The sequence below is a fragment of the Flavobacterium sp. HBTb2-11-1 genome (assembly GCF_009826975.1).
In the GTDB taxonomy this organism is placed as follows: Bacteria; Bacteroidota; Bacteroidia; order Flavobacteriales; family Flavobacteriaceae; genus Flavobacterium.
The window spans coordinates 1,095,758-1,143,181 of the sequence record NZ_WUMO01000001.1 but is presented as its reverse complement, the minus strand read 5'-3'; the positions used below and the strand labels follow the sequence as shown (position 1 = coordinate 1,143,181).

At 34.1% G+C, this 47,424-nt stretch carries 37 protein-coding genes (1 of these 37 running past the window's edge); 28 read left to right on the top strand and 9 right to left on the bottom strand.

Translation table 11 applies throughout. The annotated features are described in order from the left end of the window. Positions 1–435 precede the first annotated feature (435 nt). A complete protein-coding gene (locus GR162_RS05055) occupies positions 436–1,440 on the bottom strand; it encodes an LLM class flavin-dependent oxidoreductase (RefSeq protein ID WP_160781212.1) in 1,005 nt (334 codons plus the stop codon). 174 nt (positions 1,441–1,614) lie between these two features. Between GR162_RS05055 and GR162_RS05050 the strand changes: the two genes are divergently transcribed. From GR162_RS05050 to kdpA, 8 genes are all read left to right on the top strand, one after another. Continuing rightward, complete coding sequence (locus GR162_RS05050; RefSeq protein ID WP_160781211.1) at positions 1,615–2,130, top strand: DUF2975 domain-containing protein; 516 nt, start codon at positions 1,615–1,617, stop codon at positions 2,128–2,130. 2 nt (positions 2,131–2,132) lie between these two features. Continuing rightward, positions 2,133–2,339: a helix-turn-helix transcriptional regulator gene (locus GR162_RS05045; protein ID WP_144215125.1), complete on the top strand. Its 207-nt coding sequence runs from the start codon at positions 2,133–2,135 to the stop codon at positions 2,337–2,339. 177 nt (positions 2,340–2,516) lie between these two features. Continuing rightward, complete coding sequence (locus GR162_RS05040; protein ID WP_160781210.1) at positions 2,517–3,401, top strand: ABC transporter ATP-binding protein; 885 nt, start codon at positions 2,517–2,519, stop codon at positions 3,399–3,401. A 4-nt stretch (positions 3,402–3,405) separates the two neighbouring features. Next, the gene (locus tag GR162_RS05035) at positions 3,406–6,942 is read left to right on the top strand and encodes a M1 family aminopeptidase (RefSeq protein WP_160781209.1); all 3,537 of its coding nucleotides are present in this window, start codon (positions 3,406–3,408) and stop codon (positions 6,940–6,942) included. Positions 6,943–7,269: 327 nt separating this feature from the next. After that, positions 7,270–8,613: a sigma-54 dependent transcriptional regulator gene (locus GR162_RS05030; RefSeq protein WP_160781208.1), complete on the top strand. Its 1,344-nt coding sequence runs from the start codon at positions 7,270–7,272 to the stop codon at positions 8,611–8,613. A gap of 259 nt (positions 8,614–8,872) precedes the next feature. Beyond that, positions 8,873–9,154 carry a hypothetical protein gene (locus GR162_RS05025; protein WP_008466868.1) on the top strand — a complete coding sequence of 94 codons (282 nt, stop codon included), beginning with the start codon at positions 8,873–8,875 and terminating at the stop codon, positions 9,152–9,154. 155 nt (positions 9,155–9,309) lie between these two features. After that, positions 9,310–9,387 carry a K(+)-transporting ATPase subunit F gene (kdpF, locus tag GR162_RS05020; protein ID WP_081909388.1) on the top strand — a complete coding sequence of 26 codons (78 nt, stop codon included), beginning with the start codon at positions 9,310–9,312 and terminating at the stop codon, positions 9,385–9,387. Positions 9,388–9,521: 134 nt separating this feature from the next. After that, complete coding sequence (gene kdpA / locus GR162_RS05015) at positions 9,522–11,240, top strand: potassium-transporting ATPase subunit KdpA (RefSeq protein ID WP_160781207.1); 1,719 nt, start codon at positions 9,522–9,524, stop codon at positions 11,238–11,240. A gap of 85 nt (positions 11,241–11,325) precedes the next feature. Here the strand turns inward: kdpA and GR162_RS05010 are convergent, their stop codons facing one another. Beyond that, positions 11,326–11,685 (bottom strand): four helix bundle protein, encoded by a 360-nt coding sequence (locus GR162_RS05010; protein WP_160781206.1) that lies wholly within the window; start codon positions 11,683–11,685, stop codon positions 11,326–11,328. A 70-nt stretch (positions 11,686–11,755) separates the two neighbouring features. Here GR162_RS05010 and kdpB point away from each other — a divergent pair, with 70 nt between their 5' ends. The 6 genes from kdpB to GR162_RS04980 all read left to right on the top strand — a co-directional run bounded on the left by kdpB (position 11,756) and on the right by GR162_RS04980 (position 20,092). After that, entirely contained in the window at positions 11,756–13,813 is a 2,058-nt protein-coding gene (gene kdpB, locus GR162_RS05005; RefSeq protein WP_160781205.1) for a potassium-transporting ATPase subunit KdpB, read from the top strand. Positions 13,814–13,949: 136 nt separating this feature from the next. Next, the gene (locus tag GR162_RS05000) at positions 13,950–14,501 is read left to right on the top strand and encodes a K(+)-transporting ATPase subunit C (RefSeq protein ID WP_160781204.1); all 552 of its coding nucleotides are present in this window, start codon (positions 13,950–13,952) and stop codon (positions 14,499–14,501) included. 340 nt (positions 14,502–14,841) lie between these two features. Beyond that, on the top strand, positions 14,842–15,918 hold the full coding sequence (locus GR162_RS04995; protein WP_160781203.1) for a porin: 1,077 nt from the start codon (positions 14,842–14,844) through the stop codon (positions 15,916–15,918). Positions 15,919–16,077: 159 nt separating this feature from the next. Then, positions 16,078–17,199, top strand: a complete 1,122-nt coding sequence (locus tag GR162_RS04990) for a sensor protein KdpD (protein ID WP_160781202.1) — start codon at positions 16,078–16,080, stop codon at positions 17,197–17,199. A gap of 80 nt (positions 17,200–17,279) precedes the next feature. Next, the gene (locus GR162_RS04985) at positions 17,280–18,995 is read left to right on the top strand and encodes an ATP-binding protein (RefSeq protein WP_160781201.1); all 1,716 of its coding nucleotides are present in this window, start codon (positions 17,280–17,282) and stop codon (positions 18,993–18,995) included. Positions 18,996–19,333: 338 nt separating this feature from the next. Continuing rightward, positions 19,334–20,092, top strand: a complete 759-nt coding sequence (locus tag GR162_RS04980; RefSeq protein ID WP_160781200.1) for a phosphatase PAP2 family protein — start codon at positions 19,334–19,336, stop codon at positions 20,090–20,092. Positions 20,093–20,307: 215 nt separating this feature from the next. Here GR162_RS04980 and GR162_RS04975 read toward each other — a convergent pair whose 3' ends face one another. Beyond that, positions 20,308–21,081, bottom strand: coding sequence for a LexA family transcriptional regulator (locus tag GR162_RS04975; protein WP_160781199.1), 774 nt, complete (start codon positions 21,079–21,081; stop codon positions 20,308–20,310). 89 nt (positions 21,082–21,170) lie between these two features. Here GR162_RS04975 and dinB point away from each other — a divergent pair, with 89 nt between their 5' ends. The 7 genes from dinB (at position 21,171) to GR162_RS04940 (ending at position 29,574) form a co-directional block, all read left to right on the top strand. After that, positions 21,171–22,352 carry a DNA polymerase IV gene (dinB, locus tag GR162_RS04970; RefSeq protein WP_160781198.1) on the top strand — a complete coding sequence of 394 codons (1,182 nt, stop codon included), beginning with the start codon at positions 21,171–21,173 and terminating at the stop codon, positions 22,350–22,352. 2 nt (positions 22,353–22,354) lie between these two features. After that, on the top strand, positions 22,355–25,414 hold the full coding sequence (locus GR162_RS04965; RefSeq protein ID WP_160781197.1) for a DNA polymerase III subunit alpha: 3,060 nt from the start codon (positions 22,355–22,357) through the stop codon (positions 25,412–25,414). Between the two features lie 140 nt (positions 25,415–25,554). After that, positions 25,555–26,934, top strand: a complete 1,380-nt coding sequence (locus tag GR162_RS04960; RefSeq protein ID WP_160781196.1) for an exonuclease domain-containing protein — start codon at positions 25,555–25,557, stop codon at positions 26,932–26,934. Positions 26,935–26,983: 49 nt separating this feature from the next. After that, a complete protein-coding gene (gene xth, locus GR162_RS04955) occupies positions 26,984–27,757 on the top strand; it encodes an exodeoxyribonuclease III (protein WP_160781195.1) in 774 nt (257 codons plus the stop codon). Positions 27,758–27,764: 7 nt separating this feature from the next. Then, positions 27,765–28,391, top strand: a complete 627-nt coding sequence (locus GR162_RS04950) for an alpha-ketoglutarate-dependent dioxygenase AlkB (RefSeq protein WP_160781194.1) — start codon at positions 27,765–27,767, stop codon at positions 28,389–28,391. Between the two features lie 161 nt (positions 28,392–28,552). Continuing rightward, positions 28,553–29,014: a DUF1810 domain-containing protein gene (locus GR162_RS04945; protein WP_160781193.1), complete on the top strand. Its 462-nt coding sequence runs from the start codon at positions 28,553–28,555 to the stop codon at positions 29,012–29,014. Positions 29,015–29,172: 158 nt separating this feature from the next. Beyond that, entirely contained in the window at positions 29,173–29,574 is a 402-nt protein-coding gene (locus tag GR162_RS04940) for an MFS transporter (RefSeq protein WP_160781192.1), read from the top strand. Positions 29,575–29,644: 70 nt separating this feature from the next. On the opposite strand, the gene GR162_RS04935 is transcribed toward GR162_RS04940, so the two are convergent. After that, positions 29,645–31,054: an APC family permease gene (locus GR162_RS04935; protein ID WP_160781191.1), complete on the bottom strand. Its 1,410-nt coding sequence runs from the start codon at positions 31,052–31,054 to the stop codon at positions 29,645–29,647. Between the two features lie 229 nt (positions 31,055–31,283). Here GR162_RS04935 and GR162_RS04930 point away from each other — a divergent pair, with 229 nt between their 5' ends. From GR162_RS04930 to GR162_RS04920, 3 genes are all read left to right on the top strand, one after another. Further along, on the top strand, positions 31,284–32,042 hold the full coding sequence (locus GR162_RS04930) for a methyltransferase domain-containing protein (RefSeq protein ID WP_160781190.1): 759 nt from the start codon (positions 31,284–31,286) through the stop codon (positions 32,040–32,042). 402 nt (positions 32,043–32,444) lie between these two features. After that, entirely contained in the window at positions 32,445–33,869 is a 1,425-nt protein-coding gene (locus tag GR162_RS04925; protein ID WP_160781189.1) for a HAMP domain-containing sensor histidine kinase, read from the top strand. Beyond that, positions 33,859–34,248 carry a response regulator gene (locus GR162_RS04920; protein ID WP_160781188.1) on the top strand — a complete coding sequence of 130 codons (390 nt, stop codon included), beginning with the start codon at positions 33,859–33,861 and terminating at the stop codon, positions 34,246–34,248. The genes GR162_RS04925 and GR162_RS04920 overlap by 11 nt, the downstream gene beginning before the upstream one ends. On the opposite strand, the gene GR162_RS04915 is transcribed toward GR162_RS04920, so the two are convergent. Continuing rightward, the gene (locus GR162_RS04915; RefSeq protein ID WP_160781187.1) at positions 34,245–35,408 is read right to left on the bottom strand and encodes a peptidoglycan endopeptidase; all 1,164 of its coding nucleotides are present in this window, start codon (positions 35,406–35,408) and stop codon (positions 34,245–34,247) included. The genes GR162_RS04920 and GR162_RS04915 overlap by 4 nt on opposite strands. 238 nt (positions 35,409–35,646) lie before the next feature. Here GR162_RS04915 and GR162_RS04910 point away from each other — a divergent pair, with 238 nt between their 5' ends. Next, on the top strand, positions 35,647–37,023 hold the full coding sequence (locus GR162_RS04910; protein ID WP_237421285.1) for a carboxypeptidase-like regulatory domain-containing protein: 1,377 nt from the start codon (positions 35,647–35,649) through the stop codon (positions 37,021–37,023). 62 nt (positions 37,024–37,085) lie between these two features. Here the strand turns inward: GR162_RS04910 and GR162_RS04905 are convergent, their stop codons facing one another. The 3 genes from GR162_RS04905 to GR162_RS04895 all read right to left on the bottom strand — a co-directional run bounded on the left by GR162_RS04905 (position 37,086) and on the right by GR162_RS04895 (position 42,841). After that, positions 37,086–39,350: an aconitate hydratase gene (locus GR162_RS04905; protein ID WP_119789465.1), complete on the bottom strand. Its 2,265-nt coding sequence runs from the start codon at positions 39,348–39,350 to the stop codon at positions 37,086–37,088. Between the two features lie 124 nt (positions 39,351–39,474). Further along, complete coding sequence (locus GR162_RS04900; RefSeq protein WP_160781185.1) at positions 39,475–42,246, bottom strand: bifunctional aconitate hydratase 2/2-methylisocitrate dehydratase; 2,772 nt, start codon at positions 42,244–42,246, stop codon at positions 39,475–39,477. A 367-nt stretch (positions 42,247–42,613) separates the two neighbouring features. Continuing rightward, the gene (locus GR162_RS04895) at positions 42,614–42,841 is read right to left on the bottom strand and encodes a hypothetical protein (RefSeq protein WP_160781184.1); all 228 of its coding nucleotides are present in this window, start codon (positions 42,839–42,841) and stop codon (positions 42,614–42,616) included. Positions 42,842–43,007: 166 nt separating this feature from the next. Between GR162_RS04895 and GR162_RS04890 the strand changes: the two genes are divergently transcribed. From GR162_RS04890 to GR162_RS04880, 3 genes are read left to right on the top strand one after another with little or no spacing between them, the layout of a single operon-like run. Continuing rightward, a complete protein-coding gene (locus GR162_RS04890; protein WP_160781183.1) occupies positions 43,008–44,243 on the top strand; it encodes a lanthionine synthetase C family protein in 1,236 nt (411 codons plus the stop codon). Positions 44,244–44,250: 7 nt separating this feature from the next. Beyond that, on the top strand, positions 44,251–46,497 hold the full coding sequence (locus GR162_RS04885; RefSeq protein WP_160781182.1) for a lantibiotic dehydratase family protein: 2,247 nt from the start codon (positions 44,251–44,253) through the stop codon (positions 46,495–46,497). Then, the gene (locus GR162_RS04880; protein WP_160781181.1) at positions 46,494–47,384 is read left to right on the top strand and encodes a thiopeptide-type bacteriocin biosynthesis protein; all 891 of its coding nucleotides are present in this window, start codon (positions 46,494–46,496) and stop codon (positions 47,382–47,384) included. Before GR162_RS04885 ends, GR162_RS04880 begins: the two co-directional genes overlap by 4 nt. On the opposite strand, the gene GR162_RS04875 is transcribed toward GR162_RS04880, so the two are convergent. Next, a protein-coding gene (locus tag GR162_RS04875; protein ID WP_160781180.1) for a MoxR family ATPase crosses the window boundary here: on the bottom strand, positions 47,371–47,424 show its final stretch. Its footprint extends 900 nt past the window's final position; the window shows 54 of its 954 coding nt (coding positions 901–954); the start codon falls outside the window, past its right edge — the gene reads right to left on this strand; it ends in the stop codon at positions 47,371–47,373. The two genes, GR162_RS04880 and GR162_RS04875, sit on opposite strands and share 14 nt — an antisense overlap.

Sequence of the window (47,424 nt, the reverse complement as noted above, 5' to 3'; positions counted from 1 at the left end):
AATCTTTTTTCGATCTTTTTCCTAACTCGCTGGCAACAGCATATTTACAGATCAAATATTTTTCATCTCCTGTGCGGTTTTTCTTCCTTTGGCGCGTTTTTTATTATTTTGCCCATGGTTTAGATGGTCGTTTCTGCGGATTTTTCAATCTTTAGAGCCGATCTTCTCTCTTTTATTCTGGTTTTGGAACAATATTTATCTGAAAAGCTTCTTCCGAAAACTGGATTTCTAGCCCCGATAGCAGCGGAAGCTCCTAATTATTGTCAAAATATAATTTTAGAATTCCAAAAGGCTTTCCGCTCAACCTGGGCAAACCCTACTTATATATACATAACAAAACAAAACCCGTCAGGTTTTAGAAACCTGACGGGTTAAAAATAAAAATACTCTTATATATAATAGAGTAGAAAGCTATATTATATAATATAATATGTATTATTGATTTAAATCGTCTATTACTTCCTTAGTGATTTCGATACTTTTTAGTTTTGCTTTATGATCAAAGATTGGACTTGTTACCATTAGCTCGTCGATTCGGGCATAGTCGATAAACTTTCTCAAATCGGTTACTAGCTGTTCTTTGTTTCCTGTGAAGGTTCCCGCTGTCATTTGATTTACATGGAAACGTTCTGCTTCGTTCATTATATCGTCTAAGGACTGAACTGGCGGCTGTAACCCTTTGCGGTCGTTTCTAATTAAGTTCAGGAACATTTGATACAAACTTGTTGAAAGCAATTCTGCTTCTTCATTTGTATCAGCAGCAATGATATTTACACACGCCATTGTTTTTGGTTTATCTAGATACTCTGATGGCTGGAAATTTTCTCTATAAAACTCAAATGCTTGAATCATCAACTTTGGCGCAAAGTGTCCAGCGAAAGCATAAGGCAATCCATAAGCAGCCGCCAGAGCCGCACTATCCATGCTTGATCCTAAAATCCAGATTGGGACATTTAGCCCTTCGGCTGGGAATGCACGAACTTTTCCTGTTGCATTTTCGGATGAAAAATATTCTTGGAGTTTGCTTACATTCTGTGGAAATCGCTGTGCTTGCTCAAAAAAGTCTTTTCGAATCGCTTCTGCAGTTGGCTGATCTGTTCCTGGCGCTCTTCCTAAACCTAAATCGATTCGGTTAGGATAAAGCGTTTCTAAAGTTCCAAATTGTTCTGCCACTACTAAAGGAGAATGATTCGGAAGCATGATTCCGCCAGAGCCTACACGGATATTTTCGGTTTGACTTGCCACATAACCAATCAAAACTACCGTTGCTGTACTGGCAACGTGTGCCATATTATGGTGTTCTGCCAGCCAGATTCTCTTGTATCCGAGTTTATCTGCTAATTGGGCTATATCTTTTGTTTTTTGAAATGTTTCTCTTGCATTACTATCTTGGGTGATAATCGCAAGCTCTAATATTGAGACTGAAATTGGGTTTTTCATATAAATTAAGGCTAAAATGCAAAATTAAGCCATTTATACGAATGCCTTTTGTTTTCTAATGTTAATAGAATTATAATATTCTCCAATAGTTCAAAATGTCTAATTTTTAATAATTAATTATTGTTTTACAATAATTAATTATACATTTGCAATATCAAATTTAATTTTATGTGTATGAAAACCACTCACATTGTTTCGAGAATATTATTTTATTTCACCCGAATTTTATCAGCTATCTACTTTTTTCTGGCTGCTTATTCGGTTTTTGCATTAACAACGGGTCTGTTTTTGACTTTTAAAGATAATGGCAAATATTTTCAGGTTTGTTATCCTTTTACCTCGCATCCTGTCATGCTTGGAGATTATAATCTGCCGTATATTCTTTTTGACTTTCTGGCTCCGTTGAGTCTTTATGGACTTTTCTTTTTATTGAGCAGTAATGTTTTTAAAGTTTTCTTTCAGCCAAAATTATTTACTCAAAATGGAGTTTTGCACTTAAAACGCTTTTATTTATCCAATTTATTCATTCCCAGTATTGTTATATTTTTTGCTTTCTTCTTTGTTCCTTTAGATAATGAAGTGGCACTTTTTATCATATTGCACGGAATGCTTGGCGCTTTTGCTTATTTTTTAGCTGCCATTTTTAAACAAGGTTTAAACCTTCAAAACGAACAAGACTTATTTATATAGCTATGCCAATAATTGTAAATATTGATGTAATGCTTGCCAAACGCAAGATGCAGAGTAAAGAATTGGCAGAGAAATTAGATATAACACCTGCTAATTTATCTATTCTAAAAACTGGAAAAGCAAAAGGTATTCGATTTGATACTCTCGAAGCTATTTGCAAAATCCTAGACTGCCAGCCTGGTGATATTTTAGAATATGTAAGCGAGTAGTTTTCTTTTAAATCAAATTTTCTGAACCTAAAAATCGGCTTTTTGAGGCCGACAGGACTCTTATTGCCTAAAAATTTCAAATCATCATTTATATCATCATTTATATCATCATTTATATCATCATTTATATCATCATTTATATCATCATTTATATCATCATCAAAAATCAATCAAAAAATGAACAGTTTATCAATCAAAAATCTCAGCAAAACGTATGAGAACGGCACGCAGGCGATCGACCATTTATCGCTTGACATTACAAACGGAATGTTTGGTTTATTAGGTCCGAACGGCGCTGGAAAATCGACTTTAATGCGAACCATTGCTGCTTTGCAAGAACCAACTTCGGGAATTATCGAATTTAACGGAATCAACATTCTCGAAAATCCGATGTTTATAAGGGAGAATCTGGGATATCTTCCACAGGAATTTGGCGTTTATCCAAAGATTTCCGCTTATCGTTTATTAGATCATTTGGCAATTTTGAAGGGAATTTTCAATACAAAAGAACGACATGAACAGATATTGTATTTACTGCAGCAAACCAATTTACTACAGCACAAAGACAAAGCGGTTCATTCTTTTTCTGGCGGCATGCGCCAGCGTTTTGGAATTGCTCAGGCATTGTTAGGAAATCCAAAAATTATTATTGTCGATGAACCGACTGCGGGACTTGATCCTGAGGAAAGAAATCGTTTCAATAATCTTTTAAGCGAAATTGGCGAAAGCATTATTGTGGTTTTGTCTACACATATTGTAGAAGATGTTCGCGACTTGTGCACCAAAATGGCGATTATTGCTAACGGAAAATTGCTTTTGGAAGGAAATCCAAACGAAGAGGTTGATTCTTTGAAAGGCAAAATCTGGGCGAAAGCCATTCATAAAAATGAACTGAAAGAGCATCAGGAACATTTTAATATTATTTCTTCGCACTTGAATTCAGGAAAAATCAACATTCATGTTTTCTCTGATCAACAGCCCGATTCTGGTTTTGAATTGACTTCTCCCGATTTGAGCGACGTTTACTTTAATATATTATCTCAAAATCAACTTAAAAAATAACGTTATGCTTTCGAAATTAATTCAATTTGAATGGCATAACAATACCAGAAACTGGACTTTTTATGCTACCTATATCATATATCTTATTCTTGGCTTCCTTGTGAGTGCTTTTGCAAACTTTTCTTTTTCGGGCGCTTATAAAAATAGTCCATTTACCTTGACTTATGCGATTGGTTTGCTATCGCTGATGACAATTTTTTCGATCACACTTCAAGTCGCACAGCAATTTTTAAAAGAATACGAAACCAAATTTGATGCAATCCTCTTCTCTACTCCTATTTCCAAATTTCATTTTTTAGGAAGCAAATTTATTACGACTTTCATAATTGCGATTTCTTCTTTTGGAATGTTTATTATCGGGATGATTATCGGACATCAAATGTCATGGATTCCGAAAAGCGCAATTGGTCCTTTTGAAATTCTAAATTACTTCTGGCCTTATTTCGTAATCGTTATACCTAATATTTTATTATGCCTTTCGATTCTTGCAACGCTGGCTTGGCTTACGCGAAGCAAGCTTTTTATTTATGTTGGCGGCTTATCCATCTACCTATTATATATAGCGGGTTCAATTTTTTCCAATTCGCCTTTATTTGCAAATGCTTCTCCGTCTTCCGCGAAAGCAATGTCTTTGGCTGCAAAAATAGATCCGTTTGGCTTGGCTGCATTTTTGGAACAAACCAGATATTGGACAGCAATTGAAAAAAATACGCAATTGATTTCGCTTTCAGGCAACTTTTTATTCAATCGTATAGTCTGGATTTGCATTTCTTTTCTTCTGATTTTTGTTTCCTATAAATTGTTTTCATTTCGAAAAACAAAAACTAAAAGGGTAAAATCGATTAAAATCAATACAAAAGAGGCAAAAGTATTTTCTGCTTTAATTCCAAAACAGCAATTTAAAACCTCAAAACATAATTGGGCTGTTTTTAAAAGCAATTTGAAAATGGATATTTATTTGGTTTTAAAAGGGATTCCTTTTTTTCTAATTGCGATTTTATTTTCGGGAATATTAATGGTCGAGATTGCAGATGAAATTGATGGTGGAATCAGATTAGCAGAAAATATTACCAATACGGCTTTGATGATTTCTACCATTATGGATCGTCTTCCTTTTATTTTAATTCTAGTTCTTCTTTTTTACAGCAGCGAACTATTGAATCGAAGCGAAAATTCAAGATTTGAAATGCTGGAAAATACAGCGCCATATTCTCAATTTATAGTTTTGATTTCAAAATTGACAGCGCTTTTTATGATTCCGCTTATCTTAATTGGTATTAGCATTTTGATTGGAATTGGTTTTCAAATCACAAAAGCAAATGCACCGATTGAAGTTGGACTTTACTTTTCGCTATTTTATTATATTGGATTTCCATTGTTTTTGATTTCAATTTTAATAATTGCCATTCAGACTTTCATTAAAAACAAATATTTAGGATTGGCAATTTCCTTTTTTGTTGTGCTTTTGTTTTGTACCGGAATTGGAGAACAATTGGGAATTTCGCATCCGTTATTGCGACTTGGAGATTCTTTTAAAAGAGAATATTTTGATTTGAATGGTTTTGGAAGTTATACTTTTCCGTTTCATGTTTTGATGTTGTACAATTTTGGTCTGGCTTTGATGCTGCTGACTTTGACTGGAATTTTGTGGAAACCCAATGCTTCGATTATAAAAACCATTCGCAGAAATTCATTCAATACTATTCAAAAAACAACTTTTGTTCTTGGGAGCATTCTTTTCATTGGTTTTGGAGATTTTCTTTTTTATAAAACGAATATTGAATATCCATATTTGACTAAAGAAGATCAGAATAATTGGAGCGAACAATACGAAAAGCAGTTTAAAAAATACACAAATCTTGCTCAGCCTACGATTATTGCGGTAAAAAGTAAAGTAGATTTGTTTCCCGAAGAAAATCGTTATGAAGTAAAAGGCACTTATGAATTAGTCAATAATGCTGAAAAACCAATTGATAGTTTACTCCTATATATAGATCGAAATTCAAAACTGATTTCTGTTGCAATTGAAAATGCTAAAAATCTGGACGATGTTTCTCGATTTCAACATTATTGGTACCGATTGGAAAAGCCTTTGTTACCTCAACAAAAAATGAAAGTGAGTTTTGCTTTTACCTCAGCTTGGTCACCATTTAAAGGGCATACTGCTTTTAATTCGATTATTGAAAATGGTTCGTTTATGCGAATAAGCCGTTATTTTCCAACTTTTGGTTATCAGGATTCTAATGAAATCAGCAGTGAAAAAGAACGTACGAAACGACATTTAAAACCGCAGACACCACTTAAAAAGCTTGAAGAGAAATCAAAAACTGTAAATGATTTTATTGATTTTGATGTTGTAGTTTCGACTTCAAAAAATCAAACGGCAATTGGAATTGGAGATTTAATTGGAAATTGGAAAAAAGACAATCGCAATTATTTTCATTATAAATCTAATGGAAAGATTCCGTTTCGATTTGCTTTTTCTTCTGCTGAATATCAAATTCAAAAAACAAATTATAAAGGCATTTCAATTGAAGTTTATTTTGATAAAAGACATTCTCGAAATGTTACAAAACTGATTCAAGATCTAAAAAACACTTTAGATTACTGCCAAAACAACTTTGGGAAATATCCGTACAAAACCATTCGATATGCCGAAGTTTCTGCTTTCGCGGATGGATTTGCCGCAACTTCATATCCGTCGACGGTTTTTATGAAAGAGAATTTCGGGTTTTACAGCAACTTGAATAATCGTGATAAAGAAGATGTCATCAATCAGTTGACGGCTCACGAACTGTCGCATGAATGGTGGGGAAATTCACAAATCAGTCCCGAACAAAAAGAAGGGAGCTGGATTTTGACCGAAACTCTTGCTCAATACACTGAGCTAATGTTATATGAAAAAGAACATGGTTTGGAAAAAGCTTTGGAAACACTAAAAATTCATCTCGATTTGTATTTGAGCAGCCGAAGTTACGAACCCGAAACTCCTTTATATAAAACAAATTACGAAACGCCACATTTACCTTACGACAAAGGAATGCTCATTATGCATCAGCTAAGAATTTTAATTGGTGAAGAAAAAGTAAATCTGGCTTTGCATAATTTCCTGAGTCATTATAAATATCCAAATCCAATTCCTGATTCTGAAGATTTATTGAAAGAGATTTATTTGGTTACAGATTCTAAACTTCAACCTAAATTGGATGAAATGTTTAAAAAAATTATTACCTATTCTTCTAAAATTTCTGAAGTTGAAAGTGTGAAAAAGAATGGTTTTTATGAAGTTTCTTTTAAAGCAGATTCTAAAAAATATCTCGAAAATGCAACAGGAGTTCGCAAACAAATTGTCAACGATTCAACAGTTGTCATTGGAATTTATGATGAAAACGGAAAGCTATCTTGCTATACTTTTCCAATTAAAAACAATACAATTGAAGGCGAAATAAAAATCAAAACCAAACCTCAACGAATTGTAATTGATCCTTATTTAATGAATATTGACACTTTTATAAAGGACAACGAGAAAGAGATTGATTAAAGATTTCTCGTTACACCTAATTTTTTAAACACATAGAAACATAGATTTTACTTTACCTCGAAGAAACCAAAAGAAACTCATTTCTAACACATAGATTGCTATGTGTATTAATGCAAGTGAAACGCCTTTTGAAAATAGAAAAATCTTTGTTTCTATGTGTTTATTTTTTCCCGCCACAGATTAAAAGGATTAAAAAGGATTTTTCTTTTGAAATGAATTCTTGAAATTATATGTTATATAAATAATTTTTCCTCAATCAAAAAAGCAAACCGATTTTAAACCTAAATTTGTAAATCAAATACCAATTCGGTTTAGCTTATCTGCAAAATGACACACAAAATTTTAATTATAGACGACGAAGAAAAACTAAGAAGTCTGCTCGCGCGAATTATAAAATCGGAAGGGTTTGAAGTTTTTGAAGCCAAAGATTTAAAATCGGGTTTTAAAAAACTGGAACAAACCGAAATTGATGTCGTTTTGTGCGATGTAAAACTTCCTGACGGAAACGGGGTTGATTTTGTGCAAAACATAAAAAGCAGTTTTCCTTTGGCAGAAGTTATTTTGCTAACGGCTTTTGGAAATATTCCAGATGGCGTTCAGGCAATGAAAAATGGCGCTTTCGATTATATTGTAAAAGGCGACGATAACGATAAAATTATTCCGCTTCTGTATAAAGCCGTCGAAAAAGTGCATTTGCAGAAAAAAGTCCAACAGCTTGAAAAACGAATCAACGATAAATATTCTTTTAATACCATAATTGGTAAATCAAAAGGAATCGAACAGGTTATTGATCTTGCCCAAAAAGTAGCCAAAACCGATTCGACTGTTTTATTGACTGGCGAAACTGGAACAGGGAAGGAAGTTTTTGCTCAAGCGATTCATGAAAACAGCAACCGCGCAGGAAAGTCTTTTGTGGCATTAAACTGCAGTACTTTTACAAAGGAAATTTTAGAAAGCGAACTTTTCGGGCATAAACAAGGTGCTTTTACGGGAGCTGTAAAAGATAAAAAAGGTTTTATTGAAGAAGCAAACGGCGGCACTTTATTTCTGGATGAAATTGGTGAAATGCCAATTGATCTTCAGGCGAAATTATTGCGTGTTTTGGAAACTTCCGAATATATTCCCGTTGGAGATACGACTCCAAAAAAATCAAATTTCAGATTAATTGCGGCTACAAACCGTGATTTAAAAGTAGAAAGCGACGAACATCGTTTCCGCTCTGATTTGTATTTCCGTTTGAATATTTTCGAAATAAAATTGCCTTCTTTACGAGAAAGGATTAAGGATATTCCGCTATTGGCGAATTATTATGTGAAGCAATTTTCGGAAAAAACGAATAAAAAAGCATTACAGATTGCAGATGAATTTTTACAAAAATTGGAAAATTATTCTTGGCCAGGGAATATCCGTGAACTGAAAAACGTCATCGAGAGATCGGTTATTTTAAGCAGTGGCGATACTTTGACTGCAGATGTTCTGCCTTACGAAATGCAACATCAAATGGAAAATAATTCGAAACCAATGTCGGCTTTCTCCATGCAGAGTGTTGAGAAATTGCATATTCAAAAGGTTTTAAATTATACAAAAGGTAATAAGGCGGAAACAGCTAGATTGTTGGAAATTGGCATTGCGACTTTGTATAGGAAGTTAGAAGAATATGGGATTCAATAGAATAAACTCCAAATTTTCAAATTCCAAATTCCAACTGCAACATCAATATCAACGACAAATTTCAAATCCAATTAAAGCTTCGGAGAAGTTTAAATAACATATCAAAACGAGAAAAGCTTATCAAAATGATAGGCTTTTTTTATGCCTATTTTTTGGCACAAAACTACATTTCTTTTGTTTACAACACTTTAGACATCACTTGACTTTTTCGGAACATCTTTTGGCATAAAGAGGAAGAACATTAAAAAATTCATTCCAAATGAAAAATCAAGTTACCTCAATCTACAAACAAGCAGAACGTTTTGCTGAGATTACTAAAAAAAATATTATCTGCGGTAATATCGTTCGGGCTAAAAAATGCCTAGCGCTTGCTGAACGGTTATTTATAAACGGAAGCATAGAGACTAAAAATGCTATTTCTAACGTGTATGTTTTTTCGGTTTCATCTTTTATGGAAATGCGTCACTGCAATATTTCACATCTTTTTCCACAGACACTTAAAGCAGAATATATCAAACAAGTAAATGCTTCGGGAGTTTAAAAAGTTTAATCGGCTAACTGTTTAATTGTTTAATCGAAAAAATCTAAAATCTTAATTCTAAAATAATCATGGTCACATTCCTCCTTCTCGCTTTGGCAGTTTTACTGTTTGCGATTTGTTTTCTGTCAGTTGAATTCTTTGAAAAAATCTAAATCATGACTGCACTATTTATTATTTCAATCGCCGTTTTCGTGTATTTGGTTTATGTATTAATCAAACCCGAAAAATTTTAAAAATGAAAAAGTCGAATTATAAAAATAAAAAGACATCTCTACTGTATGCATGCGCTGTCTGGACATTAGCCTTTATTGTACTGATTCTGTTTTTATAATAATACAAAAATTAAATAATTTCTAACAAATAAAATATGAACACAGAAATACTAGGTGTCATAGGTATTTTTCTCCTAACCATTATTTTAGCTATTCCGGTAGGGAAATATATTGCTAAAGTTTTTACTGGAAATAAAACGCTTCTTGACCCGATTTTCAATCCAATTGAAAAATTTATTTTTAAAATCAGCGGCATTAACCCAACCGTAGAAATGAACTGGAAACAGCACTTAAAAGCACTTTTGAGCATCAATATGGTTTGGTTCTTTCTTTGCTTTTTTGTTTTACTTTTTCAGGGTTCATTACCGCTGAATCCCGATAATAACCCGTCAATGTCGCCTGATTTGGCATTTAATACTGCTATTTCATTTGTTGTAAACTGCAATTTGCAGCATTATTCTGGTGAGACTGGCGTTTCGTACTTATCGCAAATGGTACTGATGTTTTTACAATTCGTTTCGGCTGGTGTCGGAATCGCTGCTGCTGCAATGGTTTTTACTGCAATGAAAGAAAGAACTACAGACCAACTGGGTAATTTCTACAATTATTTCGTAAAAAGCTGTACTCGTATTTTATTGCCTCTTTCAGCAATCGTTGCTATCGCTTTGGTTTTCAGCGGAACTCCAATGACTTTTGAAGGGAAAGATGCCATAACCACTTTACAAGGCGATCACGTTGAAGTATCACGAGGACCAGCCGCAGCTTTTATTGCTATTAAACATATCGGTACAAACGGTGGTGGATTCTTCGGAGCAAACTCGGCTCATCCGTTAGAAAATCCGACTTATTTTACAAACGCTGTTGAGCTTTGGGCACAAATGATTGTTCCGTTTGCGATGATTTTTGCACTTGGTTTTTTCCTTAACAAAAGAAAATTCTCCTACATCATTTTTGGTGTCATGACTATTGGATTTTTACTTCTTGTAATTCCGACAATCTCAAGCGAAATCAACGGAAATCCTGCTATCGCAAAAATGGGAATCGCACAGACAACAGGAGCTATGGAAGGGAAAGAGGTTCGGTTTGGCCCAGCAATTTCAGGTTTCTGGAGTATTGCAACTACAGTGATTTCTACAGGATCTGTAAACAGTATGCACGATAGTGCAATGCCAGTCTCTGGAGCTATGCAATTATTGGCTATGATGGTCAATGCTTTTTATGGCGGATGCGGTGTCGGTTACCTCAACTTTTACATCTTTATTATTCTAGCCGTATTTATTTCTGGTTTAATGGTCGGCCGTACTCCTGAATTCTTAGGAAAGAAAATTGAGGCCCGCGAAGTCAAAATTGCTGCTTTTATTGCTATTCTTCACCCCTTATTGATTTTAGCAGGAACGGCTTTAGCGTCTTATTTTGCTGCGAATGATACTGCAATGGGCTATTGGTTCAGCGGAAATGCCACAGGCTGGTTAAATAATCCTGGTAATCACGGGTTTTCTGAAATGTTATATGAATATACTTCGAGTGCTGCCAACAATGGTTCTGGTTTTGAAGGTTTAGGAGATAATAATCCGTTTTGGAATATCACAACTGGAATTGTTTTATTGTTGAGTCGTTTCATTCCAATCATCGGGCCTTTGGCAATTGCAGGTTTATTAGCCAATAAAAAATACATTCCAGAAAGTGCAGGAACTTTAAAAACCGATACTTCAATTTTTGGAATAATGATTTTCGCTGTAATCGCAATTATCGCTGCTTTATCTTTCTTCCCAGCTTTGGCTTTAGGTCCATTGGCAGAATATTTTGGAATGTAAAATGTGATTTGTGAAAAGTAAAATGTGAAAAGTATTGACTAAAATAACATTTTACAACTCACATTTCACATCTCACAAAAACAAATCATATCCGTGTTTCAAGGTTTTTAATTAATCCATAAATGAGTTTTCCTATGACATCTAGTTTTTCAATTAACTGTTTACATTCTTGTTCATTGAAAAAATCCAGCTCTTTACTAAGTAAAATTAAAGTATCGAGTTCTGATAAAGAACCTAGTGAAATATGTAAAAAATGGATAAATTCTTTTGTTCCTTTTCTTGCAGCTCCTTCTGCAATATTAAGAGGTACAGAAACTGAAGCTCTCCGAATTTGCGAAGTAATTCCGAATTTTTCTTCAGCAGGAAATTTTCTTGTAACTAAATAAATTTCTTTAACGAATTCAAAACTTTTAATCCAAGAATTCAATTTTTTATGTGGTTTCATATTTAATAAATAACATTTTACAAAAGTAAGAAATTTCACATTTTACATCTAACATTTTACACAAAGAAAAATGACAACTAATAAATCCACATCATTATTTGAAAGCAAACAGGTAAAAGAAGCTTTATTGCAGTCTTTTGTGAAGCTGAATCCAAAAATGATGGTAAAAAATCCGGTAATGTTTACCGTAGAAATCGGAACTGCGATTATGTTTGCCGTTTGCGTTTCGATCTTAATGGGCGCTAACGATCAGGGCAGTTTTGTTTACAATTTCATTGTTTTTCTAATCTTATTTGCAACGCTTTTGTTTGCCAATTTCGCTGAAGCGATTGCTGAAGCTCGAGGAAAAGCACAAGCTGACAGTTTAAGAAAAACTCGAGAAGAAACTCCTGCCAGACAAATTCTCCCAAACGGAGAAATCAAAAATGTAAGTTCTTCGACATTAAAAAAAGATGATATTTTTATTTGCGAAGCGGGTGATTTAATTGCTGCTGACGGAGAAATTATTGAAGGGCTAGCTACAATCGACGAAAGTGCCATTACGGGAGAAAGTGCTCCAGTAATTCGTGAAGCCGGCGGAGATAAATCTTCGGTAACTGGAGGGACAAAAGTATTGTCTGATAAAATTAAAGTAAAAGTAACTTCTGAACCTGGCGAAAGCTTTTTGGACAAAATGATTGCTTTAGTTGAAGGTGCGAGCCGTCAGAAAACACCAAACGAAATTGCTTTAACGATTTTATTAGCGGCTTTTACTTTAATCTTCGTGATTGTCTGTGTTACGCTAAAACCATTTGCCGATTATGCCAATGCTCCTATTACTATTGCTGCTTTTATTGCACTGTTCGTTTGTTTGATTCCAACGACAATTGGAGGATTGCTTTCTGCGATTGGTATTGCGGGAATGGACAGAGCTTTACGTGCCAACGTCATTACAAAATCTGGTAAAGCGGTTGAAACGGCTGGAGATATTGATGTTTTGCTTTTGGATAAAACAGGAACCATCACAATTGGAAACAGAAAAGCGACTAATTTTTATCCAACAAAAGGAATTTCTTTTGATGACTTTGTGAAATCGGCTGTGCTGAGTTCGCTTGCAGATGATACGCCAGAAGGGAAAAGTATTCTCGAGTTAAGTGAAATGATTGATGTGAAAAGTGAAACGAAAGCCAGCTTTTTACAAACGACTTCTGACATCGCACACACTATCAAATTTACTGCTGAAACCAGAACTTCTGGAGTCGTATTAAAAGACGGAACTAATATTAGAAAAGGTGCACAAGATGCTGCAAGGAATATTGCACAACAAGCTGGAAATTCTTTTCCAGAAGATACAGCCCAACAAGTAATTTCAATTTCGTCTAATGGAGGAACTCCTTTAGTAGTAATCAAAAACAACGAAATCCAAGGTGTAATCGAATTACAGGATATTATCAAAACCGGAATGAAAGAACGTTTTGAACGCTTACGCCGAATGGGAATCAAAACGGTTATGGTTACAGGAGATAATCCGCTTACGGCTAAGTTTATTGCCGAAAAAGCTGGTGTTGATGATTTTATTGCTGAAGCAAAACCAGAAGACAAAATGAACTATATCCGAAAAGAACAAGCTGAAGGAAGATTGGTTGCCATGATGGGAGACGGAACAAACGATGCTCCTGCCCTTGCCCAAGCGAATGTAGGCGTTGCCATGAACAGCGGAACGCAAGCGGCAAAAGAAGCTGGAAACATGGTCGATCTTGACAATGACCCAACCAAGTTAATCGAGATTGTCGAAATTGGAAAACAGCTTTTAATGACTCGAGGAACTTTAACAACTTTTTCTATTGCTAATGACGTTGCCAAATATTTTGCAATTGTTCCTGCACTTTTTATTACTGCAATTCCAGCGCTTCAAGGTTTAAATATCATGCATCTCCACAGTCCTGAAAGTGCTATTTTATCGGCTGTTATTTTTAATGCGATTATCATTCCAATTTTGATTCCGCTGGCGTTGAGAGGTGTTGAATACCGTCCGATTGGTGCGAGTGCCATTTTAAAACGTAATCTTTTGATTTATGGTTTAGGCGGTTTGATTGTTCCTTTCATCGGGATTAAACTGATTGACGTGATTGTTGCGCTATTCATGTAAAATTAAACCCGACAGGTTTTAAAAACCTGTCGGGTTTACAGAAAACTCAAATAAAAACATCGGTTCTGAATTGCTAAGTTCTTAAAAGAAACCTTAGAACCTCAGCATCTCAGAACCTTAGAACCTCAAAAAAAAAATGAAAAATATATTTTCGCTCATAAAACTTACAGTAGCCTTGTTGTTACTTTTTATCGTCATTTACCCTTTAGCCATTTACGGGGTAGGACAGCTAGCTCCCAATAAAGGAAAAGGAGAAACTATTTCGGTTAACGGAAAAGTAGTTGGTTATCAAAAAATCGGACAAAAGTTTGATAAATCGAATTATTTCTGGGGAAGACCTTCGGCCGTTGACTACAATGCCGCTGGAAGCGCTGGAAGCAATAAAGGCCCAAGGAACGCTGAATATCTAGATTTGGTTCAAAAAAGAATTGATACACTTTTATTAGTTCATCCATATTTGAAAAAATCTGATATTCCAGCTGATATGGTTACAGCTTCGGGAAGTGGTTTAGATCCAAATATTTCTCCGCAAGGTGCCTTGATTCAGGTAAAACGTATTGCTAAAGAAAGAAATTTAGCTGAAGCTAAAGTAAAAGCTTTGGTGGAATCTAAAATTAATTCGGCTGCTGTTGGTCCTGAAACGGTGAATGTTTTGGAATTGAATGTGGCTCTTGATGCGTTGCGCTAAAGCGCTAAGATACTAAGTTTCTAAGTTTTTTTTCCTAACAGGTTTCCAAAACCTGTTAGGTATGAATTTACATTAAACTAGGGAGAAAATTGGAATCGAAAAAACTAAACTACAATAATACCTAACAGGTTTTGGAAACCTGTTAGGATATGAAAATATTATAATACAAAACGCCTTTTTACCCCAAATGCCATAGCCCCGATAGTAGTGGAAATCCTTTTGTGTCTCGTTAAAGAAACGAGACACAAAAGATTGAAACGGATAGCGGGATTAGCTCCTAAAAAATCTACTAATAATTTAAATTAAGAGGACGAGATCGCTTCGTTCCTCGCAATGACATATGAAAAAAATAATACTTACTGCTTTAATCGCTTTTGGTTTTAGCAATTTACATGCACAAGAAGAATCTAAAAGTCCGTTTACGTTTTCTGGATATGTAGACGTTTATTATAGTTATGATTTCGGAAAACCGGAGAATCATACAAAACCGGGCTTTTTTTATAATTATAACCGAAGCAATGAAGTGAACCTGAATTTAGGTTTGGCAAAAGTGAATTATTCTAAGGGAAATGTCCGAGCAAATTTGGCACTGATGGCGGGAACTTATGCACAATATAATATGTCGGCTGAACAGGATTTACTGCAGAATGTTTATGAAGCGAATGTTGGCGTGAAGATTTCGCAAAAACATGATTTATGGATTGATGCCGGAATTATGCCTTCGCATATTGGTTTTGAAAGCGCGATTGGAAAAGATTGCGCCAATTTAACCCGAAGCATTCTGGCTGAGAATTCGCCTTATTATGAAGCTGGAGTAAAAATTGGTTATACTTCTGATTCTGGAAAATGGTATTTGGCTGCGATGTATTTGAACAGTTGGCAGCGAATTCAGAAAATAGATGGAAATCAAACACCGGCTTTTGGAACGCAGGTTACTTACAAACCATCTGATCGGGTTATTTTGAACTGGAGTACTTATGTTGGAAACGAACAGCCAGATGTAGATAAAAAATGGCGTTATTTTAATAATTTCTACGGACAATTTAAAGTGGCTGAAAAAGTAAACTTAACGACTGGTTTTGATATTGGTTCTCAGCAATCGGCTAAAGGAAGTGAGAAATATGATGTTTGGTTCTCTCCTGTTGTAATTCTGCAATACAAACCGACAGATAAAATTCAGCTGGCAGCAAGAGGAGAATACTATAGTGACGAAAAAGGTGTTATCATCGCGACAGAAACCCCAAACGGATTTAAAACGTACGGATTTTCAGCTAACTTTGATTACTTAATTACTGATAATGTTATGTTTAGAATTGAAGCGAGAAATTTGTCCAGTAAAGATGAAATTTTTACAAAAAATAATCAGCCAACAGATACGAATACGTTTGTAACAACAGCATTAGCTATTAGTTTCTAGAAAAAAGATTTAAAATTTTATTTCACGCAGATTCTACAGATTAGAGCAGATTTAATTAGATTTTTAATTTAAATCTGCGAATATCTGCTTAAATCTTTATAAATCTGCGTGAAACCAAAAACTTAGTGGCTTAGAGCCTTAGTGGCAAAAACTCTAAAAATGGAAAACGAAAATAACGCACAGCATTTTCTGGACTTGATTCAGAAATCACGGAAAGGAAAGTTTAAAATCTACATTGGAATGAGTGCCGGTGTGGGCAAAACTTTTCGTATGCTTCAGGAAGCGCATTCGTTATTGAAAAACGGAATCGATGTCAAAATCGGCTACATCGAAACGCACATGCGGAAGGAAACGCATGAACTGTTGGCTGGGCTTCCGATTATCCCGAGGCGGACTATTTTTTATAAAGGAAAAGAACTCGAAGAACTCGACGTTCAGGCAATCATTAACCTTAGACCAGAAGTGGTTATTGTTGATGAATTGGCGCATACCAATGTTGAAGGAAGCAAAAATGAAAAACGCTGGCAGGATGTTCTAGAGATTTTAGACGCTGGAATTAATGTAATTTCAGCTGTGAATATTCAGCATATTGAGAGTTTAAACGAAGATGTAAAACGGATTACGAATATTGATGTTCAGGAGCGAATTCCTGATAATGTTTTACGTCTGGCAGATGAAGTTGTAAATATCGATTTGACTTCAGAGGATTTAATTGCTCGATTAAAAGAAGGAAAAATTTATACGTCAGATAAAATTCCGACAGCTTTAGCTAATTTTTTTAAATCGGAACAGATTCTGCAATTGCGTGAATTGGCTTTAAAAGAAGTGGCAAGTCAGGTGGTTCGAAAAGTAGAAAGCGAAGTTCCGAATCTGCATGCTTTACGGCATGAAAAACTTTTGGCTTGCATTAGCAGCAATGAAAAAACTGCTAAAATTATTATTAGGAAAGCGGCTCGATTAGCCAGTTATTACAACGGATCGTGGTATGTTTTGTATGTCGAAACTCCTAAAGAAAGCAGTACAAGAATCGCACTTGACAAACAAAGACATCTAATTAATAACTTTAAACTCGCTGTACAATTAGGCGCAGAAGTTATTAAATTGGAAAATTCAAATATTACGGATGCTATCTTGAAAACGGTAGAAGAAAAACAAATTACAACTGTGTGCATCGGAAAACCGCATTTTAATTTGTTTAAAGTAATTTTGTCTACAACAATTTTCAGGCGTTTGCTAAACAAATTGTCTTTATCAAATGTCGACCTTGTTATATTATCGTAAAATGTTTTTTGTAAAATGTGAAATGTTGTTTCCTGTCACAATTTTACATCTCACATTTTACATCTCACAAAAAATAAAATATGAGAATTAAAACCAAATTAAATCTGGGTGTTGGGTTGTTATTTTTAATGATCATCATTCTCTCGTTAGTGAGTGCTTATTCTGTTTTTCTGATTAAGCAGGACACTGAAAATATTTTGAAATCCAATTACAATACGCTGGAATATTCCAGAAATATGATTTTGGCTTTGGACGAAATGAAATCGGGTTCTAAAGAAACCATTCAGAGTTTTGAGGAGAATCTCGAAAAGCAGACTCAAAATATTACGGAACCAGGCGAAAAACAAGCTACCGAAAAGCTTAAAGCCAGTTTTGCCCTTTTAGCCAAAAATAATGCCAATGAAACTGTAAAAGTGCAGATCCGTCAAGATATTTTTGCGATTATGAAACTGAATTTGGATGCCATAAAACAGAAAAGCGACATTGCCAAACATTCATCTGAAACAGCCAATTTGTCGATTGCCATTGTGGGAAGTTTATGCTTTCTGATTGCTTTTAACTTATTGGTCAATCTGCCTAATAATATTGCGAATCCGATTAGAGAATTAACGCTGAGCATTAAGGAAATTGCGAATAAAAATTATTCGGAACGTGTTCATTTTACGAGTCATAGCGAATTTGGAGATTTGGCGAAATCCTTCAATACGATGGCGCAAAAACTCGAAGAATATCATGACAGCAATGTTTATAAACTTCTTTTTGAGAAGAAACGACTGGAAACGTTAATCAATAATATGAACGATCCTATTATTGGTTTGGATAACGAAGGGATTGTTTTGTTTGTGAATGATGAAGCACTGAAAATTATCGGTCTAAAATCGGAAGATATTATCGGAAAACCTGCTTCCGAATTAGCGGTTTCTAATGATTTGATTCGTTCCTTGATTTTAAAAGAAAGTGAAAATCCCAAAAAACAGCCTCTCAAAATTTTTGCTCACGGAAAGGAAAGTTATTTTGAAAAAGAAATTCATAATATCACGATAACGCCAACGGGCGAAGAAAAAGAAATTAATATTGGTGATGTGATTATTCTGCGAAATATTACGCTTTTTAAAGAATTGGATTTTGCCAAAACGAATTTCATTGCCACTGTTTCACACGAATTAAAAACGCCAATTGCTTCTATAAAACTAAGTCTTCAATTGCTTGAAAATGGAAAAACGGGCGATATGAACGACGATCAGAAACAATTGGTTGAAAGTATTAAAGATGACAGTCAGCGCTTATTGAAAATTACAGGCGAATTGCTCAATTTATCACAATTGGAAACTGGAAACATTCAGCTGAATATTGGGAAAAGCAATCCGCACGAAATTGTAAAATATGCCCTTGAAGCCGTAAAAGTCCAAGCCGATCAAAAACAGATTCAATTGGTTGTTGATGCCAATGAAAACCTTAAAAATGTAAAAGCCGATGCCGAAAAAACAGGCTGGGTTTTGATTAACTATTTATCAAATGCCATTAGATATTCGTCTGAAAAAAGTACGATTCTTATCAAACTAAAAGAAGAAAACAATCAGATGGTTTTTCAGGTTATTGATACCGGAAAAGGAATTGACACACGATATAAAGACCGAGTCTTCGATAAATATTTTCAGGTTCCAGGAAGCCAGAAATCTGGAACGGGACTGGGATTAGCAATCAGCAAAGAGTTTATTGAAGCGCAAAATGGAAGCGTTGGTGTAGAAAGCAATTTAGGGTTGGGAAGTACGTTTTGGTTTACATTGATGGTTTAGAATAATTGTGAATTATTAAAAGAAAAAATATTAAAAGAGCTTCGGAGAAGCCAGATATTTATAGCTAATTTGATTCACGTAGATAATAAGCTCAGGCGGAGCGGCATATTTCACCCCGCTGGGGCTTAAAAAACGCGCCTTATGAATTTTCTATAAACATATCGTCCCGCTGGGACTTTTTTACTTAAAATAATCAATCTGAACAAAATAAAATTTAGCCAATCTTAATTCAACTACCCTATTTAAAACCAACAAATTAAAGTTCGCTTAAGGTTCAATTAAGTTCAAAATATCAGAGACAACCATTCGTTATTATTGCAAAGTATAGCTAAAAAACAATGTTCCACAAAGCAATTTTTTTCGTGTTTCTATTCGGATTTTTTTCTGCGAGTGCACAACAAAATGATTCGATTGCAAAAATTGACAGCACATCAAATCATTTGAAATTCAATTACAAACAATTGATTATTCCGTCAGTTTTAATTGGGTATGGTGTAATTGGGATTGGAAACGATCAGCTTTTAAGTTTCAACCGCCAGATAAGAGCAGAAGTTAAAGAAGATATTGACGAAAAAATTACAATCGATGATTTTTCTCAATACGCACCTGCTGTGTCAGTATATGCTTTGAATGCCTTTGGTGTTAAGGGAAAAAACAATATGCGCGATCGTTCGGTCATATTGGTGACTTCATACGCCATTATGGCCACAACGGTTTTGAGTTTAAAGTCTATTGTTCACGAAGAAAGGCCTGACGGAAGTTCGAATAATTCATTCCCTTCTGGACATACTGCAACGGCGTTTATGGATGCCGAATTTTTATGGCAAGAATACAAAGACAAATCCATTTGGTACGGAATCGCAGGTTATGCCGTTGCAACAGGAACCGGGCTTTTCAGAATTTACAACAACCGTCACTGGCTGACAGATGTTGCGGCAGGAGCTGGAATCGGAATTTTGAGTACAAAAATTGCCTATTGGATCAATCCGTATATTACTAAGAAATTGTTTAAATCTTCTGAAAATAAATCCACTTCTATGATTATGCCTTTTTATAATGGAAAGCAATATGGTTTGGGGTTTGCGAAGGTATTTTAGTTTTTTTTTTTTTAGCTACGAAGGCGCTAAGGCACAAAGTTTTTTATAGCCACAGATTGCACAGATTAAAAAGTATTTTTAAAATGGTTTGATTTACTCGCTACGAATTACACTAATTTTCACTAATTTTTTATTCAAATATAATTCGTGGAAATTAGTGTAATTCGTGGCGAAAAAAAATAATCCTTTTAATCTGTGCAATCTGTGGCTATAAACTAACCATTCGAAGTATTATTCTTAATCTCTCTAACTTCCCTTTTCAATTCTAAAAGCAAATCCTTCATTGCTCCAGTTTCTGTAGTTTCTTGTTTTTTATCCGAACGGCCAATGTTACATTCGTATTCCCAAATCTCCAAAATTTCAGAAGCTTTCACTTCATAATTGGGATAAAAACTGTTATCAGATTCTAAAACCAAACTATTTTTTTTGTTTTTATTGAGACGTTTATATACTATTCCTTCATTTTTAGTGATAAGAATATAAGTTTTCCCGTCCATCACCTCTCCTAGTTTTTCTACGTAACGGCCAATAATAATGGAGCCATCTTCATGTGGTGGCATTGAATCGCCTTCAACGGGAAATCCGCGGTGTTTTCCAGGGCCTAAAAACGGAAGTGTAATCTGCTGTAAACTTTCAATATACTCTGGATCAGCATATCCGTTGAGGTAACCTGCTTTTGCTTTTTGAGATACAATTTCGATATAATTTTCTCCAAAACTATCCACTTGAATCGGTAAAATAAGTCGGTTGCCTTCTAGTTTTATCAAATTTTGCACATCAATTTTACGTATATCGACAGATAATATCAAGTCAATACTCATATGAAAATACAATGCAATTTTCTTTAAAATGTCATACGGTGCTTCCGAAGTTCCATCTTCGTATTTCACGTATCTTCCTCTTGTAATACTCAGGTTTTCAGCTAATTTTTCTTGTGATATTTTATGCTTAACCCTTAATGCTCTGATGTTGTCTGAAAATAAGGACATAATTAATTTGTTATAATTTGGAACAGCAAATATACTAAAAATGTTCTAATCTGTACTAATTTTGTTTCATACAAAAACAAAAGGAAAAAATGGCACGGGCAATTGTACATATGGATTTGGATACCTTTTTTGTATCCTGTGAAAGACGAACAAACTCTGAACTCAACGGAATTCCACTTATTATAGGCGGTGGAGAACGTGGTGTTGTAGCCTCTTGTTCGTATGAAGCGCGTCTTCATGGAGTTCGTTCTGCCATGCCTATTCGTATGGCTTTAAAACTTTGTCCAACTGCAAAAGTGATGAAGGGCGACATGGAATTGTATTCACAATTATCTCATGATGTAACTGAAATTCTTCAGGAAAAAGCACCTGTTTTAGAAAAGGCCAGCATCGATGAATTTTATATGGATATTACCGGAATGGATAAATTTCACGGAAGTTATAAATGGACGAATGAACTCGCGCAAAAGGTAATTAAGGAAACTGGGCTTCCTATTAGTTTTTCGTTATCTATTAATAAAACCGTTTCGAAAATTGCTACTGGAGAAGGTAAACCGACAGGAAATCTTGAAATTCCAGAACAACAAGTACAAGACTTTTTAAATCCGCTTTCGATTCAGAAAATTCCAATGGTTGGAGCAGTGACTTTTCAGCTTTTGTCGCGAATTGGCGTTCGTAAAATCCAGACTTTGGCCGAAATGCCTGCTGAGGTTTTACAGCAAATGATCGGTAAAAATGGTTTGGAACTTTGGAAAAAAGCCAACGGAATTGATCATACCCCTGTAGAACCTTACAGCGAAAGAAAATCTATTTCGACAGAACACACTTTTTCTCAAGACACAATTGACATTGACAAACTCAAAAGAGTGCTTCTTGGGATGGTCGAAAAACTAGCTTTTCAGCTTCGATCAGAACAATGGCTAACTTCAACCGTTACGGTCAAAATACGTTATGCCAATTTTGATACCGAAACCAAACAATGCCGAGTTGCTTATACCTCTGCCGATCATGTTTTGACCAAAAACGTAATAGAACTTTTTGAAAAAGTGTATCAGCGTCGTATGCGTCTGCGTTTGATTGGCGTTCGCTTTAGCGGATTGGTACGCGGAACGTATCAAATTGACCTTTTTGAAGATACTCAGGAAATGCTTGCGCTTTATGCCGCTATGGATAAAATGAAAAACCGTTACGGTTATGACGCTGTAATGCGCTGTGCTGGAGCCCATTTTAAACCGAATACTAAAGACGAAATTTTAAAACGTATTAAATAATCATGTATCTGAATTGCCATTCTTATCATTCATTGCGTTACGGCACGATTCCGCTTAAGGAATTGATTGACGAAGCTGTTTCGTGCGGTATAAAAGCAATGGCATTAACAGATATTAACACTGTTACCGGAATTTACGATTTTATAAAAGCTTGTCAGGAAAAAGAAATTAAACCTTTGGTGGGAATGGAATTTCGATGCAATCATGAATTCCGATATATTGGTCTGGCTAAAAATGCAGAAGGCTTGGCAGAAATGAACCGTTTTTTAACGAATCATAATTTCAGCGGAGAAACTCTGCCTTTTCGAGCTCCGAAGTTTGACTCGTCTTTTGTGATTTATACTTTAGAAAATGCTCCCGAAACACTGTTTGAAAATGAATTTATTGGAGTCCGTCCCGAAGAAGTTTCAAGTCTGCTGACATCAAAACATAAAAATAAAATCTCCAAAATGGTGATTTTGCAGCCTGTAACTTTTAGAACTAAAAAAGAATACAATCTGCATAAAGTGCTTCGGGCTATTGACACGAATATTATTTTATCGAAACTTACAGAAGCTGATTACTGTAAAGCTTCTGATCTGATGAAGCCCGTAGAATCTCTTCTGCCTTTTTATGAAAAATATCCTGAAATCATCTCGAATACGCAACGCATCATTGACGATTGTGATTTTCAATATGATTTTGCAGCTAAAAAGAATAAAAAATTCTACACCGAAAACCGTCAAAAAGATTTAGAAAAACTGACCGAATTAGCTTGGGAAGGATTTGAAAAACGTTACGGGAACGAAAATATTGAAGCAAAAGCTCGCGTAGAAAAAGAATTAAAAGTAATTGACGAATTAGAATTCAGCGGTTATTTTCTAATTACTTGGGATATAATTCAGTACAGTAATAGTCAAGGTTTTATGCATATTGGACGTGGAAGCGGTGCCAACAGTATTATAGCCTATTGTCTCGGAATTACAGATATCTGTCCTATCGAATTGGATTTATATTTTGAACGTTTTCTAAACCTAAACCGTAAAACTCCGCCCGATTTTGATATTGATTGGAGCTGGCAGGAACGTAATGTAATTTTAGAGTATATATTCAAAAAATATGGTAAAGAACATGTTGCTTTTTGCGGCACTAATGTCGAATTCAAATACCGTTCTATTTTTAGAGAAGTCGGAAAAGTTTTTGGCCTTCCGAAAGAAGAATTAGATCTTCTGGCAAAAAATCCAGAAGAACTTCATCCAACCAATAAAATAGTAAGACTGGTTCAGGAATATGGACAAATGATGGGTAAATACCCTAATCAGCGAAGCATGCATGCGTGTGGAATTTTGATTTCCGAAGAACCAATTACGAATTATACGCCTCTGGAAATGCCTCCAAAAGGTTTTCCAATCGTACTTTTTGATATGCATATTGCCGAAGAAATCGGTTTTGATAAATTCGATATTCTAAGTCAACGTGGTATCGGACATATTGATGACAGTGTAAAACTGATTGAAAAAAACCGAGGTATAAAGGTTAATATTCGCGATACTTCCCTTTCTAAAGACGAAGCCGTTTGCAATTCTTATTTAGCAAAAGGAGATACAATTGGCTGTTTTTATATCGAAAGTCCTGCTATGCGTGGTTTACTGCGTCGTTTAAATTGTGACAATTATAAAATTCTCGTCGCAGCATCGTCTATCATTCGTCCCGGCGTTGCACAATCGGGAATGATGAAAGAATATATTTTTCGTCATAATAACCCAACGCAATTTGAGTATTTTCATGAGGTCTTCAAAGAGCATCTTGGCGAAACGTATGGGATAATGGTATATCAGGAAGATGTGATTAAAATTGCTCAGCATTACGGCGGACTTCCCGCTCCAGATGGAGATATTCTGCGCCGCGCCATGTCTGGAAAAGGAAGATCTCTTGAAGCCTTACAGAAAGTAAAAGATAATTTCTTTGCCAGTTGTGCTCAAAAAGGTCATCCATTACCATTAAGTCAGGAAATTTATCGTCAGATTGAATCTTTTGCGGGTTATTCTTTCTGTAAAGCACACTCGGCTTCTTATGCTGTTGAGAGTTATCAAAGTTTGTATTTGAAAGTGAATTTCCCTGTTGAATTTATGACAGCCGTAATCAACAATCAAGGCGGATTTTATAGAACCGAAGTTTATGTGCACGAAGCGAGAATGTCTGGCGGAACAATTCATAATCCGTGTGTCAATAAAAGCGAATATCAGACTACTTTGTACGGCACTGATATTTACCTTGGTTTTATGCACATTCAAAGTCTGGAATCCAAAATTGCACATTTAATTGAATCGGAAAGAGGAAAAAATGGCGAATATCTTTCTTTAGAAGATTTCATCAATCGAATTCCAATAGGCATTGAAGGTGTTAAAGTTCTGATCTTCATTGGTGCTTTCCGTTTTACAGGAAAAACAAAAAATCAGCTTTTGATAAGCGCAAGTTTGCTTTTAAACAATTTTAAACCCGAAAATAGAAATCTAAAACTTTTACAGGAGCCTGTCAAAGAATACAAACTTCCAACATTGGAACGCTCTGTTTTTGAAGATGCTTTTGATGAAATTGAACTTTTGAGTTTCCCAGTTTCATGCACTGTTTTTGATCTTTTACAAACCAAACACCGCGGAGATATTATGGCAAAAGATTTAGTGAAATATCATAAAAAACAGGTTAGAATGCTCGCTTATCTTATTTCCAGAAAACACGTTCCAACCAAAAAAGGAACCATGTATTTCGGAACTTGGATCGATCACGAAGGCACTTATTTTGATACAGCCCATTTTCCTGATAGTTTAGAAAAATATCCTTTTCAAGGCGGAGGCTGTTATCTTTTGTTAGGAAATGTTGAGGTTGATTACCACTTCCCTACCATTACGATTATCAAAATGGCAAAAATGCCTTTTATTCCAGATCCGCGTTACATGGACGCTAAAGATCAATATAAAACACAAAATCAGATTAAAGAAGATGTCAGCATGACGCATCGAGCGCCTTATCCGTCAGAACACGAAATCAATATGCCGAGACATCGAATGAAGTTTAATTCTTAGTGATGAAAATTGCTCGCAAAGACGCGAAGACGCAAAGTTTTTCTTTTTAAGTTTTTTTTTAAATAAAAACTTTGCGTCTCTGCGACTTTGCAAGATTAAAAACTAAACAACAGAAATAGAACATTTTACGTTATATACAAATGAAGAATCAGGAATATGCTATAGTCGATATTGAAACCACAGGCGGAAATGCCAGTGGCAGCCGCATTACAGAAATTGCGATCATTATTCATGATGGTAAAAATGTATTGGATCGTTACGAAACCCTTGTAAATCCTGAACAGGACATTCCTCCTTCTATTTTTGGATTGACAGGTATTAATAACGAAATGGTTGCCAATGCACCAATCTTTGATGATATTTCAGAAAAAGTTCTCGAAATGCTTACTGATCGGATTTTTGTAGCGCACAATGTTAATTTCGACTATTCATTTGTTCATCATCAACTGGAACAAGCTGGTTTTAAATGGTCTGCAAAAAAACTATGCACTGTTCGCGCAGCCAGAAAAATCAAACCAGGATTGGGTTCTTACAGTTTAGGAAATCTTTGCAATTCTTTAAATATCAATTTAGAAAACCGACACCGTGCTGGCGGAGATGCTGATGCTACTGCCTTATTGTTTTCTCTTTTATTGGAATGGGATGATGCTGGAGAAATCGAGAAAATGATTAAGAAAACAGCACAAGATCAGCGTTTGCCTCCAAATTTACCCCAAGAAGATTTTAATAGTTTGCCTGATAAACCTGGAGTATATTATTTTTATAATCAGGCGAAAAAAGTAATTTATGTTGGAAAGGCGGTTAATCTGAAAAAACGTGTTACTTCACATTTTACAGGAAATAATATCAAACCTCAAAGACAGCATTTTTTACGAGATATTCATGGAATTTCTTTTGAAGTCTGTGCCACTGAACTCATGGCGCTTCTTTTGGAATGTACCGAAATCAAAAAACTTTGGCCAACTTATAATAGAGCTTTAAAACGTTTTGAAGCCAAATTTGGCATTTACCAATATGAAGCTCGAAATGGTTATAAATATCTGGCAATAGGAAAACTGAGTAAATTTCAAACTTGTATTCATGAATTTAATAATCAGCATACTGGAATTCATTTATTGAGAAGTTTGGCAGAACAATTTCAAATTGACCATCGTTTTTGCAAATATTCTAGACCAGAAGAAGGCGAGTTTTTTTATACGCCAGAAATAAAAGAACTGCCAGATCCTGTACTTCACAACGAGCAAGTGGATAATGCAATTGAATTTTTATTGAATAACAGACCGAGTTTTGCCATTATCGACAAAGGAAGATCTTCAGATGAACGAAGCTGTATCTGGATCGAAAATGGCCGTTTCTACGGAATGGGATATATTTCAAAAGATGTGGCAATCAACGATTCTGACGAAGTAAAAAGTTACGTGACGCCTTACAAAAGCAATCAATATATTGACCAGTTAATTTTTGCTTACGCTGAAAAATACCCTCGTAAAGTGTTCTTTAACAAACACTTTACAAAATAAAATTCCGAAAAGCTGTAAATTTAAGATTATAACTAATTGAAAATCTACTATGAAAATAGCCACTTATAACGTAAACGGAGTCAATGGGAGATTAAATGTTTTATTACGCTGGCTTGAAGAAGCCACTCCAGATATTGTATGTTTACAGGAATTAAAAGCACCGCAAGATAAATTTCCGCTTAAAGCAATAAATGATGCTGGTTACAATGCCGTCTGGCACGGACAAAAACAATGGAACGGCGTTGCTATTCTTGCCCGAAATATGGAAATTGAAGAAATAACACGCGCATTGCCAGGCGATGAAGAAGATGTCCAGAGCCGTTACATCGAAGCTTTAATTAACGGAATTGTCATGTGCCTTTATCTTCCAAATGGAAATCCGTATCCAGGACCAAAATTTGAATACAAATTGAAATGGTTTAATCGTCTAGCGCATCGTGCCGAAACTTTATTGAACTTGAAAGTGCCTGTAATATTGATTGGCGATTATAACGTAATGCCAACAGAACTGGACGTTTACAAACCTGAAAAATGGGTAAATGATGCGCTCTTTAGAATTGAAGTACGAGAAGCTTTTGCAACTATTGTTTCGCAAGGATGGACAGATGCCATACGCAAATTATATCCAGATGAGAAAATTTATACGTTTTGGGATTATTTCAGAAATGCGTATCAGCGCGATGCGGGTTTGCGAATTGATCACTTTTTATTAAGTCCGCAAATAGCAAAAAAATTGAATGCTGGCGGCGTTGACCGTCATGTGCGAGGCTGGGAAAAAACCAGCGATCACGCTCCTGTGTGGATTGAAATTGATAAAATATAATTGGAAAATGACACTATTTAGCGATACCGAATTGTTTACCACAGGTTTGGGAGGAAAAAAAATATTTGACATTCCAGATTCTGAATTAATTTTAATTGATAATTTCTTCACCAAAGAAGAGTCTGACGTTTTTTATGAAAGAATACTTCGCAAGACCAAATGGAGAGAACATCAAATGGAAATTTACGATAAGACCTATACCGTTCCTAGAATGATTGCCTGGTACGAAGACAAAGATAATGTTGGAGCAGACCCAAAAGGCCCAGATTGGACTTATGAATTATTAAAGATTAGAGGCCGTGTTGAAAAAGAAACACAGCTAGATTTTAATACTGTTTTGCTCAATTTATATCGTGATGGAAATGATGGAGTAGGTTGGCATAGCGACAAGGAACATAATACGGGGCCAAATCCCATTATTGCTTCGGTTACTTTTGGAGAGACGCGAATGTTTAAACTCCGTCATAAATATAGAAAAGAAATTCCAACAATTGAGATTCCATTGCATCACGGTTCTTTTTTATTAATGGCAGGAACCACTAATAGCTATTGGCAGCATCAAGTTCCAAAAACAGCTCGTGATGTTTTGCCAAGGATCAATCTTACCTTTAGAAGAACCAATCGAAATCTTTGATTTTTATAGAATTGAATTCTTAAAAAGTAGCATTTTTTAGCCAAAACGAAGTAGGATATTCCTTCTTTAAAAAGTTAAAACATGCAGTGTATGAACGTTTTATTAGGCAAAACCTATCTTTTTTACTATTTTTGCAACCTTTTTTAAAATACAATACCGTAATGGCTTATTCGAACAATGATTTAGCGCGTTTCTTAGACGCACAGAACAAACTTTATCTTACCGCTCTTTCTGAAATCAGCAAAGGGAAAAAAGAAACACACTGGATGTGGTTCATTTTTCCGCAAATAAAAGGTTTAGGAAAAAGCGATACTGCAAATCTTTATGCCATTAATGATTTAAAAGAAGCTTCAGATTATTTGGAGCATCCAATTTTAGGAAAGCATTTAATTGAAATCTCAGAATTATTATTAACCTTTAAAATGAAATCGGCTGATGGAATTTTTGGAGACTTAGATGCTCGAAAATTGCGTTCTTGCATGACTTTGTTTTCTTTGGTAGAAAATGCAAATCCGATCTTTGAGGAAATTCTGGAGGCTTTCTTTTCTGGAGAAAAAGATCCGCTTACTTTGTCTATTATTAATTCAACTATAAAATCTGTTGATGAACCTGTTACATTATAACAAGCGTTTGCAACGATTATTTACATTTAAAAGACACTAATTTTAGTGTCTTTTTTTGTTTGCAACTATATCATTTACTAAAATCAAGATCTTAATTTGTTTATTTAAAAATAATTAGCGTTAACTTGCATAAATCAACCTCAAATCTAAACCAAATTATGAATGAAAAAATCAAAACTTTACAAATCATCCATCTTGGCATTTGTGCAGGAACAATTATCGCGTATTTCATTGTAGGAGATATTTCATTAGAAACACTAAACATTCCTGCTATTGATTCGAATTCAATATTATATCTTGTTATTCCTGTTCTTGCCTTTGTTTTGAGCAGTATATTATTTAAAGCCCAATTAAAACAGATTGACCCGAAACTAAAACTTGAAGACAAATTGCCTGTTTACCAAGCTGCTTCTATTATGCGATGGGCAGTTCTAGAAGGCGCTGCCTTTTTGATACTATTCATAAAACCCGAATTTATCCTATTCGGAATACTTCTCACTGCTTATCTTCTTTATCTGAGACCTACCGAGGAAAGAATTACCAATGATTTATCTAATTAGACTTAAAATAAAAAAGCATCTTGAGAAATCAAGATGCTTTTTTATTTTGTTTCAATTGAAGCAAAAATTATTATTCAGCTGGTTTTGTTAAATAATACACTGGAATTCCAGTTAGCATAATTAATACTCCCCAGCCACAAGTTGAAAATTTTGTAATTAATAACGAAATACAAATCGCCGATGCAACCACAATATATAACATTGGCAAAAATGGATATCCAAATGCTTTATATGGTCTTTCTGCATCTGGCATTTTTTTTCTTAGAATAAAAATTCCGTAGATGGTCAGGATGTAAAAAATCAATACAATGATAATTACAAAATCCAATAAATCGCCATATTTCCCTGTCAGACACAAAGCTGAAGCCCAGATACATTGCGCCCAAAGCGCCCAAGCAGGAACGCTCGAACTATTTAAAACAGCTGCTTTTTTGAAAAATAAACCGTCTTTTGCCATAGTATAATATACTCTGGCGCCAGCCATAATTAATCCGTTGTTGCAGGCAAAAGTTGAGATCATAATCATAATGGCAATAATCAGCGCTCCGATATTTCCAAAAATATAATCTGAGGCCACAACTGCGACACGGTCAAATTTTGCTGTTGCAATTTCATCAAACGGCACTACAGCCAAATACATAAGGTTTGTTACAACATAAAGAGACGTCACAATAAAGGTTCCTAGAAACAGACTCAAACCTACATTTCGTTTCGGATTTTTAATTTCGCCCGCGATAAAAGTCACGCCGTTCCAGGCATCACTAGAAAATAATGATCCTACCATTGCCGCTGAAATTCCAGAAATCAAAGCAGTGCCGCTAATTGGCAGCCAAGAGCCGCTTTCTTTGTCAAATGTCTTTGTGCTCCATCCGTCTGCCCAGTTTGCATCCCAAATTGAGGCTTTCGCAGCAAGCGTTAATCCAAAAACAACTAAGCCTAATAATGATAAAATTTTAATTATAGTTAAAACCGTTTGCAAAATTTTTCCATTTTTTACTCCACGACTATTAATAAAAGTTAGAATGATAATGGTTAAAATTGAAACTAGTTGAGCTGCATTTAGTTTAAAAGCGCCTAGCTCGTACAGAATATTTTCATCACTTAACGGTTCATACAAATAAGCTGCAAATTTAGAAAAGGCTACCCCTACTGCTGCAATGGTTCCAGTTTGAATAACTGCAAAAAAGCTCCAGCCATACAAAAAGGCAATCAGCTTATTATAAGCTTCTTTTAGGTAAACGTATTGCCCTCCTGCTTTCGGAAACATCGCACTCAATTCGCCGTAACTAACTGCTGCGACAACAGTAATAAATCCAGACAAAAGCCAGATCAATGTAAGCCATCCTGCCGAGCCAACTTGTCTGGCTATATCGGCGCTCACAATAAATATCCCGGATCCGATCATAGAGCCAACCACAAGCATGGTTCCATCTAAGAGTCCGAGTTCTCTTTTAAAATGTTCTTGGTCGTTTTCTTGCATTTTTATTGGTTTAGGTTGGCTAAAGATATACTTTTTTTGGAAATCTTAATCTTCAAATTATAAATTCTATAAATTCTTAAAAATGGCCAAATTTTATCATGATTTACTCTTAATCTTTATGAAAAATCTTTTTGGAGTATCTCTTCGGATCGGCTTTTCACTCTATCTTTCTATTATTTATACAAAGTATTAAAGAAAATTTTCCCTAACTTTAAATAAAAACAACATTATGACTTGGGATCCAAAAAAATACAACGAATTTAAAGAAGAACGTTCTAAACCGTTTGATGATCTTACAAGTCATATAATTGACAAACCTAATCTAAAAGTTATAGATCTTGGCTGCGGAACAGGGGAGCTTACGCAAAAATTATCTCAAAAACTTACTAATCCGTTTGTTATTGGTATTGACAATTCTGCTGAGATGCTGGCAAAAGCTCCATTCCAAGAAAATCTTCAATTTAAAGAAAAAACAATTTTAGAACAGATTGAAGATGAAACCAAATTTGATTTAATTTTTTCAAATGCTGCATTGCAATGGATTGATAATCATAAGGAGGTTTTCCCGAAAATTATTTCCCGAATAAATCCAGATGGACAGCTGGCTGTTCAAATGCCGCAACAGAATGAAAACATCCTTAATAAAATACTTTTTCTGTTGGTGCAAGAAGAGCCTTTTGCATCTTACCTTAACAGTTGGATACGCCCTTCGCCAGTATTAACTTTAGATGAATACGCTAAAATACTCTTTGAAAATGGCGGTAAAGATTTAATCCTTTATGAAAAAGTTTACCCTATAATTTCTAATAAAAAAGATCACTTTTTTGATTTCATTTCAGGTTCTGCATTGACCGTCTATCAAGAAAGATTAGGAGAAGATGAATTTGCAGCATTAACAGCCGAATTCAAAAAAAGAATAGATGCGTATTTTCCTGTTGTGCCTTCTATTTATGCCTTTAGAAGACTGATTATTTATGCGAAATTTTAATCGATTGACTCAACAAAACCAGCAATAAAATCTTAAACAAAAATAAGACCTGTTAATTTTTATTTGACGCGCTTCTTATTTCTTTTTTCTTCTTAAAAATCAATTACACAGTTTTAAAAATGGGTTAAAACACTTACAAAAACAACCAATTACCTAAACAACAAACACTTATACAACAAAAATAGAGATATAAACATTTTACCATTGCAGTATATTTTTTACGAAAACCATAAGATAAATTTTACTATATTTGAGAGAATCATTTTAATAGCATTTATAAACAGCAAAATACATTAACAAGTGTTTAACTAAAATATGAACTGAATTTTCCTCAACAATTATTTATTCATACTTGCAAACACGCAAAAAGACACGTTTTATTAACCTACTAATTTTAAGATTATGTCTAAATTGCAAGCTTTAAAAAATTTTCGTTTCCCAAATGTTTTCATTCTTATTTTAGTGGTTTTCATTTCGTGCGCATTATTAATCTGCATCAATTTTTTCACAATCAAAATCTTATCAGCTAATAGAGCATATGTAAATGGAGAATCGCATTATTCAAAAGGACAAAAAGATGCTTCTAGACATTTAATCACCTATTTATTTACCAAAAACCCCGCACAATGGAAATTGTACCTTGAAGAATTAAAGGTGCCTCAGGGAGATGGTATTGCAAGGGTTACACTCTTGAAAGTTGGAGATAATGAAATCGCAAGAAAAGGTTTTTTAACCGGACGAAATAACGAACATGATTTAGACGATATTGTATGGCTATTTGAAAACTTTAAGAATGTAAGCTTTTTATCTAAAGCCATAAATGAATGGGGACAAGGAGATCAGCTGATTTTTGAATTATTTGGTATTGGCCAGCAGATCAATGCCAAAATCGAACATAATATATTAACTGCTGAGGATCAGAAAAAATATTTAAAAAAAATAAGTTCGATAAGCGATCGATTAACAATTAATGAGCGTAATTTTTCAAACACATTGGGAGAGGGAACTCGAAAAATAAAGGATTTGCTAATTATTACAAATATATTTTTCATTCTGGTTATAGTCTGCAGTGTTTGTCTTTATTATTCTATAATGGTCAAAAGATTATTGGTTTCAAAAAAAGAGACTGAAGTAAAAAATGAAAATCTCGTAATTGTAAATCGCGAATTGGACCGATTTGTCTATAGTGCATCACACGATTTGAGATCTCCGATTACTTCACTAAAAGGCCTTATCGAAATAACAGCACTAGAAGATGATGTGCAACAGGTTCGAAATTATTTGCAAATGATGCATCAAAGCCTTGCAAGGCAAGATCAGTTTATCAGTGACATTATTGATTACTCGAAAAACAAAAGAAAACAAATAATCATGGAGCCTGTAAGCCTAAAAGAGTTATGCAATGAAGCAATTCTGCAATTAATGCATATTGAAAATGCAAACAGAATTAAATTCACGCAAGAGCTTTTGGTGGATCACATTGAGAGCGATGGGCTTCGTTTAAAAATTATCATCAACAATCTGCTTTCTAATGCTATTAAGTATGCAGATTGCAATAAGCCAGAAATGTTTATTACAATAAAAACTTATTTTAGTGAAGGTTTAAATAAAATTGAAGTGACAGATAATGGAATCGGAATTCATGATGATTACAAATCGAAAATTTTTGACATGTATTTTGGAACAAACAAAAATAAAGGTTCCGGATTAGGCTTATACATTGTGAAAGAAGCCGTTGAAAATATTAGAGGCGATATTTCTGTTTTTTCAGAGAATAATGTTGGAAGTAAATTTATAGTAACAATACCAAATTCGTATGCCGTATAGATCTCAATTTATAATTATAGAGGACAATCTGATCGATCAATTTGTCACTAAAAAGCTGCTGAAAAAAGGGCTAGATATCAATCCTGTTTATATTGCAAACAACGGAAAAGAAGGCATGAACTGGATTCTAAAACATCAGAATCAAAACCCATTTATTATTCTCTTAGATATTCAAATGCCTATTATGAATGGTTTTGAATTTCTAGAAGAATTTGACAGGCTTCCAGAAGAGGTAAAAGAAAAAACCGAAATTTTTGTGCTTTCTTCGACTTTAGATAGTGACGAAATCAAAAAAATTAAAGAAAACAAGTACGTAACTGATTTCTGGAATAAACCTTTTAGATTAGAGATTTTAAAAAATGCCTTTCTTTCGGTTTAATTCAAAACACGGTTTACTTGGGAGAAACTTCTTGTATAATATGGCTCTTTTGTAGAAGAAATCATCACACCGCCATGAGTAGATGAATGTACAAATTTAATCTCCCCATCAACATTTTCAACAACCATACCTACATGATTGATATGGCGTCTGCCATTAGTTCTAAAGAAAATTAAATCGCCTTTTTGAGCCTCCTCCGAAGCTACTTTTGTTCCTATTCGAGATTGTTCTATTGAGCTTCTCGGCAGTTTAATATCAAAATTGCCAAAAGTACAAAACATTAATCCTGAGCAGTCAAAACCTGCTTTTGTTGTCCCGCCTGATCTATATCTAATACCTATATTCTCAGTTGCGCTTGCTATAAGCCGATCAATTAATTCAGAATAATTTCCTGTTCTTACAAACGTAGAATCTTTTTTGATTTCTGGCGCTGTTTCTGCTATTTGACTAGATGAAGCATCTGTCTGTACATTCGTTTCTTGTAAAGCTTTTGCAGCCTGAATCGCATCTGCTTTTTCTTTTGGAACACGAATTTTCAACAAATATCCGACAGGCACTTTTCCTTTAATTGACGGATTCTGACGTTCTAGCTCTGCAACTGAAATACCGTATTCTTTAGAAATACCATATTTTGTTTCTTTAGACTTAACTTCTCTTATAAGCTCTACATCTGTTGAAACTACTTCTGAATTAACTGGAGCATCATTTGGCGAATTAATATTTGACGCGACGTTATTTGAAGGAATGTTTATTTGCTGACCTATTTTTAAGCCTTCGATCTCCAGAGATGGATTTGCTTTCTTTAAATCTTCAACAGAAACATTATATTTTTTAGAAATCCCCCAAAGTGTTTCTTTGGCAGCTACTTCATGAGTGCCAGAAGCAGGAATAGAAGGAGTATCATTTGCCGCAACTTCAACATTTTTTGTTTTTGTCTTTGGAGTATTTTTATTCTTGTTTGGAATTAAAAGAATTGAATTTAGTTTTAATATTTTAGGAGCATTCGGATTTGCATCTGCAATATCTTTTACTTTTACGCCATATTTCTTAGCAATAACAGAAAGGTTATCTCCTTGTGAAATTTTGTGCTTAATAAAATTATCCTGCGCAAAGGCTCCAACACTGAAAAAAAACAATACTATTATTAACCGATACACCATACTCTATTATTAAAGTTTTTACACTTTTTTTATATTATACATTAATCTCAACTCCAAAAAGACAAATATATTGCCTAAAAAGCGAATTTAACTTTTTAAAGTAAAAAAACCTGTATTTTTAACAATTATTTTACCTCAAATTAACAGCCTCGGCACAGAAATTGAGCCAACTTTTTGAAATGCAGTCTTTTACATTTGAGGCAATTTTAAAAGTTTTTTTATGCTAAAATCAAAAGAAATGACAGAAACAATACTCTTGTTTTTAGTCTTTATTCCTTTCTTTTCTATTTCGCAGAATATAAATGGCGAAGTAATCTCAAAAAAAGACAGCCTTCCTATTGACAATATTAATGTCTTCGCACTATCAAGCAAAGTGGGAACCACAACAGATCGCAACGGAAAATTCTCTTTAAAGCTGCTTTCCCAATTTAAAGATGATGAAATTTTAGAATTCACTCATATTGGATTTACCACTATAAAAATCAATCTGAAAGACTTAAAAAAATCAAATTTCAGGATTTTTATGACTAATGAAGTAGAAGATTTATCTGAATTGAAGATTACTGCCAATTATCAGCTTAAATTAAAACCAAAGCTAGATTTTAACAAATTAAACCCTTTAAAATATCCAATCTTCTCTTTTGGGTCATTTTTAAATGATGGCAAAATTTATGTCATTGGCGGAAACGGATCGAATGAAGCTGACTCATGGAAGAAAGTTGCTGCAGAAAAACCCGATCCCACTTTAAAAGATTTTCAAAATGAATTAAGAAGAAATTCGACTTTTCTGTTTTATAAAGGAGATTTTTGCACTTATGATATTTCAAATGACAACTGGGAAATTACACCTGTAAAGTTTATTAAAAGAGCACACCACAATATACATTTATATAATAACTCAGTTTACGTTTTAGGTGGGAAAAGAATTTCTGCAAATGGAAAGTTTGAGTATTTACAAGATCAGATCGAAGTGCTAAGCCTTGCCGGCCAAACCATAACAGTTGACAATACAAATCCACATCAAGCTACAGATTTTGCTTCCTTTACTTATAAAGACAATATCATTATAATGGGTGGTTCTGTAAAAATGACTGAAAGCGGTAAAAAAACTTTTACCAACAAAACACACTTATACAACATTACTTCGGGCTATTGGTACGAATTGGACAATATGCCAACAGCAAAAGAAACTACAGGAATTTTAATTGATGACAAAATATATCTTATCGGAGGAAATAACGGCCAACCTCTTTCCAAAATTGAAACCTTTAATTTAATTACTCAAAAATGGGAGACGGAAGGCGAATTATTTTCGGAATTAGAAAGACCTGCAATAGCCTGCCATAATGATGTTGTTTACTTTTTTGAAGACACAAAAATGTACACATATCAATTAAAAACAAGACAACTCAAAGAATACAAAATTGAATTGGGATTAAGGTTTTCTGCCATGTATTTTTACAAAGACAAATTATACATAATTGGAGGCTATACCTATAACGATTATTCTAAAACACCTTCTGCAAACACTTATAGCATTTCAATTGATGAATTCGAAACAACAAAACCAAATCGGATTAAAACTTTGGGATCAAATTCAATTAAAATTAATTAATGAATAATAAAAAAACGCCCTGTAAAAACAGAGCGTTTTTTTGATATAATTGAATACAAATATTAAGCTTTTCCTGCAGCAATCAAATTCAATGCAGAGCCAGCTACAAACCAGCCAATCTGACCTTCGTTGTAAGTATGATTTGCCAAAATAATATCTTTTGTACCATCAGCATGAACAAATTCAAGAGTTAATGGTTTTCCAGGAGCAAATTCTGTTAAATCTAAGAAGTTAATTGTATCATCCTCTTGTATCTTGTCATAATCTGCTTCGTTTGCAAACGTCAATCCTAAAAGGCCTTGTTTTTTAAGGTTAGTTTCGTGAATACGAGCAAATGATTTCACCAATACCGCTTTAACTCCTAAGAAACGAGGCTCCATAGCAGCATGCTCACGAGAAGAACCTTCTCCGTAATTATGATCTCCAACTACAATAGATGGAACTCCAGCAGCTTTGTACGCACGAGCAACCGCAGGAACAGCATCATATTGCCCCGTTAATTGATTTTTTACAGAGTTTGTTTTTTGATTATATGCATTCACAGCACCAATCAACATATTATTAGAAATATTATCTAAATGTCCACGGAAACGCAACCATGGGCCAGCCATAGAAATATGATCGGTCGTACATTTTCCGAATGCTTTGATTAACAATTTGGCACCTGTAATATTCTTACCATCCCAAGCATCAAAAGGAGCCAATAATTGCAAACGTTCTGAGGTTGGATTAACAACCACTTGAACATTTGACCCATCTTCAGCTGGAGCTTGGAATCCTGGATCTTCAGCATAGAAACCTTTAGCAGGAAGTTCATCTCCTGTTGGCTCTTCAAGCATCACCTCTTCACCGTCTTCGTTGATTAATTTATCAGTTAATGGATTAAACCCTAAATCACCTGCAATAGCCAAAGCAGTCACCAATTCAGGAGAACCTACAAAAGCTAAAGTATTCGGGTTACCATCGGCACGTTTTGAGAAGTTACGGTTGAAAGAGTGCACAATAGTATTTCTTTCTTCTTTCTCTGCTCCTTCTCTATCCCACATACCAATACATGGTCCGCAAGCATTTGCAAATACTGTTGCATTGATTTTATTAAAAGTATCAATAAATCCATCTCTTTCTATTGTAGAACGCACTACCTCAGAACCTGGCGTAATAGTAAATTTCGCTTTTGTTTTTAAATTTTTAGCAGCAACTTGTTTTGCTAAAGAAGCAGCACGAGAAATATCTTCGTACGATGAGTTTGTACAAGAACCTATCAGACCATACTGAACTTGTAACGGCCAGTTATTTTTGATTGCTTCTTCTTTCATTTTAGAAATCGGAGTAGCCAAATCTGGCGTAAAAGGACCATTTAAGTGCGGCTCTAATGTAGATAAATTGATTTCAATTACTTGATCAAAATATTGCTCCGGATTAGCATATACTTCTGGGTCTCCAGTCAAATAAGACGCGATTTTATCTGCAGCATCTGCAACATCTGCTCTATTTGTAGAACGTAGGTAACGGCTCATTGAATCATCATAGCCAAAAGTTGAAGTTGTAGCTCCAATTTCAGCCCCCATGTTACAAATAGTTCCTTTACCCGTGCAAGACATTGCTTTCGCACCTTCTCCAAAATATTCTACAATTGCTCCAGTACCTCCTTTTACAGTAAGAATACCAGCAACTTTAAGAATAACATCTTTTGGAGCTGTCCAGCCAGACAATTTACCTGTTAATTTTACTCCAATTAGTTTAGGAAATTTAAGTTCCCATGCCATTCCAGACATAACATCTACAGCATCTGCTCCACCAACACCAATAGCCACCATTCCTAAACCACCTGCATTTACAGTGTGAGAATCGGTACCAATCATCATTCCTCCTGGGAAAGCATAATTTTCAAGCACTACCTGGTGAATAATTCCAGCTCCTGGCTTCCAGAAACCAATTCCGTATTTATTAGAAACTGACGATAAGAAATCAAAAACCTCATTGCTTTGAGTTTTTGCTCTTGCCAAATCGGTTGCTGCATCTACTTTTGCCTGAATCAAGTGATCACAGTGAACTGTTGTAGGCACCGCCACTTTAGATTTACCTGCATGCATAAACTGCAGCAAAGCCATTTGTGCTGTTGCATCTTGACAAGCAACACGGTCTGGTGCAAAGTCAACATAATCAATTCCTCTTCCAAACGCCTTAGTCGGATTTCCATCCCAAAGGTGATTGTATAAAATTTTCTCTGTTAAAGTAAGCGGACGACCAACAATTTCACGCGCTTTATCAACTCGCGCTGGCATGTTTTCGTACACCTTTTTAATCATTTCGATATCAAAAGCCATAGATTTTTTTGTTTTTATTATTCTTTTTTGAACATGACAAGTTACAAAAAATAGAACAATTATTACTAAAAAAGCCCGAGTTTTACGACTCGGGCTTTTAAAATATTCTAAAATAATGTCTAGATTACATAACTAACTGTTTGTTAGATGGAGCAAACTTCGTTAAGTTAATACCATCTACTGCAGCAGTGTACTCTTCCATTGTTGGAATTCTACCTAAAATTGTAGAAAGAACAACAACTGGCGTAGAAGAAAGCAATGATTCTCCTTTTTTACCGTCAGCATCTTCTACAACTCTTCCTTGGAATAAACGTGTAGATGTTGCCATTACTGTATCTCCCTTAGCTGCTTTTTCTTGGTTACCCATACAAAGGTTACATCCAGGACGCTCTAAGTACAACATATTTTCATATTCTGTACGCGCTGCCGATTTTGGAGCATTATCGTCAAATTCAAAACCTGAATATCTTTGTAAAACTTCCCAGTCACCTTCAGCTTTCAACTCATCAACAATATTGTAAGTTGGAGGAGCAACTACAAGAGGAGCATTAAATTCTACTTTTCCTTGTTGCGCTTCAACATTTTTCAACATTTGAGCTAAAATTTTCATATCTCCTTTGTGAACCATACAAGAACCAATAAATCCAAGATCTACTTTTTTCTCTCCACCATAGAAAGATAACGGTCTAATAGTATCGTGAGTATAACGTTTAGAAACGTCTTTATTATTAACGTCTGGGTCAGCGATCATTGGCTCAGCAATTTGATCCAAGTCAACTACAACTTCAGCATAATATTTAGCATTTGCATCTGGAGTTAAAGCTGGTTTTTCGCCAGATTTAATTTCTGCAATTCTCTTATCTGCTTTATTGATTAATCCTTGAAGAACTTGTCTTTCATTGTCCATTCCTTTATCAATCATGATCTGGATTCTGCCTTTAGCAATTTCCAATGATTCGATCAAAGTATCATCTTCAGAAATACAGATAGAAGCTTTTGCTTTCATCTCTGCAGTCCAGTCTGTAAATGTAAACGCTTGGTCAGCTGTAAGAGTTCCGATATGAACCTCGATAATTCTACCTTGGAATACATTCTCACCATTGAATTTCTTAAGCATTTGAGCTTGTGTAGCGTGAACTACATCACGGAAATCCATGTATTCTTTCATATCTCCAACGAAAGTCACTTTTACAGATTCTGGAATTGGCATAGAAGCTTCTCCAGTAGCAAGAGCAAGAGCAACTGTTCCTGAGTCAGCACCAAAAGCAACACCTTTAGACATTCTTGTATGAGAGTCACCACCAATAATGATAGCCCATTCGTCTACAGTAATATCATTAAGCACTTTATGAATAACATCTGTCATTGAATGATAAACACCTTTCGGGTCACGAGCCGTGATTAGACCGAAGTTGTTCATAAATTTCATCAATTTAGGAATGTTAGCCTGAGCTTTTTTATCCCAAACAGAAGCTGTATGACAACCAGATTGGTAAGCCCCATCAACAATTGGAGAAATAACTGTAGCAGCCATAGACTCTAACTCTTGAGCAGTCATAAGACCAGTAGTATCCTGAGAACCTACAATGTTTACCTCTACACGAACATCAGATCCAGCATGCAATACTTTTCCTGGTGCAATACCTACAGCATTTTTATTGAAGATTTTTTCTACTGCAGTTAAACCTTGTCCTTCATTAGAAATTTCTTTAGATGGAGCAAATACTGCAGGAGCTTGAATATCTAAAACTTTAGCCGCAAAAGTTTGAAGTTTTTTACCAAACACAATTGCATACGATCCTCCAGCTCTAATGAACTCTTTCTTTTGAGGAGTAAATGATCTTGAAATATCAATTAATTCTTGATCACCATTATAAAGTTTTTTTGTTTGAGTATTGATAGTCAAAACAGTTCCTGTAGCAACAGAATATGCTTGCTCAAGAATTGGCTCATTATTTTCGTTTAATACAGGTTTTCCATCTGCATCAAGTTTTTTAACCCAGTTTTTAAGGTCAATTCCGATTCCTCCTGTTACATCTACCGTAGTAAGGAAAATTGGAGAAATACCGTTTGTTCCTCCAACAATTGGAGCAATATTTACGAATGGAACATATGGACTAGCTTGTTTTCCTGTCCAAAGTGCAACGTTGTTTACACCTGACATACGAGAAGAACCAACTCCCATTGTTCCTTTTTCAGCAATTAACATTACGCTTGCATCTGGATGCTTAGCCTGTAAAGCTTGAATTTCTTCTTGCGCTTGAGGCGTAATCATACATTTTCCGTGAAGCTCACGATCTGAACGTGAGTGAGCCTGGTTTCCTGGAGATAATAAATCCGTAGAGATATCACCTTCTCCAGCGATATAAGTAACAACCTTAATTTCTTCAGCCACTTCTGGAAGTTTCGTGAAGAATTCGGCTTTCGCATAACTTTCTAGAATTTCTTTAGCAATTGCATTATCATTTTTGAAAGCTTCTTTCAAACGATCTGTGTCTGCATCGTAAAGGAAAACTTGAGTTTTAAGAACATCTGCAGCTTGTTTAGCGATTGCAGCATCGTTTCCTAAAGCTAAATCTAATAACACTTCAATCGAAGGTCCACCCTTCATGTGTGATAATAATTCAAAAGCAAAAACTGGAGTAATTTCTTTAACTACAGATTGACCTAAAATAATTTCTTTTAGGAACTTAGCTTTTTCACCGGCAGCACTTGTAGTACCTGGTAAAGTATTGTAAATAAAAAACTTAAGAGAATCTTCGCGGTATGCGTTATCGACATCTTTAATTTGGGCAATGATTTCGCTTAATAATTCAGCTCCATCGATTGGTTTAGGGTGTAACCCTTGATTTTTTCTTTCTTCAATTTCTTGAAGGTAATCCTGATAAATACTCATAATAAAAGCGGATTTATTTTTTTGAGGCAAATTTAAGCATTAAACCCGATAATTAAAAAAAATATAACAGAACAAGGCTTTTCAAAAATTATTATTGCTAAAAAACGATTTTCACTGCTTGTTTTTGCCAAAAAATCAATTTTGAATTAAAATAATGAATTATTAATATTTAAAAATCTTTTCTTTAACAAAGTCGAAATTCGATGTTATAAAGTAAGTAAGTTTTTACCTCTGTTTTCACTAAGAATCTTTCTAAATAAAAAATTATAACGTTATAGTTAGCCTAAGTTTCCTTTAAAAGGATGAGATGTTTAAAAAAAAACAGTAGAACGATCTACTGTTTTATTATAACAAATGTCTTTGCAAATTAATTAATAAAAGGAGGAGTATCACAACCAATGTCAACAGATTCTACACATGTTTGTGCTGCTGCGGTAGCATGAGTTTGCACAGGCCCACATTTTCCATTACAAGATGTCATTGGACTATCTGCACACGTATAAGTATCACCTCCGCCACCTTTAATCATCTTAGCAGAAAATTTTGAAATTACATTTTTATCTAAACGTAATTCATTAATAGATTTTTTTTTCATTTTAATGCTTTTTGTGTTAATAATAAAACCAAATCTAAATATTTTTTTTAATTTATAAATAAAAAATTACATAATTATTTAAAATAAATAATATTTTTACTTCAAAAACACCTACAATAATTTCTTAAAAATTAAATTTAATTTTTAGGCTATATATTTAAAGTATATGCAAAATACAAATATTAATCAAATTTACATTACAACTACATTAAATTTCAAGTTAGACGAAATTTATAAAATTCTCAAGAGCGAACATCAATCTGAAAATTTAGGTGTATTAACCGGATTAACTGGTCTTGCGATGTTTCACTTTTATTATTCTCGATTTAAGAATGAAGATAAAGCATCCGATATAGGGGTCAAAATTATAACCGACTGTTTTGAAAAAATAAACGATAATTACGAACTTCCAACTTATTGTAGTGGCATTGCAGGCTTTGGATGGGCTCTTGAACATCTACAGTTAGAAAATTTTATTGAATTTGACAATGACGAAGTGCTATCAGACTTGGATCATTATCTTTTCGAAAGGCAATCTGTAGACACTTCAATAGGCTACTTTGATTTTTTACATGGAAGCATTGGCTACGGTTACTATTTTCTATCACGTTATAAAAGCACAACTTCACAAAAGTTAAAGAACAGATATAAAATTTATCTTTTAGAGTTAATTTCATCAATTGAAAAGTTTGCAATAGAATCTGAAAACAAAATGAAATGGGAATCCATTCTAAGCATTGAAACACAAAAGCGTGGATACAATTTTAGTCTTTCCCATGGAATTCCTAGTACTATAAATTTTCTTTCCCGCCTGCACAATTATTCTGATTTTAAATCACGAGTAAAACCGATGATAGAAAAAAGTATTTCATACATACTCCACCATAAAAATAAAGAAACTAGCCATTATTCCATATTTCCTAATTTCGAATGTGAACTTGACAATAACAATAGACATAGCAGATTGGCATGGTGTTATGGCGATCTAGGTATTGGAATAACCTTACTACAAGCAGCTAAAACTCTTCAAAATAAAAATCTTAACAAAACAGCAATTGATATTTTAAAACATTCCGCTCAAAGAATAGAGAGACAGGATACATTAGTTAGTGATGCAGGAATTTGCCATGGTGCTTTTGGCATAGCAAAAGTTTTCAACAGAGCTTATAAAGAAACTCGTGATCCGACTTTTAAAGAAGCAACAGAACACTGGTTAAATGAAGGCCTTAAAATGAGTTTTCATGAAGATGGATTGGCTGGTTATAAAAAATGGATTGGCGGCAAACAAACGTGGAAAAATGAATTATCCTTACTAGAAGGAATTAGCGGAATTGGATTAGTTATAATCGATTATTTAACTAATAATGAATTCAATTGGGATGAATGTTTAATGATTAGCTAGCATAAAAATGCCAAATAAAAACCCTTACCATACATTTAATAAGTTTATTTTAAGAACTCCTTTATATTCTTTAGATTTTTACAAAAAATTCACCTCAGAGAATAATATCTCTGACGAAATTTTTTTAGAAGTATTAAAAGATCCCATTCTGAAAGAAGCTATATATCTTGCCTCACCTGTTCTTTATAATGCTGTAATAAAATGGATTGATGCGAAAGAATCTTCCAAAAACATAGAAGATATAGAAAAAATAAAATTCTCTGTTTTAAAATATATTTCTCGTCTTTCTGCAAGATGTACTCCTTTTGGATTATTTGCTGGATGCACTGTTGGCAAAATAGATATAGGTACTAATATCATTTTGAAAGGAGCAATTCACAATGAACGACATACCCGTTTTGATATGAATTATCTTGTTGCACTTTCACAAAACTTGACTAAAATCGATTTTATAAAAAAGCAATTACTATTCTACCCAAATAAGAGCATCTATGAAGTTGCAAACAAAATACGGTACATTGAATATTATTACATAAACGGCCAAAGAAATCATCAAGTAGTTTCGATTACCAATTCAAAGTATATAAAAAAAATAATCAAATTCTCTAAAAAAGGTGCACTTATAAACGATATTATTAATGAACTTATTTCTGAAACAATTAGTGCCGAAACAGCTACAAATTTCGTTCATGAACTTATAGACAACCAAGTACTAATAAGCAATTTGGAACCTTCAATAACAGGAATTGAATTTTACAATCAAATAATTTTAGTACTCGAAAAATTGGACAAAACTAAAAGCATATTGGACAAGTTATTGCTTCTAAAATCAAAATTAACTGAAATCGACGAACGCATAGGAAATAATATTGAAAAGTATAAAACTACAATAGAAATTCTAAAAGACCTAGATACAGAGTTTGATGTAAGTCATTTATTTCAAACTGATATGAGTATTAGTGTAACTCAGAACAAACTAAGCGCGAACGTAGTAGACTCAGTTAAAAAAGGTATGTCTGTACTAAATAAATTTTCACACATCTCTGAAAATGCAACATTATCAGAATTTAAAAAAAGATTTTACGCACGATACGAAAATCAAGAAGTACAACTGTCAAAAGTACTTGATTCTGAAATCGGAATTGGTTATCATAAAGCATTTGAGCAAAATACAATCAATCCTCTTATTGATGATTTAAGATTACCCGATACTAAAATTAAAAACTCTCCTCAAACTATAGAATGGAACTCTTTTAATTCTTTCTTTCACAAAAAAATATTACAGGCAAATAAAAACAATGATTTTGTTATTAACATTAAACCTAGCGAATTAAACCATCTCAACGAAAATTGGGATAATTTGCCAGATACAATGTCTACAATAATAGAATTAGTAATAATTGATGAAAAAGAAAAAGTAAAATTTAGCGGCATTGGAGGCTCAAGCGCCGCCAATTTATTAGGAAGATTTTGCCATGGTGCCATAAAAATAAATGAATATGTAAATACAATTATAGATACTGAAAATCAAATCAATAAAGACTCTATTCTAGCAGAAATTATTCACCTACCAGAGTCTCGTGTTGGAAACATACTTATGAGGCCCTCTTTTAGAAATTTTGAAATACCATATTTAGGAAGTTCAACATTAGGAGATGAATTTCAAATTCCAATTGATGATTTATACATATCTATCAAAAATGATAAATTGGTATTAAGATCAAAAAAACACAATCGTAAGGTTATACCACGTTTAACAAATGCTCATAATTATTCTCAAAACTCGCTTCCAATCTATCATTTCCTATGCGATTTTCAGTTTGAAGGAAAAAGACAAGGTATGTCTTTTAATTTAGGCAGTATCTCAACTACATATGATTTCATTCCTAGAATTGAATATGAAGATGTTATTCTACATGAAGCGACATGGAATATTGAGAAAAAAGATATTGAGAACTTAATTAAAAACAGAAACAACCAAACCGAATTCATTCTAGAAATTGAAAATTTTAAGCAAATAAAAAAAATACCTCTTTATGTTGTACTTGTAGAAAATGATAATGAATTACTAATTAATTTTAACAATTTGACTTCAGTTAAAATGTTAATAGATATAGTTAGAAAAAAAAACAATTTCACTTTAAAAGAATTTCTACATGCAAAAAAAAGCAAAATTTTAGACACAAATAAAGAATATTACTCAAACGAAATAATTTTATCATTCTACAATCAAAAACTACTAACAAATCTATGAGTAAAATAATGCAACGCAATTACCTTCCTGGAGAGAAATGGATTTATTACAAAATATACACCGGGCATTCTACATCAGATTTAATTTTAGCTGAAACAATTCTACCCACTTCTCAATCATTATTTAAAGAACATATTATTGACAAATGGTTCTTTGTACGATATTCTGATCCCGAACACCATTTACGAGTTAGATTACATCTAAAAGATGAAAGTAATTTCACTGTTGTAATACAACGATTTAAAGATATTTTTAAGAAACACATTAAAGCAAATATAATTTGGAACATTCAATTGGATACTTATAAACAAGAAATTGAGCGCTACGGAGGCAAAAAAAATCTAGAATTGTCAGAAGATCTTTTTTTTCATGATAGTTTAATGATTTCCACTTTTATTGGTATAATTGAAGGAGAAGAAGGAGAAGAAATCAGATGGCTTTTCAGTCTTAGAGCCATTGATACATTTCTTGACAGTTTTAATTTTACAATAACGGAAAAACTTAATCTATTGAATCAATTAAAAACTGGTTTTGGAAAAGAGTTTGGTATATCGAGGCCTCTAAAAAAACAATTAGATGAAAAGTTCAGAATAAATCGTAAAAGAATTGAAAATTTTCTAAGTCAAACATTTTTTACAAATCCAGATTATATTGAAATACAAAAAATTTTAGATACAAAAAGAAAAAATTCTTTTGAAACTATCAAAAAGACAATCTCTTCTTGTAAGAAATCAAAAATTGACATAAATACCTTTGTAGCCAGTCATATACACATGACAATGAATCGAGTATTTAAATCAAAAGGAAGAATTCACGAATTAGTTATTTACGATTTTTTATATCGTTATTATCTTTCTATTTATTACAAAAAAGCTAAATCAGCTTAGCAATAATAGTTTCTTCAGTTATACCTTCTGCATCAGCTTT

What these genes read in the sequence shown, in the direction of transcription:
- GR162_RS04980 (WP_160781200.1), top strand. Translation starts at nt 19,334, where the DNA reads ATGTTCCACAAAGCAATTTTTTTCGTGTTTCTATTCGGATTTTTTTCT.
- GR162_RS04950 (WP_160781194.1), top strand. Translation starts at nt 27,765, where the DNA reads ATGACACTATTTAGCGATACCGAATTGTTTACCACAGGTTTGGGAGGA.
- dinB (WP_160781198.1), top strand. Translation starts at nt 21,171, where the DNA reads ATGGCACGGGCAATTGTACATATGGATTTGGATACCTTTTTTGTATCC.
- GR162_RS04905 (WP_119789465.1), bottom strand. Translation starts at nt 39,350, where the DNA reads ATGGCTTTTGATATCGAAATGATTAAAAAGGTGTACGAAAACATGCCA.
- GR162_RS04935 (WP_160781191.1), bottom strand. Translation starts at nt 31,054, where the DNA reads ATGCAAGAAAACGACCAAGAACATTTTAAAAGAGAACTCGGACTCTTA.
- GR162_RS04975 (WP_160781199.1), bottom strand. Translation starts at nt 21,081, where the DNA reads ATGTCCTTATTTTCAGACAACATCAGAGCATTAAGGGTTAAGCATAAA.
- GR162_RS05025 (WP_008466868.1), top strand. Translation starts at nt 8,873, where the DNA reads ATGAAAAATCAAGTTACCTCAATCTACAAACAAGCAGAACGTTTTGCT.
- kdpA (WP_160781207.1), top strand. Translation starts at nt 9,522, where the DNA reads ATGAACACAGAAATACTAGGTGTCATAGGTATTTTTCTCCTAACCATT.
- xth (WP_160781195.1), top strand. Translation starts at nt 26,984, where the DNA reads ATGAAAATAGCCACTTATAACGTAAACGGAGTCAATGGGAGATTAAAT.
- kdpB (WP_160781205.1), top strand. Translation starts at nt 11,756, where the DNA reads ATGACAACTAATAAATCCACATCATTATTTGAAAGCAAACAGGTAAAA.
- GR162_RS05035 (WP_160781209.1), top strand. Translation starts at nt 3,406, where the DNA reads ATGCTTTCGAAATTAATTCAATTTGAATGGCATAACAATACCAGAAAC.
- GR162_RS04990 (WP_160781202.1), top strand. Translation starts at nt 16,078, where the DNA reads ATGGAAAACGAAAATAACGCACAGCATTTTCTGGACTTGATTCAGAAA.
- GR162_RS05045 (WP_144215125.1), top strand. Translation starts at nt 2,133, where the DNA reads ATGCCAATAATTGTAAATATTGATGTAATGCTTGCCAAACGCAAGATG.
- GR162_RS04925 (WP_160781189.1), top strand. Translation starts at nt 32,445, where the DNA reads ATGTCTAAATTGCAAGCTTTAAAAAATTTTCGTTTCCCAAATGTTTTC.
- GR162_RS05050 (WP_160781211.1), top strand. Translation starts at nt 1,615, where the DNA reads ATGAAAACCACTCACATTGTTTCGAGAATATTATTTTATTTCACCCGA.
- GR162_RS04985 (WP_160781201.1), top strand. Translation starts at nt 17,280, where the DNA reads ATGAGAATTAAAACCAAATTAAATCTGGGTGTTGGGTTGTTATTTTTA.
- GR162_RS04895 (WP_160781184.1), bottom strand. Translation starts at nt 42,841, where the DNA reads ATGAAAAAAAAATCTATTAATGAATTACGTTTAGATAAAAATGTAATT.
- GR162_RS04965 (WP_160781197.1), top strand. Translation starts at nt 22,355, where the DNA reads ATGTATCTGAATTGCCATTCTTATCATTCATTGCGTTACGGCACGATT.
- kdpF (WP_081909388.1), top strand. Translation starts at nt 9,310, where the DNA reads ATGACTGCACTATTTATTATTTCAATCGCCGTTTTCGTGTATTTGGTT.
- GR162_RS05055 (WP_160781212.1), bottom strand. Translation starts at nt 1,440, where the DNA reads ATGAAAAACCCAATTTCAGTCTCAATATTAGAGCTTGCGATTATCACC.
- GR162_RS04995 (WP_160781203.1), top strand. Translation starts at nt 14,842, where the DNA reads ATGAAAAAAATAATACTTACTGCTTTAATCGCTTTTGGTTTTAGCAAT.
- GR162_RS04890 (WP_160781183.1), top strand. Translation starts at nt 43,008, where the DNA reads ATGCAAAATACAAATATTAATCAAATTTACATTACAACTACATTAAAT.
- GR162_RS04940 (WP_160781192.1), top strand. Translation starts at nt 29,173, where the DNA reads ATGAATGAAAAAATCAAAACTTTACAAATCATCCATCTTGGCATTTGT.
- GR162_RS05010 (WP_160781206.1), bottom strand. Translation starts at nt 11,685, where the DNA reads ATGAAACCACATAAAAAATTGAATTCTTGGATTAAAAGTTTTGAATTC.
- GR162_RS04900 (WP_160781185.1), bottom strand. Translation starts at nt 42,246, where the DNA reads ATGAGTATTTATCAGGATTACCTTCAAGAAATTGAAGAAAGAAAAAAT.
- GR162_RS05040 (WP_160781210.1), top strand. Translation starts at nt 2,517, where the DNA reads ATGAACAGTTTATCAATCAAAAATCTCAGCAAAACGTATGAGAACGGC.
- GR162_RS05030 (WP_160781208.1), top strand. Translation starts at nt 7,270, where the DNA reads ATGACACACAAAATTTTAATTATAGACGACGAAGAAAAACTAAGAAGT.
- GR162_RS04945 (WP_160781193.1), top strand. Translation starts at nt 28,553, where the DNA reads ATGGCTTATTCGAACAATGATTTAGCGCGTTTCTTAGACGCACAGAAC.
- GR162_RS04930 (WP_160781190.1), top strand. Translation starts at nt 31,284, where the DNA reads ATGACTTGGGATCCAAAAAAATACAACGAATTTAAAGAAGAACGTTCT.
- GR162_RS04880 (WP_160781181.1), top strand. Translation starts at nt 46,494, where the DNA reads ATGAGTAAAATAATGCAACGCAATTACCTTCCTGGAGAGAAATGGATT.
- GR162_RS04915 (WP_160781187.1), bottom strand. Translation starts at nt 35,408, where the DNA reads ATGGTGTATCGGTTAATAATAGTATTGTTTTTTTTCAGTGTTGGAGCC.
- GR162_RS04960 (WP_160781196.1), top strand. Translation starts at nt 25,555, where the DNA reads ATGAAGAATCAGGAATATGCTATAGTCGATATTGAAACCACAGGCGGA.
- GR162_RS04920 (WP_160781188.1), top strand. Translation starts at nt 33,859, where the DNA reads ATGCCGTATAGATCTCAATTTATAATTATAGAGGACAATCTGATCGAT.
- GR162_RS05000 (WP_160781204.1), top strand. Translation starts at nt 13,950, where the DNA reads ATGAAAAATATATTTTCGCTCATAAAACTTACAGTAGCCTTGTTGTTA.
- GR162_RS04910 (WP_237421285.1), top strand. Translation starts at nt 35,647, where the DNA reads ATGACAGAAACAATACTCTTGTTTTTAGTCTTTATTCCTTTCTTTTCT.
- GR162_RS04885 (WP_160781182.1), top strand. Translation starts at nt 44,251, where the DNA reads ATGCCAAATAAAAACCCTTACCATACATTTAATAAGTTTATTTTAAGA.